Origin of the sequence: Phaeodactylibacter xiamenensis (assembly GCF_965229835.1) — a bacterium.
Lineage (GTDB): Bacteria > Bacteroidota > Bacteroidia > Chitinophagales > Saprospiraceae > Phaeodactylibacter > Phaeodactylibacter xiamenensis.
This window is the reverse complement of record NZ_OZ245931.1, coordinates 6,771,372-6,829,042: the sequence shown is the minus strand read 5'-3', so window position 1 is coordinate 6,829,042 and position 57,671 is coordinate 6,771,372. Positions and strand designations below refer to the sequence as shown.

General features: G+C 49.6%; 48 protein-coding genes, 1 tRNA gene and 1 CRISPR repeat array (2 of these 50 cut by a window edge). Of the genes, 27 read left to right on the top strand and 22 right to left on the bottom strand.

The genetic code is table 11. The features are described from left to right. Window positions 1-218, top strand: the final stretch of a protein-coding gene (locus ACO08I_RS26385) for an MFS transporter (protein ID WP_421947594.1). The gene continues 961 nt to the left of window position 1, outside the view; 218 of the gene's 1,179 nt are visible here — the last part of the coding sequence; its start codon lies beyond the left edge, outside the window; its stop codon occupies window positions 216-218. Here the strand turns inward: ACO08I_RS26385 and ACO08I_RS26380 are convergent. From ACO08I_RS26380 to ACO08I_RS26365, 4 genes are all read right to left on the bottom strand, one after another. Further along, window positions 215-583 (bottom strand): hypothetical protein, encoded by a 369-nt coding sequence (locus ACO08I_RS26380; protein ID WP_421947593.1) that lies wholly within the window; start codon window positions 581-583, stop codon window positions 215-217. The genes ACO08I_RS26385 and ACO08I_RS26380 overlap by 4 nt on opposite strands. 119 nt (window positions 584-702) lie before the next feature. Next, entirely contained in the window at window positions 703-1,242 is a 540-nt protein-coding gene (locus tag ACO08I_RS26375; protein ID WP_282780269.1) for a hypothetical protein, read from the bottom strand. A 90-nt stretch (window positions 1,243-1,332) separates the two neighbouring features. After that, window positions 1,333-3,870, bottom strand: a complete 2,538-nt coding sequence (locus ACO08I_RS26370) for a DUF2309 domain-containing protein (RefSeq protein ID WP_421947592.1) — start codon at window positions 3,868-3,870, stop codon at window positions 1,333-1,335. A gap of 26 nt (window positions 3,871-3,896) precedes the next feature. Beyond that, entirely contained in the window at window positions 3,897-5,363 is a 1,467-nt protein-coding gene (locus ACO08I_RS26365; protein ID WP_421947591.1) for a proton-conducting transporter membrane subunit, read from the bottom strand. Window positions 5,364-5,501: 138 nt separating this feature from the next. Between ACO08I_RS26365 and ACO08I_RS26360 the strand changes: the two genes are divergently transcribed. Then, the gene (locus ACO08I_RS26360) at window positions 5,502-6,401 is read left to right on the top strand and encodes a LysR family transcriptional regulator (RefSeq protein WP_282780275.1); all 900 of its coding nucleotides are present in this window, start codon (window positions 5,502-5,504) and stop codon (window positions 6,399-6,401) included. On the opposite strand, the gene ACO08I_RS26355 is transcribed toward ACO08I_RS26360, so the two are convergent. From ACO08I_RS26355 to ACO08I_RS26330, 6 genes are all read right to left on the bottom strand, one after another. Further along, window positions 6,389-7,567: a class I SAM-dependent rRNA methyltransferase gene (locus tag ACO08I_RS26355; RefSeq protein ID WP_282780277.1), complete on the bottom strand. Its 1,179-nt coding sequence runs from the start codon at window positions 7,565-7,567 to the stop codon at window positions 6,389-6,391. The two genes, ACO08I_RS26360 and ACO08I_RS26355, sit on opposite strands and share 13 nt — an antisense overlap. A gap of 19 nt (window positions 7,568-7,586) precedes the next feature. Beyond that, a complete protein-coding gene (locus tag ACO08I_RS26350) occupies window positions 7,587-8,705 on the bottom strand; it encodes a dethiobiotin synthase (RefSeq protein WP_282780279.1) in 1,119 nt (372 codons plus the stop codon). A 123-nt stretch (window positions 8,706-8,828) separates the two neighbouring features. After that, window positions 8,829-10,343: a class I adenylate-forming enzyme family protein gene (locus tag ACO08I_RS26345; protein ID WP_421947590.1), complete on the bottom strand. Its 1,515-nt coding sequence runs from the start codon at window positions 10,341-10,343 to the stop codon at window positions 8,829-8,831. Between the two features lie 217 nt (window positions 10,344-10,560). Continuing rightward, a complete protein-coding gene (locus tag ACO08I_RS26340; RefSeq protein ID WP_282780283.1) occupies window positions 10,561-11,565 on the bottom strand; it encodes a 3-oxoacyl-ACP synthase III family protein in 1,005 nt (334 codons plus the stop codon). 147 nt (window positions 11,566-11,712) lie between these two features. After that, window positions 11,713-14,214, bottom strand: coding sequence for a TonB-dependent receptor (locus ACO08I_RS26335; protein ID WP_421947589.1), 2,502 nt, complete (start codon window positions 14,212-14,214; stop codon window positions 11,713-11,715). A 556-nt stretch (window positions 14,215-14,770) separates the two neighbouring features. Next, window positions 14,771-15,424, bottom strand: a complete 654-nt coding sequence (locus ACO08I_RS26330) for a class I SAM-dependent methyltransferase (RefSeq protein ID WP_282780286.1) — start codon at window positions 15,422-15,424, stop codon at window positions 14,771-14,773. A 56-nt stretch (window positions 15,425-15,480) separates the two neighbouring features. Between ACO08I_RS26330 and ACO08I_RS26325 the strand changes: the two genes are divergently transcribed. After that, complete coding sequence (locus tag ACO08I_RS26325; protein WP_282780288.1) at window positions 15,481-16,530, top strand: Smr/MutS family protein; 1,050 nt, start codon at window positions 15,481-15,483, stop codon at window positions 16,528-16,530. A 16-nt stretch (window positions 16,531-16,546) separates the two neighbouring features. Here ACO08I_RS26325 and ACO08I_RS26320 read toward each other — a convergent pair whose 3' ends face one another. Continuing rightward, window positions 16,547-17,899 (bottom strand): TrkH family potassium uptake protein, encoded by a 1,353-nt coding sequence (locus ACO08I_RS26320; protein ID WP_421947588.1) that lies wholly within the window; start codon window positions 17,897-17,899, stop codon window positions 16,547-16,549. Window positions 17,900-18,194: 295 nt separating this feature from the next. Here ACO08I_RS26320 and ACO08I_RS26315 point away from each other — a divergent pair, with 295 nt between their 5' ends. The 13 genes from ACO08I_RS26315 (at window position 18,195) to cas2 (ending at window position 29,000) form a co-directional block, all read left to right on the top strand. Beyond that, window positions 18,195-19,163, top strand: coding sequence for a helix-turn-helix transcriptional regulator (locus ACO08I_RS26315; RefSeq protein ID WP_282780293.1), 969 nt, complete (start codon window positions 18,195-18,197; stop codon window positions 19,161-19,163). 123 nt (window positions 19,164-19,286) lie between these two features. Further along, the gene (locus ACO08I_RS26310) at window positions 19,287-19,544 is read left to right on the top strand and encodes a DUF6364 family protein (RefSeq protein WP_282780294.1); all 258 of its coding nucleotides are present in this window, start codon (window positions 19,287-19,289) and stop codon (window positions 19,542-19,544) included. Next, window positions 19,534-19,965 carry a type II toxin-antitoxin system VapC family toxin gene (locus ACO08I_RS26305; RefSeq protein ID WP_421947587.1) on the top strand — a complete coding sequence of 144 codons (432 nt, stop codon included), beginning with the start codon at window positions 19,534-19,536 and terminating at the stop codon, window positions 19,963-19,965. Before ACO08I_RS26310 ends, ACO08I_RS26305 begins: the two co-directional genes overlap by 11 nt. Before the next feature lie 146 nt (window positions 19,966-20,111). Then, on the top strand, window positions 20,112-20,342 hold the full coding sequence (locus ACO08I_RS26300) for a DUF433 domain-containing protein (RefSeq protein WP_282780299.1): 231 nt from the start codon (window positions 20,112-20,114) through the stop codon (window positions 20,340-20,342). Between the two features lie 239 nt (window positions 20,343-20,581). Beyond that, window positions 20,582-20,911, top strand: a complete 330-nt coding sequence (locus ACO08I_RS26295; RefSeq protein WP_282780301.1) for a DUF5615 family PIN-like protein — start codon at window positions 20,582-20,584, stop codon at window positions 20,909-20,911. Between the two features lie 232 nt (window positions 20,912-21,143). Continuing rightward, window positions 21,144-21,809 (top strand): CRISPR-associated endoribonuclease Cas6, encoded by a 666-nt coding sequence (gene cas6, locus ACO08I_RS26290; RefSeq protein ID WP_421947586.1) that lies wholly within the window; start codon window positions 21,144-21,146, stop codon window positions 21,807-21,809. Between the two features lie 138 nt (window positions 21,810-21,947). Further along, window positions 21,948-22,544, top strand: a complete 597-nt coding sequence (locus ACO08I_RS26285; RefSeq protein ID WP_421947585.1) for a hypothetical protein — start codon at window positions 21,948-21,950, stop codon at window positions 22,542-22,544. Further along, window positions 22,537-24,810, top strand: coding sequence for a CRISPR-associated helicase Cas3' (gene cas3, locus ACO08I_RS26280; RefSeq protein WP_421947584.1), 2,274 nt, complete (start codon window positions 22,537-22,539; stop codon window positions 24,808-24,810). Before ACO08I_RS26285 ends, cas3 begins: the two co-directional genes overlap by 8 nt. Window positions 24,811-24,813: 3 nt before the next feature. Next, complete coding sequence (locus ACO08I_RS26275; protein ID WP_282780309.1) at window positions 24,814-26,142, top strand: hypothetical protein; 1,329 nt, start codon at window positions 24,814-24,816, stop codon at window positions 26,140-26,142. Window positions 26,143-26,156: 14 nt separating this feature from the next. Next, entirely contained in the window at window positions 26,157-27,224 is a 1,068-nt protein-coding gene (locus ACO08I_RS26270; protein WP_282780311.1) for a hypothetical protein, read from the top strand. Further along, the gene (gene cas4, locus ACO08I_RS26265; protein ID WP_282780314.1) at window positions 27,221-27,715 is read left to right on the top strand and encodes a CRISPR-associated protein Cas4; all 495 of its coding nucleotides are present in this window, start codon (window positions 27,221-27,223) and stop codon (window positions 27,713-27,715) included. Before ACO08I_RS26270 ends, cas4 begins: the two co-directional genes overlap by 4 nt. Window positions 27,716-27,726: 11 nt before the next feature. Then, entirely contained in the window at window positions 27,727-28,737 is a 1,011-nt protein-coding gene (gene cas1b / locus ACO08I_RS26260) for a type I-B CRISPR-associated endonuclease Cas1b (RefSeq protein ID WP_282780316.1), read from the top strand. Next, window positions 28,737-29,000, top strand: coding sequence for a CRISPR-associated endonuclease Cas2 (gene cas2 / locus ACO08I_RS26255; RefSeq protein WP_282780318.1), 264 nt, complete (start codon window positions 28,737-28,739; stop codon window positions 28,998-29,000). The genes cas1b and cas2 overlap by 1 nt, the downstream gene beginning before the upstream one ends. 64 nt (window positions 29,001-29,064) lie before the next feature. Here cas2 and ACO08I_RS26250 read toward each other — a convergent pair whose 3' ends face one another. The 5 genes from ACO08I_RS26250 to ACO08I_RS26230 all read right to left on the bottom strand — a co-directional run bounded on the left by ACO08I_RS26250 (window position 29,065) and on the right by ACO08I_RS26230 (window position 39,982). Then, a complete protein-coding gene (locus ACO08I_RS26250; protein ID WP_282780320.1) occupies window positions 29,065-29,661 on the bottom strand; it encodes a Uma2 family endonuclease in 597 nt (198 codons plus the stop codon). 514 nt (window positions 29,662-30,175) lie between these two features. Beyond that, a CRISPR array of direct repeats spans window positions 30,176-35,122; the repeat unit is 30 nt; unit sequence CGCTTAATCGCACCAGATTGGAATTGAAAC. A 795-nt stretch (window positions 35,123-35,917) separates the two neighbouring features. Beyond that, window positions 35,918-35,991: transfer RNA gene (locus ACO08I_RS26245), tRNA-Lys, on the bottom strand. A gap of 165 nt (window positions 35,992-36,156) precedes the next feature. After that, on the bottom strand, window positions 36,157-36,852 hold the full coding sequence (locus ACO08I_RS26240) for an HAD family hydrolase (RefSeq protein WP_282777156.1): 696 nt from the start codon (window positions 36,850-36,852) through the stop codon (window positions 36,157-36,159). Next, window positions 36,833-37,954: a DNA polymerase IV gene (dinB, locus tag ACO08I_RS26235; protein ID WP_072013668.1), complete on the bottom strand. Its 1,122-nt coding sequence runs from the start codon at window positions 37,952-37,954 to the stop codon at window positions 36,833-36,835. The genes ACO08I_RS26240 and dinB overlap by 20 nt, the downstream gene beginning before the upstream one ends. 144 nt (window positions 37,955-38,098) lie before the next feature. Beyond that, window positions 38,099-39,982 carry a matrixin family metalloprotease gene (locus ACO08I_RS26230; protein ID WP_282777155.1) on the bottom strand — a complete coding sequence of 628 codons (1,884 nt, stop codon included), beginning with the start codon at window positions 39,980-39,982 and terminating at the stop codon, window positions 38,099-38,101. 611 nt (window positions 39,983-40,593) lie between these two features. On the opposite strand from ACO08I_RS26230, the gene ACO08I_RS26225 reads away from it, so the two are divergent. After that, a complete protein-coding gene (locus ACO08I_RS26225) occupies window positions 40,594-41,283 on the top strand; it encodes a Crp/Fnr family transcriptional regulator (protein ID WP_044223496.1) in 690 nt (229 codons plus the stop codon). A 92-nt stretch (window positions 41,284-41,375) separates the two neighbouring features. On the opposite strand, the gene ACO08I_RS26220 is transcribed toward ACO08I_RS26225, so the two are convergent. After that, window positions 41,376-42,305: a ribonuclease Z gene (locus ACO08I_RS26220; RefSeq protein WP_282778032.1), complete on the bottom strand. Its 930-nt coding sequence runs from the start codon at window positions 42,303-42,305 to the stop codon at window positions 41,376-41,378. A 71-nt stretch (window positions 42,306-42,376) separates the two neighbouring features. Then, entirely contained in the window at window positions 42,377-42,757 is a 381-nt protein-coding gene (locus tag ACO08I_RS26215) for an STAS domain-containing protein (RefSeq protein WP_282778034.1), read from the bottom strand. Window positions 42,758-43,220: 463 nt separating this feature from the next. Here ACO08I_RS26215 and ACO08I_RS26210 point away from each other — a divergent pair, with 463 nt between their 5' ends. The 6 genes from ACO08I_RS26210 to ACO08I_RS26185 all read left to right on the top strand — a co-directional run bounded on the left by ACO08I_RS26210 (window position 43,221) and on the right by ACO08I_RS26185 (window position 49,582). After that, on the top strand, window positions 43,221-45,770 hold the full coding sequence (locus tag ACO08I_RS26210) for an ATP-dependent Clp protease ATP-binding subunit (protein ID WP_044223489.1): 2,550 nt from the start codon (window positions 43,221-43,223) through the stop codon (window positions 45,768-45,770). Between the two features lie 186 nt (window positions 45,771-45,956). Then, window positions 45,957-46,556: a translation initiation factor IF-3 gene (infC, locus tag ACO08I_RS26205; RefSeq protein ID WP_044223486.1), complete on the top strand. Its 600-nt coding sequence runs from the start codon at window positions 45,957-45,959 to the stop codon at window positions 46,554-46,556. Between the two features lie 152 nt (window positions 46,557-46,708). Continuing rightward, complete coding sequence (rpmI, locus tag ACO08I_RS26200) at window positions 46,709-46,903, top strand: 50S ribosomal protein L35 (protein ID WP_072013667.1); 195 nt, start codon at window positions 46,709-46,711, stop codon at window positions 46,901-46,903. A gap of 90 nt (window positions 46,904-46,993) precedes the next feature. Beyond that, window positions 46,994-47,341 (top strand): 50S ribosomal protein L20, encoded by a 348-nt coding sequence (gene rplT / locus ACO08I_RS26195; protein ID WP_044223482.1) that lies wholly within the window; start codon window positions 46,994-46,996, stop codon window positions 47,339-47,341. 89 nt (window positions 47,342-47,430) lie between these two features. Then, the gene (locus tag ACO08I_RS26190) at window positions 47,431-48,012 is read left to right on the top strand and encodes a hypothetical protein (protein WP_282774060.1); all 582 of its coding nucleotides are present in this window, start codon (window positions 47,431-47,433) and stop codon (window positions 48,010-48,012) included. Between the two features lie 202 nt (window positions 48,013-48,214). Continuing rightward, the gene (locus ACO08I_RS26185) at window positions 48,215-49,582 is read left to right on the top strand and encodes a cytochrome-c peroxidase (RefSeq protein ID WP_421947583.1); all 1,368 of its coding nucleotides are present in this window, start codon (window positions 48,215-48,217) and stop codon (window positions 49,580-49,582) included. Between the two features lie 56 nt (window positions 49,583-49,638). Here the strand turns inward: ACO08I_RS26185 and ACO08I_RS26180 are convergent, their stop codons facing one another. Then, window positions 49,639-51,639 carry a S8 family serine peptidase gene (locus ACO08I_RS26180; protein ID WP_421947582.1) on the bottom strand — a complete coding sequence of 667 codons (2,001 nt, stop codon included), beginning with the start codon at window positions 51,637-51,639 and terminating at the stop codon, window positions 49,639-49,641. A gap of 163 nt (window positions 51,640-51,802) precedes the next feature. Here ACO08I_RS26180 and ACO08I_RS26175 point away from each other — a divergent pair, with 163 nt between their 5' ends. Next, a complete protein-coding gene (locus tag ACO08I_RS26175) occupies window positions 51,803-52,282 on the top strand; it encodes a CAP domain-containing protein (RefSeq protein ID WP_421947581.1) in 480 nt (159 codons plus the stop codon). Window positions 52,283-52,291: 9 nt separating this feature from the next. Here the strand turns inward: ACO08I_RS26175 and ACO08I_RS26170 are convergent, their stop codons facing one another. From ACO08I_RS26170 to ACO08I_RS26160, 3 genes are all read right to left on the bottom strand, one after another. Then, window positions 52,292-53,434 carry a sensor histidine kinase gene (locus tag ACO08I_RS26170; protein WP_421947580.1) on the bottom strand — a complete coding sequence of 381 codons (1,143 nt, stop codon included), beginning with the start codon at window positions 53,432-53,434 and terminating at the stop codon, window positions 52,292-52,294. Between the two features lie 143 nt (window positions 53,435-53,577). After that, the gene (locus ACO08I_RS26165; protein ID WP_421947579.1) at window positions 53,578-54,126 is read right to left on the bottom strand and encodes a heme NO-binding domain-containing protein; all 549 of its coding nucleotides are present in this window, start codon (window positions 54,124-54,126) and stop codon (window positions 53,578-53,580) included. 75 nt (window positions 54,127-54,201) lie between these two features. Then, window positions 54,202-55,149, bottom strand: a complete 948-nt coding sequence (locus ACO08I_RS26160; RefSeq protein ID WP_421947578.1) for an NAD(P)-dependent oxidoreductase — start codon at window positions 55,147-55,149, stop codon at window positions 54,202-54,204. Between the two features lie 38 nt (window positions 55,150-55,187). Between ACO08I_RS26160 and ACO08I_RS26155 the strand changes: the two genes are divergently transcribed. From ACO08I_RS26155 to moeB, 3 genes are all read left to right on the top strand, one after another. Continuing rightward, complete coding sequence (locus tag ACO08I_RS26155) at window positions 55,188-56,360, top strand: lactonase family protein (protein WP_421947577.1); 1,173 nt, start codon at window positions 55,188-55,190, stop codon at window positions 56,358-56,360. Then, complete coding sequence (locus ACO08I_RS26150) at window positions 56,357-57,421, top strand: hypothetical protein (RefSeq protein WP_421947576.1); 1,065 nt, start codon at window positions 56,357-56,359, stop codon at window positions 57,419-57,421. Before ACO08I_RS26155 ends, ACO08I_RS26150 begins: the two co-directional genes overlap by 4 nt. Before the next feature lie 147 nt (window positions 57,422-57,568). After that, window positions 57,569-57,671 carry the 5' portion of a molybdopterin-synthase adenylyltransferase MoeB gene (moeB, locus tag ACO08I_RS26145; protein ID WP_421947575.1) on the top strand. Its footprint extends 1,019 nt past the window's final position, so only the first 103 of its 1,122 coding nucleotides appear in the window; it begins with the start codon at window positions 57,569-57,571; its stop codon lies off the right edge, out of view.

Below are 57,671 nucleotides of genomic sequence, written 5' to 3'. Positions count from 1 at the left end.
CACAGTTCTCAACGCTTGTAGCCCGTAATGCTCCGCCCGAATCCCGGGGTTCCGCCCTCACTATTGTCAACAGCATTGGTTTTGCCATCACGGTCTTCAGTATTCAGGGCTTAACGTACCTGAGCCAGGACTGGGGCATATCGAACAGCCTTTGGATACTTTTCTTCGGCCCGGCACTGGGCCTTACAGCTACCCGAAGATTATTCCGTTCGCCTTAAACCCATTCCGATCGGGAAGCTATTGCCTGACCTAGATCCCTCATACTCTGAACAAAGTACCAGATCCCGCCAACCAATGGTGGCAAGGCTAAAACGAACCAAAGGTAACCTACCCAATTTGTGGGCTCATAGTTGAATGCATCGGCTGTCTGGGCACCGGCAAAGAGCACCAAACAATACGCTGTAGCCGCCAAAAAGTAATTGAGGTGCAGCCGGCTTTGCAAAAAAATGGCTTTGAGCAGGCTGCTTCCCAGTTGCCAGCAACCTAAAAAGAAGGCTGCAACGAAAGTGAAGGGGAAAAATACGGAGGAGCCGAGAAGCAAGCCCTGGACGACGTTATCAATGGTGAACAATACCTTTTTCATGTTTGGTGGTTTTGGTTACACCAAAGATACAGGGTTTATTCATAAGTTTCAATACTTTTTGAAAGTTATGAATAAAAATTATCGCTCTCGCCTTCCATGAATGAGTTTTCTATGCGTTTCTATCCTTTATTTCTGCGTATAAGCAGCCCGTTAATTAATTTCCCTGCCCCGAACAGAAAAACGCCGAAGGGTATGGCAAATATAATTCCGGCAAGAATATTGCTACCCCCGAAGGACAACCCAACTGCAAGGAGACCTAGCGGGATTACGCTCACTAAACTAATCCCCATCAATATCAGACCAGTTCGAATAAGCTTTTTTCTTTTCGCCGTATCCACTTTTTTTCCCTGCCCTGTTTTACCGTTCGACAACCATGCTGCTCTGGCGTCAAACACTTTTCCGGAGGCATATCGAATTTCCCTAACATCTGATTTTTCCAAAAGGACAATTCTTTCTTTTTCGCAATATGCAAAACGATAAGTCGTCTCGTTTTCTTCCAGAATCTCACCCTCAATTTTGACACCGGACATCAGTATTAAGGTATCACAATCCAGTACGCTTTTGGCAACTTCAGGTGTTTCGAATGGAGCCATAAGGGTGGCTCCATGCGCTGGTACAGACAAGCAAAGAATAGCGAGGACTCGCAGAAGAGGTTTCATTTTCCAGGGTTTTACCTAAAAATAAGACTTCTCGCACAAAAGTTAGACCCAAAAGATGTTTTTAACAGGTAGCCGAAAATTCAGGCATGCTTACCGCACCCAACTACCATCCGCTTCCAAGCCCCAGGTTACGCCCGTCTCCGGATCAAGTACCTTCAGGAATACCCATTCATTGTAGAACAGTTTCTGTAGTACCTCGTGCTTCTCCACCAGTTGCTGTACGGCAGCTTTGGGGGCTACCACAAAGGCGGTGAGGCGCAGTGGTTTGTGGTACAACTCTTCGTCATTCTTCATCACCGACTGCCAGGGCAGGCCGTGCATCAAATCAGAGCCATTGCCCTGCATGACGCCGATTTTACCGACGACGTTGTGCGTGACTTTGCTGCCGCTGCCGAAGGCCGTGTTATCCACTGTAGAGAAGAAGTACTGACTGTTGATCCATTGCGCCACGACGAGGGGAGCAGTGAGGATGACCTCCAGGCTCTTGCTATCCGGATCCTGCGACCAGTCATAGGAGTGCAGGAAGCAACGCCCCTTCAGGTCGAGATTGGCGGTCATGTGACGGGGTGCCACGACGAAGCCCGCATTACCGGCAAGGCCCCACTCCGGGCGTACTTCCGACCAGTCGGCACTGCGGCGCAGCATACCCTTGCTATTGGTTAAGCCAAACTGGGTTGAGCGGACTTCCAGGTTGCGCTGCTGAGCTTTAGCCAGGCCCGCTTGTAAACCGGCAACCTGCGCCTGCTTTTCTGTATCCAGTTCCGGCAGATTGATGAGTTGGACGGCATCAGTCGTCGTATTGTGCTGAGCCCCTACAAAGAGGGTGTCTTCCGGTATTGCAATCCCCTCTTCTGCCAGCGCTTCCCGTACTGCTTCCTGATTGAGAATGCTCGCCATAGCGGCTGCATTGGGCCCACCGTGGCTGCCCCCGCAGGCACCACAATCGAGTGCGGCGGCATAGGGATTGTTCTCCGTTTGGCTACCGTGCCCGCAAAGGACAACGAGAGGCGCAAAGTTCCGGGTCAGCCCCATCATGCGCAGGGCGTTGCCGGCGTAGGTCACCTGCTGCTCCATTGGGATACCCCACCGGTCCACCTGCGCTACGTCGGGCAGCAGGTCCACTTCCGGGCGGAACCAGCGGCGCCCCATACGGCGCAACCGGGATAAGGGGCCGGGGATCAGGCTACGCCCAATCGTGATCAGCCCGGCAGGCAAGCCCAGGGCTTCCACCGCCGCAAAGGGTGTGGCAATATTGTATTTCAGTGATTTATAAGCCTGCTTGAGTTCCTTAAGGAGCTTAAGCCCCCTTTGGTGCTTTTCCAGATCGTGGGCACAGCAAGTACCTGCCACTTCTTTAAGCTCATGCGCAGGCTGCAACAGTACAGGGAGCGATTTCACCCGCTTGCCCAGTACTGTCTGGTAAGCGATTGGCAAGCCAAAGAAGCCTGCAAAACCAAATGTTTCATAGGCACCGCAGCTTTCCAATTGCCGGCGGAACGGCTCGGAGCGCACATCAATACAGAAAGCCAGCTGCGCCTCCGGGCGGCCCTCAACCGCCGGGGCTTTAAGTTGCGACTGCAGGTCGGCCGTCATCCGGCGGCGGAAGGACTGTTCCCAGGACTCCAATAGGGACAGGCGCATCAGGTAGTAGGCTTCCCGCAGCGCTTTGAGCAGAGGCGCCCATTCTGCTGCTGTTGTACCCAGAGCGGGATTTATTTGTGCTGCTGCCCAGTGGTGGAGCATCGCCCATTCTTTGGCAGGTGCGGGGGCATCCATTGACCCGTCCGGCACTTGTACAGCTGCAACCAGTAAGCGTACCGCCAGGTAATCTTCCAAATCAATAGGATGCCGCTGCTGAGGCGCATAATCTGTTTGTTCACTCCGCCAGCGGATGTAAGAAGCCCAGCCCGGCAGTGCCATCAGGTGGTCGCGCAGGAAGTCTCCCTGCTCCGCTGCTTCAATGCCCAAGTGGCGCAGCAACATCAGCAGTGCAGGCCCGGTGGCTTCCGGCAACCGCTTAATGAAGTTCGTTTGCTCGCCCTGATGCAGCAGCAGCATCTTCACCGACCGGTAAAAGCCCCGCTCGCGGAAAGGCATCGGCCAGGCTGCCTGCCCTTCGTCGAGGAAAGCGCCCAGCCAGGTGATCATTTCCTTATTGACCGGCTCCAGCGTGGGCTGCCAGGGGCGCTGCTGCCCCATTTCGGTGAGGGTTTCCGACAATAGCGCATCAGAGGATTGCTGCATAGTGCGCTCATCCAACTCCTGTACCATAGCGGTAAGCAAGGCTTCCAGGTTGACAGCGCTTTTGCCAAAAGGCAAGGTAGCCGGCAGGGTTTCTAATGCTCTGCTAACCGCGTGAACCATCTCCTTTTCCTGTACTTCCCCATCTTTTACCGCATTGCGGATTTGCCAGAACGCGGGTAAAGTATTGGCATCAAACAGCTCCTGACCACGGCGTACCGCTTTCGCAAAAGGCAGGCGCTCCAGCCCCTGAAGTGGATTGCAGGCTACCGCATGCGCGAGGGGCCAGGTCGGGGCAATAAGGGCGCTGAGTTGATCCAGGTGCTGTTGCAATGTGTGCAAGCCCTGATCGATATATTGCTGAGTGAAGGTCTCGGTAAGTGTCATGTCTTTTTTTTTATCGGAGTTTAGGGTTACAGCCGGTAGGTGCTTCGGCGTATATTCAATGTCTTACGCAACGGCTGACTGGAACGCAGCGCCCAGACATAAATCCGGGTGATCCAACCATCGCCCACCGGATCAGGGAGGTAGTCCCGGAAGATCATGAGCAGCCAGCCAAGCACGAAGAAAAGGCCAATGCCAAGGTGCAGCCCATTGAGGGCAGGGGCAGTAAATTGCGCCAGCTGCGATTCGACGGCCCAGACGGACAGCCCGTATACCGTTGAACCCAAGAGCCCAAGGACAGCCGCCAGCACCAAGCGCCCGGCAGTGGGAGAAGGCTCCGCAATCGTCATAACGGCATGGGCACAGGTGATGCCGCAGAACAGCAGCAGGAGTACATAAGTGCTGCCCAGTCCTCCGGTAGCCCCTGTAAACATCCAAAAGACAAAGGCCCCCAAGCCACCCATTACCAGTCCGAAGATGAAAACGGGCAGGGCTTTGGGGCCATACAAACTGAGGCTTTTATTGCGGGCGGCTTTTACCGTTGAGCCCGCACTTAGAAATAAAGAGGCTTTAAAAAATCCGTGCCAGATCATGTGCGCAATGGCTGCCGGGAAGAGCCCCATGCCACACTGCATGATCATAAAACCCATCTGCCCCATCGTGGAACAAGTGAGGGTGCGTTTCACATCGCTTTGCACCAGCATCCAGAGGGTGCCGGCGATTGCGGTCAGCCCGCCCAGTACCACCAGAAGTGTGGCGCTCCAGGCCAGGGTGCTCCATACCGGGTACAATTTATACAGGACGACCGCTCCTCCATTCACCAAACCGGCGTGCATAAAAGCAGATACTGGCGTAGGGGCATTAGCAGAAGCGATGAGCCAGCGATGGAAAGGCCAGATAGCGGACTGAGCAAGGGCAGACAATAAAACGAGCCCACCGATGACCGGAAGCCAGGGCGTAGCTTCTACAGAAAGGGAAAGCCGCTCCAGCGACCAGTGCCCCTGTGTGTAGCAGACCAAACCGGCTGCCGCCAGCAAGATCAATGCGCCGCCTCCCAAATGCAGTAGGGCATCACGGGCTGAGGCTGCAGCCGCTTTCCATTCCAGCTGAAAACCGATTAGGCGGGCAAGTAACCCATTGCTCACCAGCAGCCCGGCTGCCATAATCAACAGGTGGTCGGCTGCACTGAAAAAGACCAGCGACAGGGTGAGCGCCATCAGGTAACGGAAAACTTCCCGCTGACTACGATGGCCACCGAAATGCCGCAACCCGTAAGCCTGAATCGCCAGGCTTATGAAGCAGACAACTGCTGATAATAAGGTATGTGTGGGAGAAAAGACCAGCCCCAACCCATCTGTTAGCAAGGCTGGTGCGAACAGTGCAAACAGACTAAGCAAAAACCCTGCCCCGGTAAGGAAGGTGCTCAGGCGCTCCGCTTTAGGCAGAGAGCTTAGCAATCCAAGTAGTCCAAAAACCAACAGTCCGATTAGAATCATTTTCTTTTGATTGATTTCGGGCTGCAAGTTATAAGGAGTTGAACTATAAATAAAATTAAAAATCTTGATCTAAGCTATTAGAAAAACTAATAACTTTGCTTTGGATAATTCCTTACTTCCGTAAAGTAAAGTTCTGCCATGGATCACAAAATTTTATACCTGGACCTACCCCTGATTCGAACTTTTATTACCGTCATCGATCAACAGGGATACAGCCTGGCTGCCAATGAACTGAGCAGGACGCAGTCTGCAATTAGCCAGCAAATCAAAAAATTAGAGCAACTGGCGGGACAGCAACTGGTCAGAAAGCAGGGGCGAAAACTCCAAATGACGGACGCAGGCGAGGTAGTCTACCGGCATGGGATGGAGATGCTGCGCGTGGAACAGCAGCTTAGAGAGGAGCTTTACAGCGAAGAAATTGAAGGGCGGGTGCGCCTGGGTATTCCGGAGGACCTGGCCATCCACTACCTGCTTCCTATCCTGGCGCGCTTCCGGGAACAGTACCCGCGCATTCAGCTCTCTGTGGAGTGCGACCTGACGGAAAACCTCTACAAAAACTTCAAAGCCAACGAGTACGAGTTGGTTATCCTCAAGCATGAGCAGCTCAATGTAGCCTATCCCGACCGTATCGTAAAGACCTGGTACGACCCGCTCGTCTGGGTGGGCAGAAGCGAGGAAGAGTGCAATGCCTGGCAGTTTGCTAAGCATGTCCCCGTGATTGTCTCACCCGAGCCTTGCGTCTACCGGCGGCAGGTACTGCACCAACTGAACGCGGAGCAGTTTTCAATTGACCTGGCTTATGTGAGCGAGAGCTACAGCAGCAAATTACTGGCCATACGGGCAGGGCTGGGACTCGCGGCATTGCCACAAAGCCTGGTACCGGAAGATTGTGTGATGGTAAAAACAGGCCTGCCGAAGCTATCTGCTACCCAGATTTCACTCTTTCGCTCCGGCATTCAGGCGAAAGTGGCACAGTACCTGCGCGACCGCATCATCGACAGTTTCGATCACCGGCTGGGGCTGAATCAGTCTACATAAAGCACAAGGCCCTTCAGGTACTCCCCTTCCGGATGGAAAATCCCCACCGGGTGGTCGGCCGGCTGCGAAAGCTGATGCATAATCCGGGCACTACGGCCGGCTTCGTGGGCAGCCGCTACGATGGTATTGCTGAACAAGGCTCTGTCTACCACCTGGGAACAGGAAAAGGTGAAGAGTAATCCGCCCGGCTTTACTTTTTGAAGGGCCAGCGCATTCAGGCGTTTGTACCCCTGCACGGCATTGTGGCGTTTTTTGATGTTTTTGGCGAAAGCCGGTGGGTCTACAATTACAATATCGTAGTCTGCGGGCGCTTCCTTCAGGAAAGCCATGACATCCTGAGTGTGGCTTTGGTGAAGCCCCGATTCGAAGTTCCCCAGTTCCACGTTCTGTTCGGTCAGCGCCATAGCAGTTTGAGAAACATCTACGGATTCCACCTGCCGCGCACCAGCCTGCAACGCGTAGATGGAAAAGCCTCCGGTATAGCAAAAGGTGTTGAGCACTTTCTTACCTGGTGCATACTGTGCCAGTAGTTGCCGGTTTTCCCGCTGATCCAGAAAGAAACCGGTTTTTTGCCCGGTTTCCCAGTCGACCTGAAAAATATGGCCGTACTCTAAGACCTCATTAGGAGCACCTTCGCCCCAAACGTAAGCATTCTTTATATTCTCGCTGTAGTTACGGGGCAGGGTCTCGGCACTCTTATCGTAAATAGCGCTGAGCTGAGTTCCCATCGCGTGGCGCAGGGCATTAACAATCTGCTCCATCGCCCGGTGCATGCCAATAGAGTGGCATTGCACCACTGCGGTACCTGCATAATAGTCGATAATCAGCCCGGGCAGCCCATCGCCCTCCGCATGAATGAGCCGGTAGGCATTGAGGTCATCCCGCTGCGTAAGCCCCAGCGTGGACCGGTAAGCATACGCATTTTGCAGGCGTTGATTCCAGAAAGCCTGATCGGGCGCAGTGTCCCCAAAAACGATCATGCGTACCATGATGCTGCCGTGCTGGAAGTGCCCGGCACCAAAAACTTCCCCGTCTTCCCCAACCACCTGCACAAGGTCGCCATCCTGAACGCCTTCCGGTGTGCTTTTGATGGCTCCGCTAAAAACCCAGGGGTGGCGGCGGCGCAGGGCTGCCGCTTTCTTTTTCCGAATTACTACTTGCTTCATGCCGCAAAGGTAGGCAAGATCAACTCAATTTCTGCAGTTCCTCGATCATCAGGTCAAAATTCACATGCTCGCGGATCAAAGTAATGGCCCGTTTGATTTTCCAGGGCGTACGGGTATTGATCTTTACCTCGATGCGGCTCACCTTGACCACTGAACCATAAGTATCAAGCTGTGTCGTGATGACTGGAATCTCATTTTTAATGAAGTAGGGGTGCTCCATTTCTTCAGGCTTGTACCAGTTGGCCTGCTTGCCATCGCCGGTCACGATTACACCGGAAAGTGGGGTGCGCTTCAGGTTTTTCACTTTGGCGATATGCTTGACCTTTTCGATGGCCTCATTAAGGCGCTTGTGGCTCACCACCAGAAGAATATTCCGAAAAGCACTGAATTCATTGAGGTCAACCAATGAGCCTGCCATGATGTCCTCCACCCGGTTATTGAGGCGGTGCCCGTTGAAGACCACCCGGCCGCCAACGACTTCGTTGACCGTTTCCATGATGGGAAACAACAAGGTCTTATCAAAAGGGACGACCCCGAGCAAGGGGATACCCATACGTTCCAGCTTCTTACCGACAAACTGCGTGACCTCGTCGTGCTTCTCCGGGATGACCTTGTTGACAATCACGCCAATGAGCGGGAGGTTTTGCTCCCGGAACAGCGCCATGCTCATAATCAGGCGGTCAATGGTACGCCCAATCCCTCCTTCCACCACCATAACCACAGCCGCATCGAGCATCTTGGCCACATCAGCGTTGGAGAGGTCTACCACGCCGCCCACACCCGGGTGGCCGGTCCCTTCATAAACCATGATATCAAAATCAGGCTCCAGCTTGCTGGCAGCGGCGTGAATGGCCTGTGGGTAATTATAATCTTCCGGATTAGCAAGGTAAGCTTTGGTAGCGCCCCGCCCGAGAATGACCGGGCTGTGGTACTCCGGCATAAGCTCGAAGCCAATTACCTGGGAAAAGAGGACCGCATCTTTATCGGCTGTTTTTCCATTAACCGTAAGGTGCTGCTGGCCAACCGGTTTGCAATAGCCGGTGTTGTAGCCCATTTTTTGCAAATTAGCTACAATGCCCAGTGTGGACGTGGTCTTTCCAATATGCTGCCCGGTCGCAGCGACATAGATATTTTTCATATGCGCTCTGTTTGAGAGCGGTTAAGGTAGGGATTTTTTCTCATCTGAGAAGGGCATTTGTGCAACTGCACGGCGGCAGAAGGCTCGCTTATACCCCACCGTTGCCCGGGCTTGCCTGCTCTGCTATCCCTTCAGCGCAGCCCGGTTGATTTTGCCGGTATCGTTTTTGGGCAGTTCATCCAAAAAGACGATATCCCGTGGTACTTTGAATTTGGCCAGGTGCGCTTTGCAATAGGCACGCAGGATTTCTGCCTCCCCGGCTTTGCCTGTGGCATGCAGTACAACGAAAGCCCGGCCGGCCTCCCCCCATTTTTCATCCGGCACACCAATTACAGCGGCTTCGGCTACTGACGGGTGAGCCTGTAATACCCGCTCCACCTCTGCCGGATACACATTTTCCCCTCCGGAGATATACATGTTCTTGATGCGGTCCACCACAAAGAAGTAGTGCCCTTCGTCCGCCCTTACCATATCGCCGGTGTGGAACCAGCCATCTGTGACCGCCTTTTGGGTCGCGGCTTCATTTTGCCAGTAACCCGGGGTAACCATTGGCCCTTTTAGCCAGAGTTCGCCGGGCGTACCGGGCGAAACGTCCTGCCCTTGTGCATCCACAATCCGGGTTTGTACGTAAAAGTTGGGCCACCCAATCGAGCCTTTCTTCCGGATGGCATCGGCCTGATGCAGGGAGAATAAATTGGGGCCTACTTCGGTCATGCCGTAGCCCTGCCGTACCGGTACACCTTTTGCATCCCACTGCTCAATAAGCGGGATCGGCATAGGCTCTCCACCTACGATCAGGTAGTACAGGTCGGGAAATTGCGCGGCTTCAAAGCCCGGTGCATCAGCCATCATTTTCAGGATGGTGGGGACGCCCATGAAAAGCGTTGCCCGTTCCTCCTGCAAAAGCTGCAGCACCCGCTCCGGGTCGAACTTGCGCATGAGCACCGTGTAGGCGCCATGATGCAGGAAGGGCGTGGTCAGTACATTCCACCCACCCGTGTGGAAGGGTGGCATGACGTTAACCGTACGGCTTTCTGTATTGACGATGAGGCTCATAGCCGTATTGATGCTGTTCCAAAAGAGCATCTTGTGGCTGTAAATAGCGCCTTTAGGGAAACCGGTAGTGCCGGAAGTGTAAAGGATGAAGGCCGGGTGGTCCTCCCCTACCGCTTGCAGGGGGAAAGGAGGCTGCGCTTCGTCTTTCTGAGCTTCACAAAAGGATTCCAAAGTTGCCCAGGGCAGGTAGTGGGGCACTTTTTCCAGTGCTTCCCCGGCTTTGAGGGTTGCTTCGAACTTTTCCTCGCAAATCACCAGCTTTGGCGCAGCATCCTTCAAAAGGTAATCGAGTTCAACTGAGGCCAGGCGGTAATTTATGGGGACGAGCACAAGGCCCATGCGCTGCATCGCGGCAAACAGGGCAATATATTCCAGGTTATTTTCAGCCAGAAGTACGATGCGGTCGCCGGTTTGCACGCCATATTGATCCTGCAAATGAGCACAGAGCGCATCGCTGAGCCGGCTGAGCTGCCCGTAAGTCAAAGTACGCCCTGTTTCGGCTTCCTTCACGGCTACTTTTCCCGGACTGTAAAGTGCCCACCGGGCGGTCCAGTCTTGTTGTGGTATGGATTGTGGTTGCATGGTGGTTAGGGTTTCGTACTATTCTAAACGCTATTTTATACCGGTAAAATAATTCTTTGCTGGGTTTTCACGCAAAGTAAGGCAGAGGGGGCACGCAAAGACCGCAAAGGAAGGAAGGAATGTCTGCTGTAGAGGGAACGCAGAGCAGTACAAGGGCTCCGGATTTCACCTCTTCGCGCCCTTTGCGTGCCACTCTCCGCGCCCTTTGCGTGAACCCCTATTCCAGCTCCTCCCCAAAGCGCACCGCAGCACTGGCAAAAGCCAGCCCGCCGCCCGAGCCAATGAAGTAGGCCAGCTGCCCGGCTTTGAGCTTGCCTTCTTCGTAAGCCTTGTTAAACGCCATCGGAATGCAGGCCGAGCCGGTGTAGCCATAATAATGCATCACGGTATGGGCTTTTTCCCGGGGCTGCCCCAGGCGGTCCATCGTCTCCCAGATACTGTGGATGTTGATCTGAGTGATAAAGAAGTGATCGATCTCTTCATTGCTGACCCCAATGCGGTGGCTCAGCCCATTGGCCATTTTAGACCAGATTTCAGGATTGAGCTCCTTGGGGAATTTACGGACAAACTGCAGTTGGTGCCCGTGCTGTTCGATCATCTCATGCGTCACCGGCTGCTTGGCCGCACCACCGTAGATGCCCATCCATTCGTTGTACTGCCCTTCGGTGATCAGCTCTGTGGCCAACACGCCCTTTGAAGTGTCCTCACCGGCTTTCAGCACCACAGCCCCAGCCCCATCAGCAAAGAGCGTGACCGTCTTTTTGTCGGCTTTATTCAGGTATTTGCTCATCGCGTACGCCCCGATCACGAGCACATGATTGTACTGCTCGTCGGAACGGATGTATTTGGAGCCTATGTCCATGGCCGTTACAAAGCCCGCACAGGCGGTATTGATGTCGAAGGTCCCGGCATTTTTTGCGCCCAGGCGGTCCTGCACCACAGAGGAGGTTGAAGGAGAAATAAACTCCGGCGTATCCGTGGAGATAATGATCAGGTCAATATCCTCCGGTTGCAGCCCGGCACGCTCAAGCGCCTGAAGGGCGGCTTTTTCACTGAGATCGGCGGTACTTTCTTCCTCTGTACACCAGCGACGTTCGTAAATGGCAACGTTCTCCCGCAACCAGGTGTCGACGTCTTCTCCCAAGGTTTCATTGAAATAACTATTCGGTATGACCTGCTCCGGTGCATAGGCTCCCACAGAGCAGATGTAAGCATTGCGCATGCGCTGAATTGGTTTTGATTTCGAATAAAAAGCTAATGTAGTATTTGCCGTCCGTTTTTTCCATTGGAGGCAAAAAAGAAAGGGCATGCCCGTAAAGTCAAGGCCTTTTTTACGAACATGCCCTCTTGGTGTTTTCGGATTGCCTGATTAGAGGCTGATCCGGAATTCAAGCGTGTAAATACCGCGGGTTGGCGCGGCTGCCGTGAATTCACGCAGCTCCTGATTGAAAAGGTTAACCGCTGATAAATTCAGCTGATAACGGTCATTAAAGCGGTAACCAAGGTTTAAGTCAAAGGTCACAAATCCGCCAAGTGGGCCGTAGTTGTAAGTATCGGCGCTGCGGGCATCTTCAATGATAGGGCGGCCACGATAGGTAAGGTCGGGATAAGACCTGGAGGCAATCTGGAAACTGGAGAAGTAGTCAAACTCTTCCACCCAGCGGGCATAAAGCCCGGCAGAGAATTTTTCATCGGAATAATCCAGCCCGATGCCGCCTTTGTTCGTCGGTGCGTTCACCAGAATATCCAGGAAGTTCACCACGCCATCGCCATTGAAGTCATTCTCCGCGTTGTCCTCATCCACGCTCCAGTCAAAGTAGGAGTAGTTGGCGGTCATGCTGAATTCCGGCGTGAAGTAGTAGGTGGCTGAAAAGTCTGCACCATAGGTATTGACCAGGCCAAAGTTGATGTAAGTCGCTACCAAGCCGCCATAGGCACCAAAACCGGACTGCACATCCTCAATAGGCTGATCGCCACGGGCCGTTGTCACTCCAACTACAGTGACCGGGCTCAGGAAGTCTTCGGAAATATTGTAATAAGCATTCGCATCAATAAACAGCTTATTAGGGATTACCTGACCGCGGTAGCCCAGCTCAATCGTCTGCAGGCGTTCTACCGTTTGCTTAGGCACCATTGTGCCGTCAGCCAGGGTGAAGCCATCCGCATTGCCCAGGATCAAACCGCTGAACAGGTCACCGAACATATTGAGAATAGTAGGGGCGGCAATGCCCTGCCCGTAAGTCAGGCGCCAGCTGCCATAATCTCCAATTTTCAGCAGGCCGAATTTCGGTACAAAGTTGGCCTCGTACACATCGTGGTAATCGTAGCGGGCGGCGCCAATTGCTTTAAACCCGCCACCGAAGTTGTAGGTCAGGTGCGCATAGGCACCGTACTGATTGACGACGATATTATCGCCATCCCAAAACGGATTAAACTCATTCTCAATGAGGTAGGTGCCGTTGGAGTTGGCGCGGTCCTGTTGCCACTGCGCTCCGGCAATCAGCTCCAGCCCGCCAAAAGTTTCGTTGTACTGAATCTCCGCATTGGAACGGCTGGAGGCATCCTGAAATAACGCACCTGTTTCGTAAGAATAATCGCCCCGGGCTTCTTCATCGCTCAGGCCCGCCAGGTCAATGCCATTGTAATAACGCTTGGTGCGGTCGTCAATAGAATACGTGTCGTCGGTGCTACTGCCGGTGTAGTAAAACTGGGCGAAGAAATTCTTGTAATTCACCCGGGCTTGCGCAAAGTAAACCTGCCAGTCGATGATCTGATTCCGGCCCACGTTGGTTGGAGACAGATAATTGCTATTGCTGTAGCCGGTGTTAAAAATAAACTCCAGGTCGTTTGTTGGGGTATAATACAGGGCGCCTTCCAGTCTCGTGAAGTCAATGCCCCGGTCGAGCTCCAGTTCTTCATACCCTTCTGCGATACCATCAGGGCCTTCGTACTCGGGTGTGCCGCGCAGATTGCCTTTAGCATCGAGCCGATCGATGAAAATAGAATCGGCCCATTCAAATTCTGTAGCGGCAGAGTACTCGCCCATTATCTTATAGGCTATTTTATCGTTGACCTTGTTGGCATGACGCAAGCGAACGGAGTAAAGTGGATCGCCATCTCCACTAACCCCTCCATTCAGGGTAATCATTGTCCCCTCGGAAGTACGGGGGTCCTTGGTCACAATATTGAGCAATCCATTGTGGGCATTGGGGCCATACATGGTCGCATTGGGGCCGAGCACCACCTCCACCCGCTCAATGTCTTCTTTGATGGTAGTGTTCAGCGGGCCAAAGGGCAGGCCGGTAGCGATAAGCGTGGAGTACCGCCCGTCAGTCACCTGGAGGTTCTTAGCGTTAAAGTTGGAGTTGAAACCCCGGATGTTGAAGGCCGGAGTGGCAATACCCGCCCGGAAGTAATCCACCCCCTTCTGACGGGCAATCAATTCCGCAGGGTTACCAGCATATTCCTGGATTTGGCGGGCGAAGATGGTCTCTATAGTCGCCGGGCTTTCCACCAGCTTTTCCGGGCGCTTGGAACCGGATACCACCACCTCGCTACCGATGATGCCACCGGCAGTCATGGCGAAATCCTGCTCCACCTTTCCGCCTTCTCCCACACGCACAGTCGCTTTGGAAGGCTGATAACTCACATAAGATACCACAATCGTGTAAGTGCCTGGTTTGACGTTGACGAGATAGCGCCCATCCTCATCTGTAGAAGTGCCAATAGAGGATCCTTCGATCAAAATATTGGCGCCAATCAGCGGCTCATTGGTAAGGTCATCGGTGACTACACCGAAAATTTGCCCGGTTTGCGCCCATGCCGACAGGCATAGCAATACCAGGACTGCAAGGGTGAACAGTCGTTTCATAAACATGGTCTTTTCTCTTTCGGTTAGAACAATCAAGCAACAGAAACCCTATGGCTAAAATTTTAAGCCCATAAGAAAAGCTATTGCCAATTAAAATTCGGATGACCAAAATTAGGAATCGGGGCTTCCGTACCAAGAGCCATTGACATTCATCACTACTTGACTTAAAATCACACTTCCAGAAATAAACTCTTTAAACCATTGTATATCAATCCTTAAAAACTTTAAAACCAACACCCTGACTTTCGATTATTCTTTATGGCACTCCCATGACAAAAAAGGTGACATTCGTCATTCCATTTTAGAACCAGCTTATTTTAAATTTGTCTAAATAAAACTAACGATTCATTCTATCAACAAGCAAAAGCCATGACCAGAAGATCGACCAACCGGACCGATGCTGATCCAACTGCAGTACGCATGCCATTTCCACTCCCTATCGTTGAGGCGAAGAAGAAGAAAAAGTGCTGTAAAAAGTACAAGAAAGGGAAGCGGTGCAAGAAATGCCCGGATTGCTAGTGCTGCCAGGCTGAATTTATTGATCGCATTTTCAAGGTTAAGCCCGTTTCAGCTCAAAGACCCAGTAATCGAATAAGCCGCCGGGCTTTAGGAGTTGTCTGCGTAAGATGCTGAAGCCTGCTCTTTTCACCTGTGTTTCGTACTGAGGCAGGGTGTGTTGATGTGGGTGCAGCACATCTCCGGGAATTGCAGCAAAAACCGGTTGCAATATCGGATAGCGGTGTGCGTCTACGGAAAGCCAGCAGGTTCCATCAGGCTTGAGCGCTTGCCGCAACCGTAGCAGGGCTAATTGCATATCTGCAACGTGATTAATGACGTTGAGGCAGAAAACGTAGTCGTACATCGCCTCCTCCGAGAGGTCCTCCAGCGCCATTTGCCGAAAGGTGGCACTCACATGCCGTGCAGGTTGAAAATGCGGCAGTGCCTGATAGTGTTCAAGAAGGGGGTCTACAGCCGTAACGGTTGCCCCGTCCAACACGATAAAAATACCCGCAGGCCCGCAACCGGCGTCGAGCACCGTACTCCCTGACGGCACGGCTATGCCCAGCTCTTTCATTACACGCTGCCAGTAAGCGGCTTTCTGCTCCAGGTAGTCTTCCGGCGTTTTTTCTGACAAATAGCGCCTCCACCAACGGATTTCTGCCCATTGCGCGATCTTCCACCTTAAATTAGAATGTTGTTTTTTTGCCATGACCGGTGAGCGTCGTACTTTGTGTGCGTTCAAAGGTAATGAAAATCAAAAAAGCCATGCTTGTATCAGTTGGCACGCGGGTCCGCCTGGTCCACTTGCGTGAAAACGGGGTTGTAACAGAGCTCCTCCATGAGGAGGGCATGGCGAGAGTACGCCTTGATGATGGGGACGAAATCCCGGTCTTCCTGGAGGACCTCTCCCGGCCGGACCCGACACCTTCCAACAAGCCACCGGTGAAGGCAAAATTTGTGCCGGGCAAACAGGACAAGGTGGAAACCCCTCCGGAGCGCCCGCCCATCGAAAGCCAGTACCTGATCATCAAGAGCAAAGGCATTCAACTGGCCTTTGACCCGCTGCCGGAAGCAGACGGACAGGTGCGGCAGTACAATATCTACCTGCTCAACGACACCCGGAGCGACTACCTTTTCACCTTCGAGCTACAGCTTGACGGGCGTGTAGCACAGCGTGAGAACCATAAAATCGACCGCACCTCCTACGTTCCGGTGGGACAGCTGCACTTTGACCAGTTGAACGACACCCCGACTGCGGTCATCTCCTGCTGGCGCCTGACCACCTCCGGCACCGGCCCGAAGATGGAGAAAACTCTGCGCATACGGCCCAAGCAGTTCTTCAAGCGGACCAAAACAGCTCCTCTGCTCAACCGGAAAGTCCACCTGTTCCTGGTCTTCGAGCCAGATGCTGATCAGCAGCCACCAAAAGAAGAAGCCGAAGACCTCCGGGATTACACCCGCAAAAATTACCGCCCAAAACCAGAGTGGCAGGACATCCGCACCCGTATGCCCCACGAGGTATTGGAAATGGCGGAGTTCATCCCGGAAATCGATCTGCACATCGAAGAGCTCCGCAGCGACTTCAAAAAGCTGAGCAATGCTGAAATCCTGCGCATACAGCTGTTCCACTTCGACCAGTATATGCGCAAGGCCATCCGTTTGGGGGTGGAGCGGGTGTTCATCATCCACGGTATCGGCAAAGGCAAGCTGCGGGATTCGATTGCGAGCCGGCTTATTCAGATGCCGGAGGTCCGCTCTTTTCGCAATGAGTACCACCACCGGTATGGGTACGGGGCTACTGAGGTTATTTTTTAAAGTTCGTCATAGCCCCTTAAACAGCCAGATCTCCTTCTTCGGAAAGCACTTCATCATCTTTCTTCGCCCGGGCCAGGAGGGCGAAGCCGAAAGTCAGCACCCCTACCCTTCCCACAAACATGATTACAATAATCAGCCATTTGCCGGTAGTGGACAAATCGCCGGTAATCCCGGTACTCAAGCCTACGGTGCCCAGTGCAGAAGCGACTTCAAATAAAATCTGCTCGAAGCGGAAAGGCTCAGAATAGGACATCAAAAAAGTAAACAGGAAAATCAGGGATGTATACAGCATAAAGGTAGAGGTGGCCACATACAGCCGTTCAAAGGGAATAAGGTGGTTAAAAAATGAAACCCTTTTTTGCCCAAACAAACGGCTTTTCAGCACTGCCACCATAGCGGTGAGTGTTGTGATCTTCAATCCACCCGCCGTGCCGGAAGGCGAAGCCCCGACGTACATCAAAAACGTCATAAACAACAAGGTAGGGAGCGCTAAATCACCGATCGGCACCGTATTGAAGCCCACCGTAGTCATCGCAGTCATCGACTGAAAAAAGGCGGACAGCAGGGTGTCCATCCCATCTCCACCATCGGGATCAGAAAAGTAAAAGAGCAGCGTCCCCATCAGCAAGAGCAGGAACGAACCCCAAACCACAATCTTAGTGGTAAAAGACAACCTGGAGGACCTGCCCGAAATCCGGTACCAGATATCAGTAGCCACAATAAACCCCAGCGAACCGGCAATAGCTAAAACCGCAATAATCGCATTGACGACCGGTGCATCTGTGAAGGATTCGAAGCTATCGCCAAACAAAGCAAAGCCAGCGGTACAAAACGCAGAAACGCTGTGAAAAACCGCATACCAAAAAGCCTGCCCTCCGTCCATTCCGGTATCCGAAAAAGCCACATAAAACGCAATTGTGCCCAACACCTCCATGACAATTGTGTACAAAATCACACTCCTGATAAAATCCTTGATCTGAATCGTTTCCGGCATAGTAAACTCAGTGCCAATCAGGCGTTGGTGCCAGCTCGAAATCCGGTTGGTAGTAAAGAGCAGGTAATAAGTTGTAAGCGTCATGTAGCCAATACCGCCAACCTGGAACAACAGCAGTATCACAAGCTGCCCTCCTAAATTGAAGGACGACTCCACCCCAATCGTCACCAGCCCGGTAGTAGAGACGGCGGAGGTCGAAATAAAGAGGCTGTCAATAAAGCTCACATCTGTCTTGTGAAAAAAGGGCAGGGCCAGCAATACAAAACCGGCAACAGTGTACAGAAAAAAGCCCCACACGAGGTTAAACTGCGGGGAGTTGCTTCGCTGGAATCTACGGTATAGGATTCTCAGCTTGCTGATGGCTGATCGCTTCATTGATGTTCAGTTGGTATAAGATGGGAACCCAGGGGTGGATTGATATGTTCGAAACGAGGTGCCGGGGCTTTTACTGTGAACCCGCTGGGAACAGAACGAACTTCATAACAGACTGAGGTCTTGTTGATTAGCTAACCTCCTGCGGCAAAAGCAACATGTGTCTTATTTCGCCAGGATCGCTTGCAGCGCATTCACGGCAGCTTAATTTAAGCCCTTAACCAACTGCTGCCTGGTTTATTTTCATTTTAATTACTTTAGTTGCCACGAAATCTATTGACATCAAAATGGTCTTACAATGGCATCAAAAGGTCATGAATATAGCACTAAAAGCAGATTGCTAAAAGTACTCCGTGCGGTTCAGGAGCAACCGTACCGATACACAAAACGGGAATTAGCTGACCTTTATGAGGTCTCTGCCGACACCATAAAAAACGATTTTGAAGCGATCCGGAATACCGGCTTTGATCTCGATTATGACTCCAACTACCGCTACGCTTTCGCGGCAGATAAACCCTTTGAAGACCTCAAAGCCCTGCTGCAACTTAATGAGTCGGAACAGTTGCTATTGCTTAGGGCACTCAATAACATGGACAGCCCCTCCGAAAAAATTATGCAGCTCCAAAAGCGCCTCTCCAGTATTTTTGGCAACCGTCAGGATTACCCTGGGGCAGCAGACACCCCAGGGGCAGCCACCACCCCAGGTCCCGAGCACTGGCGGCGTCCCTACCTCACTAAGTTCCAACTGCTGGAACAAGCCCGCGAGCAAAAAGTGCAAGTGGTCCTGCTTTCCTATCGCTCTTCCAATAGCAATGCCATAAGTGATCGAAGAGTGGAACCCTTCTATGCCCGGATCGAAGAAGATACCGTACAGGCCTATGATGTAGACAAGAGCATGTTACGCCACTTTCGTATCTCCAGGATACGCCGCATACGGATGACTGACACGCCGTGGTCTAATGAAGCTGAGCACAAGGTCCTGGCTACAGACCCTTTCCGGATTGTAGATGATCATCAGAAAATGGTGCATTTACGCCTAAAGGTCGGTGCCTACAACGAATTAGTGGAGCGATACCCGCTGACCAAGGCCTTCATTCAGGAAGATGCAGAACAAGATAACCGCTATGACTTCCAGGCTCGTGTTAACCATCAATTTAAAGGCCTAACCAATTTTATACTAGGCTTTCACCATCAGGTCATTGAGGTTGTCGCGCCAGTAGAGCTGAAGCGGCATTTGGAACGGGAGCGGGAGCGGATGCGCTTTTAGATGGCGAAAGGGGGCCACTACAACTTTTCCTGACTGAAATTTGGATGCTCAATTTTTGACCTAAGCTAAACTAACACGTGTTGATTTTTCAAGTTTGAGCACGTGCGTAAAAACAGAGATATTATGAATACTAAGTTAACCCTGACGATTGAAAAAGAAGTCATAAAAATTGCAAAAGAGTACGCAAAAGATAAGGGGCAGAGTTTATCGGAGCTTGTTGAGAATTACTTTAAATTCATTACCGCTGAGCGAAGAGCTCCGGTAAAGCCCGATAAACTGTCGCCCAGGGTAAAAAGATTGAGGGGCATTATCAAAGCAGATCAGGAGATAGATTATAAGCAAACCCTCACCGAAGAACTACTTAAAGCGTATGGCAAATAAGATATTTATCGACGCCGATGTTGTGCTTGATTTCTTTACCGATCGGTCGCCCTTTGCAAATCCGGCAAGTGAAATTTTTGAACTCAGTGAGCGAGGAGCCATACAGCTCTATTTATCAGCAGCCAGCATCAACAACATTTATTATATCGTCAGAAAGTTCTTGGGGCACAAAAACACCTTGCAGGTCATAGAAGCGTTAACGGAGATGACTGAAATCGTAGGGGCGACGGAAAAAGAAATCCTACAGGCTTTAAAGAATGATTTCAAAGACTTCGAAGACTCTATTCAGTACTCTTGTGCTATAACTATCCTTGGGCTCGAAGCCATTTTGACCAGAAATGTAAAGGATTATGCCCGTTCGGAAATTGCGGTGCTCACTCCGGAGCATTACCTGAATACTATAGGGGGGGACGAAGCGTAAAGCCAGGGGAATATTTGTAATAGCCTCGCCATAATTTCACACTGTGCGGTAGACTCGAAGCAGGATATTGAATTGTAGATTGCCATTCGCTTTACATCGTATGTTTTTTGTAGTATATTGCTGAATATTCTAAGATACAACGAACCATGGAATACAAAGACAGAATTACATTAGAGGCAGGGAAACGGAGTGGGCAACCTTGCATCCGGGGATTGCGCATGACGGTAGGGGATATTTTGAGTTATTTGGCGGCAGGCATGAGCCATGAAGAAATTTTGGAAGATTTTCCTTATCTAGAAGAAGAAGATATTCTCGCCGCTTTAGCTTATGCAGCTGAAGAAATGAATAATACACTCGTTGTTAAAGCCGCAGCCTAAATAGACGACAACTACCCCCTACTTACTGTATATACCTAAAGTTATCTATAGTAAGTAGGGACTATAACACGCTTTGGTTTAAGGGCGAAGTGACTGACTTTTTAACAAAAATGTTGTAGTCGTAGGATTTTTTCTATATATTTAAGCCCATATGAGTGACTCTTAATAAATGAAGTCATAAATGGTATTATTAAAACATAAAACGTAAATGAGGCATTGGCCGTCAAAATGATTTAAAAATGATTCTTTTAGACAATAACATAACCCCGAGATTAAGCGAAGAACTCGAAGAAGTCTATCCTGGTATAATACATGTTTCTCAAATATCATTGGAAAGGGCAGGAGATATAGAAGTCTGGGAGTACGCCAAGCAAGAAGGCTTTCACATAATGACAAAAGATAAAGACTTTGTGGCACTCCTGAACCAAAAAGGACACCCTCCAAAGATCATCTGGTTGCAACTGGGAAACTGTACCAATAAAGAGATTAAGGCAATCATTAAAAGACAGGAAACATCGATTAAGTACTTTATGACAAGTGACAAAGGCGTATTGAAGATTAGCATTTAAATATGCTGGAAATAGCCCGGTTAAAGGAATTGAAACATATGCGTGACTCTTAATCTTTTCAGTTTAATCGCACCTAAACCGGGCTTTTCAATAATACGCTAATTAGAAACATTGTAGATAGATGAGCGTATAAAAGAGTATTCTGTTTAAAGTTTTTAAAGGGTGGGGTGACAGCTGCCCCAGGGGTGGTTGTAGCTTTGCCACTGAACATGATTGATAAAAATGATGGTTTATGCGGATATATTTGAGACTGACACCGAACACAGAAATCGTCCCCTTCAATTACCAAAGGGCATTGGTAGGCGCCTTCCACAAATGGCTAGGGGAGAATGAGCTGCACGATGAGATTTCATTGTATTCCCTTTCCTGGCTTTACGGCGGCAAGATGCGCCGGGATAAAAAAGGCTATGACTTTCGGCATGGCGCGGAGTTCTTTATCAGCTCTCCACTTGAAGGCCTGCACAAAAGCGCTGTATCAGGTTTGTTTAAGGATGAGACGATACAGTGGGGCATGCGTGTAGAAGAAGTAAGGATGCGCACTACACCTGATTTTGGGGAGCGGCAGCGATTTTTTGCCCAAAGCCCCATCTTCATCAAAAAACGGCGGGAAGAAGATAATGGGCAACAGTTTGTCTTCCCCGGCGATGAAGATGCGAATGCCCTAATGACTGCTACCCTTCAAAAAAAGCTTGAACGCGCCGGCTTGAATTACGAAGCAGCAGTGGCATTTGACCCGGAATACCAAAATCCGAAGACCAAGAAGATCACCTTCAATAAGATTGACCTGATTGGCACCTTCTGCCCGGTCATTGTGGAGGGCGACCCGGAAGCGGTGCGCTTCGCCTGGGATGTGGGGGTCGGGCATTCTACGGGGATTGGGTTTGGGGCGTTGAGATGAAGACAATAAGTGCAAATTCCTACGCAACCGTGCCAATACTGGCATCCTCCGCAAGGTGCGGGTTTGAGAAACTATAGCAACTTGCACTCTTGGTAAGCAACAGATTTACAAAGGCATTTAGTTTCAAAAAATTGATTCATGGAATATCACGTCGTGAAGTATACCGGGCCATTTGGGTTTATTAAGCCTTGGACGGCGGTTCGGGATGGAGAGACATTTTCGCAGCAGTTCCTTACACCTAGTATAGTTGAAGGAATGGAGAAAAAGCTTTTCCCGGAATTGCTCTCAGAACAAGGTATATTCAAGATCAAACGTCACAGGCTCGCCTATAATGGATTAGCAAGGCAAATGGAAGTTATTCAAGGGGCGGATTACGAGACAAAAAAGATAAAGGGGCAAAAAGCAAAAGTCAAAATGAGGCGGCAGCAGGGCATTCTCTTCCGCAGCGTGCTCTTGAACCCTATACTGTACTTGGCTTTTGAGTCACTACCTGATGCGGAGATCGCGGCCCAACAGCACCTATGTCTCTGCAGAAATGAAGACTTGGTATATCCTACTGATCTACGATCGATGCCTGAGACTGAATTTGAGGAATTGGTAGGCTTTGAGCTACAGTTCGGCGAACATCTTGATGAAGCCTTTTTGGTTGGGTACAATCGGTATCATCAAGCCGCTCCTATGTACGGTCGACTTGAAATAATTGGTGATGCTTCTCAATTTCACGACTATGCGTAATCTTCTGGCAAAAAGTGCAGATAGAGGTTTGTTGTTCCTGGAGGAGCATACTTTGCATGTAGTTCAAGCCATTGAGGCCTTTGCAAAAGCCTATTCATTTGATCAGGAATTGGCGATAAAAGGTGCTATCCTACATGACTTGGGCAAGGGGCATCCGGTATTTCAAGCGATGCTTCTTGACAAACCAAAACAGCACAGAGAAGAATGGCTCAAAAAGCTGGCAGGAAGCGAAGCTATTAGAAAAGAACTAAGGTGGCGAGACCTGGATAAAGTACCCACGCATCGGCATGAATACTCTTCTCTGGCATTTTTGCCGCTTTTCCCAAAAAATGAGTGGCCGGCGCTAATCGAAATGGTCGTAGCTCATCACAAGTCTATCGTTGGAGACAAATCCGGCAGAGGTTTGCTTGACCTGTTGGAAGAAGAAGCCGGAGATCCATCAATGATACTCGAAACACACTTGAACTACTATGAGGAATGGGCACCCGCTGCAATTGAGGTCGCTTTAACATTTGGCTTGCCTAAAATTGAAATTTCTGAAGAAGAAGCATCAGATGCTTTAAAATACGCTATAGATTATGTGGAAAGCATGCCAAATGATTGGTCGCCGCATCGCGGCTTGCTCATGACTGCTGACCATTTTGCAAGTGGTTTCAAGGATGAAACGACAAAGAGGACTCTTAACCTATTTAAAGTGCCTGACACAAAACCTTATGAGCAGCGGACGAAGAGTGAACGTGCCTATTTGTACCCGCTTTCACAGGTAAAGATAGATGTTGCCAAAAAGCATACACTGGTCACAGCACCCACTGGAGCAGGTAAAACCGACTTCCTTGTTCGAAGGTGTAAGGGGCGTATTTTCTACACTTTACCTTTCCAGGCATCTATTAATGCGATGTATAAGCGGTTTAAGGACGACTTCCCAGAAGAAGATATAAGGAGAGTGCATGCCGCTTCAAAAGTCAGTCTCGAAACCGAACCAGCAGGAAAAAAGATTGCAGAAGAAGCATCTGAAGATGTTGACATGCAGCATCATCCTGGAGCTTCTATTAAGGTGATGACGCCACACCAATTGTCTGCCTTGGTTTTTGGCACGCCAGGTCATGAAAGCATAGCTTTGGATGTGCGTGGACAAGATGTGATTCTAGACGAGGTCCATACCTTTAGCGATAAAGCACAACGGATGGTACTTGAAATAGTGCAGCGATTGATTGCGCTGGAATGCAGTGTGCATATCGGAACTGCAACCCTACCTAAGGCCCTTGCCCATCGGCTATTAACGATACTCGGAGGTTTAGATTCTGTATATCAAGTAGAGCTAGATGAGCATATACTTGAAGATTTCGACCGTCATGTCATTCATAAAACTCATGAAGGTAGCCCCATAGATCGTGCTGCTATGGATTCAATCATTGACCTTGCTCTTGCCGAAGGGGAGCGCATATTGATAGTTGCAAACCAAGTAAAAAGGGCACAAGAAATCTACGAATCACTACGACAAAAGCACAGCAATATACCTATAGTCCTAATTCATAGCCGATATCGGCGAAAGGACCGAGCAAAACTTGAAAAAGAGGTAATCGAATTACAAGACTCCAGCTTCGGAACCCAGGCAGCGATTGCGGTGGCTACACAGGTTGTAGAAGTTAGCTTGGATATCTCTTATGACCGCATGATTACAGAAGCAGCACCTCTTGATGCTTTGATTCAGCGCTTCGGAAGAGTCAATAGAAAAAGGAAACCAAAAAGCGAGCGGACATTACGCCCTATTCATATCCTTGCTCCTTCTGATAAACCCAGGGAGGTCCTGCCTTATGACATAGATGTCGTTAAACGTTCTTATGAGGTTTTACCGGACGGAGATGTGTTTAAAGAGAAAATGACACAGTCTCTTCTGGATCAAGTCTATCCTGAAAGCGCCCCCATTCCCACTTCCAATGATTACCAGTTTATAGAGGGCGACCGCTGCAGAATGAAAAAGTTGGAGCACCGACCCAGAGGGGTAATCATTGAAGCCCTGGGTATTGAAGGGCAGTGCTGTGTTTTAGCCAGTGAAGTGGAAGAATACCGATATGCCCGACATGATAAAAAGCCACTTTACGAGATACCTGTACCTGGAAACTTCAACAGATATAACAAATTGGCTATCGAGCAGTCAGGAAGCTATCCATTAATTCTTCCTGATGAGCGCTATAAGTTTGATGAAAAAGACCGAAGAGGGCTCATCACAGAAAAGCAAGTATCTCCTAACGCACAAATCCTTTAGTCTATGTATACAGCAGAAATCGGAAAGTTGATTTTTAGCCGCTGGAAAGAACGTACAGGGAGAGAGGTCACTGTCAAAACGTACTTTGACGAAGAGTTCTTTCCGTTGTTTTTTGATAGTGAACGCTATCTTATGCTGGCCAACAACTCCAAATTTGATCAAGCATACAAACAGAAAAAGAAAAAGCCGCTTACAGCAGAAGTAAGGCAGGCAGCACTATCTGCTTTTCATGAAGATGTTGAAGTATTGGAGGGGCGGGAAGGGCACCTGTTTATGGGTGGTTTTAGCCGAGAACTTTCTTCTGCAACTGCAAGTCAAATCAGTCAAATAGATATTAGTTTTCATACCGACGATGCTTACTTCTCTTGGCTTGGAATGGCGGCAGGTATCGGGGTCAAAGGAGGAGTTTCTTTGCTCGTAAAGACGCCAGCAATACTCGACTTGATTGTAGAGGGCTGGATTTATTACAGAAAATTCCTCGATCAATATGACACCCTCAAACCTCATCAGATTGACAGTTGGAATGCCTGGTGGCTCATACATAATGCTAATCGAAAAGTAGAAAAAGACCGATTAGCTCACTTTCCACCACCGGATGCAATGAGTATGAAAGATGGAGTGAGCGCTTTTGTCACCCCTTCCTGGATCAGCGTACTTTTTGCTTTAGCACGAATCGCGAAGCAGCCAGATGTCATGACCTATATCTATTCCTTTGGACAAACAAATACTTCCATCGGTTTCGTACCGATCAAGCTAGGTGAAATACAAAAGTTATCAACACTGTACGAGAAACTCTTCGGCGCAGAGGATTTCACCAGGGAAAGAAAAAGCTTAGAAGCGCTATACGACACTGAACTAAGCTTTTTTCAGGCTTGCCGTATGGGAGCTATCGGATTGAGGGCAGTAGAGCCCAAAGACCTCCGGAAATATATGACTACCAGGGATCAAAGTCCAAAGTCTATCAAGTTCAGTGAAAATACTATCATCAATTTCAGAATATATCAAACATGGATCATTGCTATGCTTAAGAACGAAGAGTTACTCTTGACTGCACAAGAGCTGGCTGAAGTCCTGTCTAAGGTAGGGCCCTCATCCAGAGGTAAAAAAGTCCTTTCGCAAGCTGTTGCGAAAGTCTTAGAAGCAGGCGGTAAGAAGCAATTTATAACCGCACTGACTGACCTTATTACAGAAGAAGAATTTAAACAATCTCCTGCTGCTGAGCAGAAAGGCGTTTTTGAGAAAACGGTACACGAACTGATGCGGATGCCAGCAACTAACGTCCCGCTATTCATCACGCTTGTACGCTTTAAGCATGCTTACAATAACCTTTAAAAAAATTAATCACTATGTCTAGATTCATTTATATCCGAGGATTGCGCCAAGTTGAACATACTGTCTTTGGCGTTAGTGACGGGCAAAAGCACTATTGGGATGCATTAACAAACAAACCCCAGCCCTACTCAAGTGGCCAACAAGTGAAACGCTCTATACTTGATGCTATGGTAGAATCCATGGATGGGGAACGACGTGCCCCTATTACGTTCAACTACCAGCTAAAAAAAGCGAAAGCAGGCGAAGTCAAACAATCTGACCAAAAAGAGCCTTGGAACCCTTGTGACCCAAAATATGCCGATCAACTTATAGGCGGATGGATGCGCGCTCAAAAGGGTGCTACCGCTGTAAAAAGAAGAAGCCCTCTTTCTATCTCAGCCATGAGGCCATTACATCCGTCCCTGGCTCGATTGGAAGATTCTGAAAGCGGCACATTTGACCGTAGCGATCAACCTGGCTATCATAAGGTGAGGGTTACAGATGAAAAAGGCAATGAACTCAGCCCTGAAGAAATAAAAGCGTATTTAACTGAAGCTGATAAAACGCTTCCCATGCGTAACTGGCTCAAATTAGGCCCCCGAGCAAATGGATTGTTTGTTTTTGATATAGCTGTTGACTTAACTACGCTTTTCTCTGTTTCTACTAACCAGTATGATCCGGAAATTACTGAAGAGCAAATAGCCGAGCTGAAAGATGAGGGATGGAGGGAAGTTGGAGAGCGCTTATACGCCCCTACAGAACGGCAAAGTCAGATTCTTAAAGCTTTAGCAAAAGCAATTGTGAACTGGCGTATAACGAGTAATCAGAGCCGGACCTTTAGTCCGCAGGGGACATTAGCTCTGGCTGTTAGCAACAACGCAAACAGTATCATCAATGCTATCCGCGCGGATATTGTGGAAGACGCAACGCAGCCTTACAAGGCAGCACCAGTAATTGATGATTCTATTGACGGTGTTGAGTTGTTTTTAGCTCCAGCAGTAAAAGGTTTTGTTAGCGAAGTGGTTGTAGACGGTAATGCCATGAATAATGCAGAGCAACACATTTTGCAAGAGTTGCAGAAGGGTATCATGCAAACCTCATGATCTCCGCCTCCCACATCACCTACTACCACCTCTGCCACCGAAAGCTGTGGCTGCACCACCGGGGTATGCGGCAGGAGGACAACAGCGCTGCGGTGGGCGAAGGCAAGCTTATTGGAAAGCAGTCCTACGCCCACCGTGCTTCCCGCTGGCGGGAGCTCAACCTGGGGTTCCTGAAAATTGACCATTTTGACCCACGCGAAAAGCTGGTGCGGGAAGTCAAGAAAAGCTCTAAACTGGAACACGCCCATGTGGCACAAGTCCAGTACTATCTGTATGTATTGGAAAAAGCAGGTATTGATGGCGTACAGGGTATACTTGAATATCCAAAACAACGGCGTAGCAGAACAGTAAGACTTACCGATGAAATCCGGCAAGACATCCAAGGCTGGGAAGCTGAAATCGAACGAATTGTGAAGCAAGATTACTGCCCGGCTTTGGTCAAAAAAGCCTATTGTAAAAATTGTGCGTACAGGGACTTTTGTTTTGTATAAACCGTATGGCTATGAAGAAAGCGTATTACCTGTTCAATCCCGGGCGCATGAGCCGGCGTGAGAATACCTTGAAGTTTGAACCTCAGCCAACCGAGGAACGATCGGACCTGAAGCCAAGGTACCTACCGGTAGAAGGCGTAAGTGCGCTTTATATTTTTGGTAGTTTGGATACCAATAGTGCCTTGTACAATTTTTTGGGCCGCAATCACATCCCGGTGCACTTTTTTGACTATTATCAACACTACACCGGGAGTTTTGCCCCCAAAGAACATTTACTCGCTGGCCAGCTTCTTATAGCTCAGGCTGATGCCTACCGTGAGACTTCGCAGCGCCTGGGCATAGCGAAGGCCTTCGTAGAAGCCAGTATGTTTAACATCCTCAAAAATTTAAAGTATTACGGAAACCGCGGCCGGGAGCTCCGCGACATTATCAGGCAGGTCGAGCAACTGAAAGCAGAGTTGCCAAATGCAAAGGATGTGGGGCATTTGATGGGGTTGGAAGGCAATGCCCGGCAAACGTACTACCAGTCATTTGATAGCATCATTGATACTTTTGAATGGAAGGGAAGACGCAAGCGGCCACCAGCAGACGAGCTCAACGCACTGATTAGTTTTGGCAATTCACTTTGCTATACTGTATGCCTTGATGCCATCTACAATTCACAGCTCAACCCTACCCTGAGTTATTTGCACGAACCAGGCACCCGCCGTTTCAGCCTGGCCTTGGATATTTCCGAAATTTTCAAGCCCATTCTGGTAGACCGGCTAATCTTCCGGTTATGCAACCGCAGGGAAATCCGCCCAGAACACTTCGATTGGGTAGACAATGCCTGCTTTCTATCGCCAGCGGGCCGGAAAAAGGTGGTACAAGCCTGGGAAGAACGCCTGCAACAGACGATACAGCACCGGAAACTGGAGCGCAAGGTCAGCTACCGGCACTTACTCCGCCTGGACTGCTACAAACTAGCAAAGCACTTGCTCAAAATGGAGCCTCAGTTTGAACCCTTCAAAATCTGGTGGTAATGTATGTAATCCTGGTCTACGATGTTCATCAAAAGCGGGTCGGCAAAATGCTGAAGCTGTGCCGCCGCTACCTCAACTGGATTCAGAACTCCGTCTTTGAAGGCGCCATCAGCGAGCTCAAGCTCAAGGAAATGATCTTCGAAGCCCGGCAGATTATGGATGAATCTTACGACAGTATCATTATCTTTAGCAGTAGGAACGAGCGCTGGCTGGACAAGCAGGTGATCGGGCTGGAGAAAAATGAGATCGACCAGTTTTTGTAGGATGGAGAAATCCCGATTTTGATCTGTGTTCAATGCTCTTTGAAATACCAGTGTGAGCATCTGCTCACCCAAACACCGCCCCCAACTCCACCTCAAACCCAGGGAAAAGCCCCACCGGCACCTTATCGCCCACGGTGTACGGGGTGGAGCGCGGCAAGGCATACTGCCTGTCAGCGTCCAGCCAGTAAGGGAGCACTGTACCTTCAGCCGGGTGCACGACCCAGTACTCTTGTACGCCGGCGTGGCGGTAGAGCTCAAACTTTTCGTTGAGGTCTTTATGGGCGGTACTTTGGGAAAGGATTTCGATGATCCAATCGGGTGCACTATTGCAGCCGTGATCATCGATTTTACCGAGGTCGCAGATGATGCAGAGGTCGGGCTGCACAACGGTTTCGGATCGATTTTGTTGTTGATCTGCTTCCGGCAAAGGCAGGCGTACATCAAACGGGGCACTAAACAGCTTACAATTTTTGTCTTTCAGATAGCTGCCGATAAGGCCTTGCAGATTAATGGAAGCCGTTTGATGGGAAGTACCTGGTGTATATACCATTTGCACGACCTTTCCACGAATGAGTTCGACCCTATCTTCCAGTTGCCAGCTGAGATAGTCGGCATAAGTGTATTTTTTGGACAGGTCCAATTGATCGATACTGGTAATCATGCCAATTCTTTTAGTTAAAATACAGATAAATGACCAATAGTTCAACTTTATCGTTGTCTGTCGGCGCTGTAAGTGAAGGATTCAGAACGCCATCTTCATCAGGGTAGAATCTTCCGGAAGTATCCTTATCTTTAGTATACCGAGGACGAAGTAGTTTGGGACCAAACACGACTTCGTGTCGGCATATACTCGTGCGTCGGGTGGACGCTCAGACCTCTCCGTTCCGAGTATAGCTGCAGTGAGTGCCAGACCGACAAACGGGTGACCGGGCTGAAGCAAAAGGAGGTCAGCCGGTGTTTGGAGCGTGCGTCGACCTGCCGGCCGAAAACACAAACGGTATAAAACGCAGACCCATTGAAATACTCAAAATACTGACCATCAATGTGTTAAGCCAGTCGTCGACCCTGCGGCAAAATCAGCTTACCGGCGGCCGACGAAAAACCGGAGCTAAAAAGGCTCAACGTTCTTTGACAATTGGTTAATCTTTAGTTACTTACGCATAGGTTTTACCGGCCGCTTAATCGCACCAGATTGGAATTGAAACCTGTTGCCCGCTGCGGCTACGGGTATCATTCCAGCGCTTAATCGCACCAGATTGGAATTGAAACGTGCAATTCCTCCTTTCGCCTTTCCTCGTTCTGCAACGCTTAATCGCACCAGATTGGAATTGAAACTGGTATCCGCCAGACTGGAAAGCGTATCAACCGTACGCTTAATCGCACCAGATTGGAATTGAAACGGGCTTGCCAGTAGATCAAAAAGACGCTGAAGATGACGCTTAATCGCACCAGATTGGAATTGAAACGCGTCTGCGGGCGGCTGTATAACAGCACGTCAACAACGCTTAATCGCACCAGATTGGAATTGAAACCTTCCTCCGTGGTAGTCACCCGGCGGCGGTCCTCCGCTTAATCGCACCAGATTGGAATTGAAACTCTTTTGGGTTAATCACAAATAAGACTCCTAAAGCTCGCTTAATCGCACCAGATTGGAATTGAAACACAAGAGGCGGAGCGACAAAGGGCGGCAGAGTACGACGCTTAATCGCACCAGATTGGAATTGAAACGCTGTTCTACTATGCGGTTTGTGTATTGGGGCTATCCGCGCTTAATCGCACCAGATTGGAATTGAAACTCTTATCCTGATAATTTCTTTGATTTGGCTATTGTAGCGCTTAATCGCACCAGATTGGAATTGAAACCTAATTATTAATAATCATGAGACAAGAATTGGTTGCGCTTAATCGCACCAGATTGGAATTGAAACGCAGTTGTTGCGCTCAGGTACAGAATATCCCCATCCGCTTAATCGCACCAGATTGGAATTGAAACTAGCATCTTTTGCCTTTTAGCTCTTCGTAGTCAACCGCTTAATCGCACCAGATTGGAATTGAAACCATTTGGTGCGGAAGAAAAAGCGCGAGGAGCTTGCATCGCTTAATCGCACCAGATTGGAATTGAAACTTGAAATTGCTTACATCGGGGTTCTTGGTTGCATCCGCTTAATCGCACCAGATTGGAATTGAAACTTCGGAGCGGGTAAGTTCTATACAGATGAGGTGAGACGCTTAATCGCACCAGATTGGAATTGAAACTGATGGTGAAGCTCGCTGAGTAGGTTGCATTCTCTTCGCTTAATCGCACCAGATTGGAATTGAAACCCCTCCCAATCAGCAGGCGCATAACCAGATAGCCCACGCTTAATCGCACCAGATTGGAATTGAAACGGGTATTGGTGCTTGCAGCAGCAGGCAACAACGGGCGCTTAATCGCACCAGATTGGAATTGAAACTTTATAAAGGTTGTATTAACTAAATCTGCTCTAACCGCTTAATCGCACCAGATTGGAATTGAAACGATGAGTGTCCAGGATTAGGTCACCCGGCTTTGTGTCGCTTAATCGCACCAGATTGGAATTGAAACCTGTCTCTACCCTGACGGCTTTCCGGCCCGACTTCGCTTAATCGCACCAGATTGGAATTGAAACCTGCAAAAGCAACTAATCGTAGTATGCTGCGCTTTGCGCTTAATCGCACCAGATTGGAATTGAAACTTCGCATCAGCGGTGGCAAGTGACGGTATCATCGGCGCTTAATCGCACCAGATTGGAATTGAAACAAGGGAGTTGTTATTGGCTTTTTATCAGCACTTAACGCTTAATCGCACCAGATTGGAATTGAAACCTACATCTATATTGGGCGTACCAGCCGCAACCGCAACGCTTAATCGCACCAGATTGGAATTGAAACTCAAAACAGCACAGGCACACCAACGGAGGGGATGCCGCTTAATCGCACCAGATTGGAATTGAAACAGATTTAATCACATGTGGGACTGGCAAAATTTTTCCGCTTAATCGCACCAGATTGGAATTGAAACCTGTTGTCAATAGCCCCAATAGCGTGCGCACTCTTGCGCTTAATCGCACCAGATTGGAATTGAAACCTATTGATGTGCTTTTATACGGGAGCTATACAGCACGCTTAATCGCACCAGATTGGAATTGAAACCCGTTTTTTTTCCGCCTGCTCATTGCATTTCATTCGCTTAATCGCACCAGATTGGAATTGAAACCTGTGAGAAGGCCCGGCTTTTCGTCGAACAAGTCCACGCTTAATCGCACCAGATTGGAATTGAAACGCTATTTTTGCTTGTTGGTACATTTCAAGCAATTCACGCTTAATCGCACCAGATTGGAATTGAAACGAGCTTGACCCTTTGCTTTTGGTTCTTTCTTCATCACGCTTAATCGCACCAGATTGGAATTGAAACTGAAATCAAATCGTGGGAGCTGCTCAAACAGACGCTCGCTTAATCGCACCAGATTGGAATTGAAACGGCTTCAAAATAGCGACTGTGAAAGCGGGGGAGCAGCGCTTAATCGCACCAGATTGGAATTGAAACTGTATGATGATGACCTGACAAAGATTATCGAGCGGCGCTTAATCGCACCAGATTGGAATTGAAACTTGCTTATTGATAGCTCCGAATTGGTCCCCCTCAGCGCTTAATCGCACCAGATTGGAATTGAAACGGTACAATCCCCCAGTGTTCTGTTTCAATATCAACGCTTAATCGCACCAGATTGGAATTGAAACTTGTCAAATTGGGAAAATATATCTTCGGCCCCTCCCCGCTTAATCGCACCAGATTGGAATTGAAACTTAGAGGCTGGCAGGTGCATACCTCACCAGGGGAGCGCTTAATCGCACCAGATTGGAATTGAAACTCAGCTGTTTACGGTGGTACAGCAACAACTGTAACCGCTTAATCGCACCAGATTGGAATTGAAACTTGGGAATACATAACCACTAAAACATTTAGATCATCGCTTAATCGCACCAGATTGGAATTGAAACCCCGGCAGTATGTTGCCACCTTTGACGCGGTGGTGCCGCTTAATCGCACCAGATTGGAATTGAAACCGAGAATGAAATGGCCAGCGGAAAAAAGGTGCGAGGCGCTTAATCGCACCAGATTGGAATTGAAACCTTCCTGGTGTTCGGTGAGTTCGATGCGCCCACGCTTCGCTTAATCGCACCAGATTGGAATTGAAACTTAGAGGCTGGCAGGTGCATACCTCACCAGGGGAGACGCTTAATCGCACCAGATTGGAATTGAAACGTTTGACATTTGCAAGCCAAATGGACTTCCCCCCTATCGCTTAATCGCACCAGATTGGAATTGAAACGATTAAACCACATCCGGCTTTCCCGGGTGGTCACCCGCTTAATCGCACCAGATTGGAATTGAAACTTCGCATCAGCGGTGGCAAGTGACGGTATCATCGGCGCTTAATCGCACCAGATTGGAATTGAAACCTCCTGATAAGGGCGTAGGGTTATTTGTTTCATCGCTCCGCTTAATCGCACCAGATTGGAATTGAAACGTAGCCTACTTCCGCGTGCTGAACGCTCAGAAACTCGCTTAATCGCACCAGATTGGAATTGAAACGAAACGGGCAAGTATGTAGATCAGCCCGCCGAGTACCGCTTAATCGCACCAGATTGGAATTGAAACCCAAACGCCTCTTGTAATTGCTCACCAAGTACAGGCCGCTTAATCGCACCAGATTGGAATTGAAACCTCAATTCGGGCCGTAGGTTCTAAACAAAACTCTACGCTTAATCGCACCAGATTGGAATTGAAACGGGCAACCCTGATTTTAAAGGGCACAATCATGACTACGCTTAATCGCACCAGATTGGAATTGAAACATGCTTCAGCAGTATTAGAAAAAGAAGTGCTAATCGCGCTTAATCGCACCAGATTGGAATTGAAACTGACGAAAATGGCAGCGATTGCGGTACGGCAGTGGGCGCTTAATCGCACCAGATTGGAATTGAAACCTTCATCAACATCTCATAGAAGTGGCGCACCCAAACGCTTAATCGCACCAGATTGGAATTGAAACCAAGGCGATGGCTGAGAAGATGACGTCAGTGCCACCGCTTAATCGCACCAGATTGGAATTGAAACTTGTGCAAGTGGAAGCAATACCAGACAGCGCAAACGCGCTTAATCGCACCAGATTGGAATTGAAACAGAATAGGAGGCGGGCTTAAGAAACCAACAACGGGCCGCTTAATCGCACCAGATTGGAATTGAAACGTGATGTGGAAGCCGTTTGGGGCAGGTAAGTTCTATCGCTTAATCGCACCAGATTGGAATTGAAACGTGCCATTCTACGTCTACCTGCCTGCCTCCTGACACGCTTAATCGCACCAGATTGGAATTGAAACATTGGTAACGACTTACTGCACACCAACAGCGATACAACGCTTAATCGCACCAGATTGGAATTGAAACGGGTTAAAAAATCCCTATCCGATCAAATTTTTGGATCGCTTAATCGCACCAGATTGGAATTGAAACCAGATGACTTTATGGCTGGGATAAACTTTCCTATCTCGCTTAATCGCACCAGATTGGAATTGAAACCCAAAAAAGCGAAGCAAAAAGCAGGAGGCAAGCCCGCGCTTAATCGCACCAGATTGGAATTGAAACTTTGCCTTGGCAGGCGTTGGTTGCGGATAGTTCGTCGCTTAATCGCACCAGATTGGAATTGAAACCAGAGATACTCGTGCACGGCATGCTCTCCGGCTTCGCTTAATCGCACCAGATTGGAATTGAAACTTTCAGATTGACCTATGGCGGAGCAAGCATTCCAACGCTTAATCGCACCAGATTGGAATTGAAACCCCCAGCGTAACGGCTACGCTGGAGCGCATGGAAAACGCTTAATCGCACCAGATTGGAATTGAAACTTCAGCTCTCTGAACCATGCGCGGGCTGTATTCTCCGCTTAATCGCACCAGATTGGAATTGAAACCGTTTTTGGATATCAAACAAACGATTGCGGTCGACGCTTAATCGCACCAGATTGGAATTGAAACTTGTTGCTCAATTAGAAACTGAAAAACCTTAATAACGCTTAATCGCACCAGATTGGAATTGAAACCCTTTGTAGCTCACCTTATAGCAAGTATGGTTTGCCGCTTCGAGCGCACTATCCAGCATAATTAGGATTGAAACGGAAGCCATCCCGGTACATCTGCGCCACCTTTGCACCCTTCGAGCGCACTATCCAGCATAATTAGGATTGAAACCCGCACCAATATGCTTCATCCACAATGCAAAGTGACTTCGAGCGCACTATCCAGCATAATTAGGATTGAAACGTTTTTCCGTGTTTTCCGTGTTTTCCGTGGTCTAAAACTTCGAGCGCACTATCCAGCATAATTAGGATTGAACCAGGCTACCACAGAAAACACCGAACACACTGAAAAATCCCCTAATCACACCATATCGGAATGGAGACATAATAAATTCCGTGTTTTCCGTGCCTATACGGGCGGGTTTTTCCGTGGTTCGCTCAATCACGCCAGATTGGAATGGAAACCGGCTACCACTGAATACACCGAACACACTGAAAAATCCCTCAATCACACCATATCGGTTTGGGGCATAAAAAAAGCCCTCAGCGTTATGCTGAAGGCTTTCGTTGTGAACCCGCTGGGGCTTCCCGGTTGCACCGGGACAGGCTTCTCGCCCGAGCGGGTGGTAAGTATTTCACTCACCGGTTTGGGGCATAAAAAAAAGCCCTCAGCGTTATGCTGAAGGCTTTCGTTGTGAACCCGCTGGGGCTTCCCGGTTGCACCGGGACAGGCTTCTCGCCCGAGCGGGTGGTAAGTATTTCACTCATCGGTTTGGGGCATAAAAAAAGCCCTCAGCGTTATGCTGAAGGCTTTCGTTGTGAACCCGCTGGGGCTCGAACCCAGGACCCCTTGATTAAAAGTCAAGTGCTCTAGCCAACTGAGCTACGGGTTCCTAAAATTGGCTATGTTGCGGTGCCTTTTTCGTAAGGCGTTGCAAATATAGGGCAGTTTGGCGGAAAAAACAAAGGAGAAATTTTATTTTTTTCATCCTTTTCGCCCCCCTGCCACACAGACGATTGAAAAACAGGAACTTGGGCAAAATAGTTTCCAATCTGACTTATTTTTTCGGTGGGCGGGCAGCCTGCAGCGCGGCCTCAAAAGTGGCATAACAGGTGTAATCCTGAATAACGGTCTCTGCCCCGATAGCGTGGAGGGTATCCAAATCGCCAAGATGGCGTACGCCAACGAAGTCAATCTGAAGGTTCCGCGTGGTGGTAACGTCCCATTCGGCATCCCCCAGGTAGACGATCCTCGACAGTGCGCCGCCATTCAGGTCTTCCGCAGCAGCGATGGTTTCCTCCAGGATGGCTTCCCGGTTGGGCTTGTTGTCTCCGCCGCTGAAGAGCCGGTCTTCCACCGTAATGCCTACGTGCGAGAGCTTGATGTGGGCCGGCGTTTTCCAGCCACCGGTACCTATACCGATCAGCCGGTCGGTTTGCTGCAGCTGCCTGATGGCTTGCCTGGCTCCGGGCACTTCCCGGAAATGCTCAGGCTGTTTTTGCCTTTCCCTGCGCAGCGCATCCATATATATGGCTTGGAAATCTGCGGTTTCTTCTGCAGATGGAGTACGTTGAAAATGCTGCCGGATGACCGTACCGAAGATGATATTGTCGGTTACATGTGGGAATTGGCGCCAGTCGATGCTGGGAAAAGGTTTTTGATAGACGGATTCGTAGGTCTTGGCAAAGACACGGCTGTCCCGTTTATCAGAGTAGACCAGGGTGCCGTCAACATCAAAGATGATCAGTTCCATTTGTTTCGTTTGCACTCCCTTTCGCACCCGGGAAATCCAGCTCCAGCTGAATGCCCAGGCTTTCCTGCTCTTTGGAGAGGTTAGACACTGCAACGCCGAGCAACCGCACCTGGCCTATTTCCTCCAGGTGCTCCAGCAAGAGCTCCCGCACGGTGCGCAGCAAGGTAGCCTCTTTTCTCACTTCGCGGTTGAAAGTGCGGCTGCGGGTCAGGATTTTGAAGTCCGGCGTTTTGGCTTTTAACGTCACAGTACGCCCAAAGTTGTCGCTTTTCTCCATGTACTGATGCACCACTTGACAGAGGTAAGCCAGCTTTTCTTCCATATCCGCTACCTTGGTCAGGTTTTCCTTAAAGGTACGCTCCGCACCAATGGATTTGCGGATGCGGTTGGGGTTGACCGGGCGGTGGTCCTCTGCGCGGACGATGCGGTAGTAATGCCGCCCTACTTTCCCGAACCGCTGCACCATTTCGATTTCCGAAAGGGCTTTCAAATCCCGCCCCTTGAAGATGCCCATGCGCCGCATTTTCGTGGCCGTCACTTTGCCGATGCCATGGAAGGCTTCAATATCCAGTTCTTCCAAAAACGCCAGGGCTTCTTCCGGTGGGATGACCTTCATCCCGTTCGGCTTGTTAATATCGCTGGCTACCTTGGCCAGAAACTTGTTAAACGATATGCCTGCCGATGCCGTCAGCCCGGTCTCTGCCTCAATACGCTTGCGGATCTCCCCGGCAATCAGCGTAGCAGACCTTGGGCCCCGCAGTGGCTCTGTGACATCGAGATAGGCTTCATCGAGCGACAAAGGCTCCACCAGCTCCGTATAGTCTTCAAAAATAGCCCTGATCTGCTGAGAAACAGCGCGATAGACATCAAAGCGCGATTTGACAAAAACCAGGTCGGGGCACAAGCGCTTTGCAGTAACACTGGGCATAGCCGAACGAACGCCGTACTTGCGCGCTTCATAGCTGGCAGAAGCGACCACGCCCCTAAGGCTGGAGCCTCCCACCGCCACAGGCTTACCCTTCAGCTCGGGGCGGTCGCGCTGCTCTACCGATGCATAAAAGGCATCCATGTCGATATGAATGATTTTCCGGCTAGACTCCATGTGTGTAAGATAATCGGCCTCCGGCTAAAATTACAGAAAAACTTCAGATCGGGCGGACGCTCGGCAGAGTTGCCCAAAAAGCAAAACTCCCCGCCACCAACAAGGGTGCGGGGAGCGCAAAAATTGCCTGCTTAAAGCTAATTTTTAAGGTATCACGATTTTAACTGGTGTGCGGTCGTGATTGTGCTGAACCAACAGTTGGTAAAATCCGGAAGGTACGTCAGGTAAAGGCCACTCCAGGGTGTGCCTGCCTTGGGCAAGCTGCGCTTGGCGCTGTGCGATCAGTTGACCGTTATTACTGAAGAGCAGAAGCGACACTTCACCTGACGCTTCCATATAAATAGATAGTTGCAGAGGGGTATCTTTGGGTTTGGGATTTGGAAATACTTCCAGGCCGTAATGGGGGCGCCCAGATTGCAGCCCCTCTATTGTGAGTTCATCACCTGCTGGTGCACAAGAGTGGCTGGGATTGTACTTCCCTAACCGCCGCTGACGGTCGAAATGCTCTAGCGGGAAGCAGGAAATTGCCGGAGGGTTGTACGCCCGGCCTTCCATCATCGCATGTAAACCACCGGCTATGTCATCTTCAAAGCCCAGTTCATGGTTAGCAGCACCAAAGGTAGCAGCGTAGTGCATAACACCATCCGGGTTGACTACATGTTGCAGCTGAAGCGCATGCCCCAGTTCATGCAGCACCACTGACTGGAAATCCAGCTCATCGGCAGCAGGAGTACCGCTGAAGGACCAGACCACATCATCTGTTTCATTATGGTGCGCCCCCCGCCGGATGACCATATCCACATCGGTAAGCTCCCATTCAGAATCGCCGCAACGGGCATAGCGGGAAATGGTGGCAGCGAGCACCTGTTCTCCCAGCTGCTCCCGGATATCCCACTCGTCATGGTCAAAGCTTATGATATTCTGACCATCGTTGGAACTGCCGTTGACCGTTGCAGAGACCATTGGGCAATCATCACCTATGTAGATTGGTAGCCCTATTGAATCCTGCCAGGCACCGGCAGCGGCGTTGAGGGCTTCGATTGCGCCTTCCACTTCTGCCAGGGATACGCCATTGTGATTCGTATTGTTGCTGAGGGTAAACAGGTACCCTCCGTCATCCCGGCTGTTGTGGTCGATAAGCTTGGGCTCATGGAATGCCCCGGAGCTCATCACATTATTATAGGCATAGGTAATATTGACAGAAAACGGGCTAAATCCAATGCCACCGGAACTCGTAAGGATTAAGGGAGTGCCAGACCCGGCTTTATGGGGAACCTTGATTTCAATCGCTGTTGTTGTCCAGGATACAATATGCCATGGAAGCGCAGCAGTATACCCCTGACCGCCCCGGTCTGCATCCCGGAAGAATATTGTACCCGTCCCTTCGCCGAAGTTTTCACCATGAATGGTTATAATATCACCGACACCAGCTGCTACCCACTCGGGCGTGATGGAATCGATCTGGGGCATCGTACTTCGGTTTAACACCGGGGCCGGAAACGCCCTGACGCGCACAGGGGGAGTACCTGTTACCGACGCAACTGCTTCGTACACAGCCGCCCGTGACATAACCTTCCCATTCATAAGATAGGCCTCTTCAGCAGTTGGATCATAAGTGACCAAAGCGCCTTGTGGCACCACCGATTGCATAGCCTGCCGGTAAGCTCGGGGCAAGCTGTAGACGGAGGGCTTGAGGGCGAAAATTCCCGCGTCGCCTACCTGAAGCTCAGTGGCAGGGGCAACTTTCACAGCTACATCACCTACGACACCGCCGAGTGCAATCAGATCGACGGAACGACCGGCATTCCCTTTGAATACCTGGTAAACCTCAAGCTCATACCGTGTGTAAATCATTTCTCCTGCACTACCCCAAAAGGAAGCAGTGCTCTTTACCCGGGCTTCCACAATCGTGGTCCCAGGTGCAAGCAAATCCTCGAAAGCAGCCGTTACGAGCGAACACTGCGCGAGACTTGAATTAGAAACCAGTAAGACAGAACATAGTGTAATTAAGCAGGACAGTTTTTGCATTGTTTGGGTGTTTAATGACCAAAAAACTCTCCTTAGTGTTGAACGAGCATTTATATGACAGATTACACTGTCACATTTCGAGTGTGTAGTGTTTAATTTCAGCTTTAACAAGTCATTCCTGCCATTAAGCAGTGGGGGGAGCAGCCAAGATGAATGCGACTTCTAAAATGTTAGCTGATTCGGGCTTTAGTTTTTGTGCTACTGTAAATATAGTGGCTTACGCAAATCAACTCAATGCCTCATTATATAATTTGTGACATTAATACCACGGATGATTAACCGTAAAATATTCGTATTTATTTTTTCTAATTGTATATTTTTTTATCCTACAGGGCTGAAAAAATATTTTTTTTGCCGTCAACAGCTATTATGATACCCCAGACCGGTTTTTCTGTCACCTCAATACTTAAAAGAAAAGCTTCCAGAGCAGCACAAAAAACGGCCACGCCCTAACAATAACAACAAAAACAAAACCACAAAACACTACTATTCAATACTTTAAACATTCCTAATAGATATTACCTTCCAAACAAAGTTGCAATTATGTAGTTTTTTCCCCGGTGTATTAGATTCATATTTGTAGTGTCAAAAACACCAAAACATTTCATCCGATGCAGAAATCTCAATCTAAAGACACCGCCGAGCTCCTACAATTGTTTCCGCTTTTCGAAGGCGTAGAGGCAAACGAGCTCGAGTATCTCGCCGCCCGTGCCGAATTTACCAAATTCAAAAAACATGATACAATTTACCAGTCTGGCGAACGGTCTGATTGTTTACTCTTCCTGATCAAGGGGGTAGTGAAAATCGGACGGTACTCCTCTGACGGGCGGGAAATCATCAAGCACGTCCTCCACCCTATGAGTATGTTTGGGGAGCTTTGCCTTGCAGGCGAACTTAAAAGAAAAGACTTTGCAGTGGCCATCAAAAAGGATACGCAAATTCTGAAAATCCAGATGATTCAGCTGCAACATGTGATGCGGCGGGACCCTAAGCTATCAATGCGTGTGCTCAATTTTATCGGCAACCGCCTTCAGAATGTGGAACAGCGGCTGGAATCCCTGATCTTTAAAGATGCCCGCGAGCGCATCATCGAATTCCTGAAGGAGTCAGCCCGGAAGCAAGGTAAGCGGGTAGGTTACGAAACGCTGATCAAGCATGCCCTGACTCAGCAGGATATTGCCAATATCACCGGAACGTCCCGACAGACCGTTACTTCAGTCATGAATGACCTTCGCAAAGCGAACCTGATCTACTTTAACCGGCGCACCATCTTAATCAGAGATCTCGGCCGGCTTTCCTAACAAACTGCCAATTGGTAGAGAGCGCACAGTGAATTGAGCCAGAAATGCCTGATCTGCCAAAATACAGAATCAGCAGAGGCTATTTGCATTTACTAACCGGTCCCGGGCCGGGTCGTTAATGGTACAATAAGCCCGTCTGATCCCAGAATCGTATTCGGGAAGACAGACACGGCTTCCTGCAATATACGGTCCAGCACAGGGTAGCGGGTAGAATAGTGCCCCAGCAACAGGGTGCCTGCATTGGCCTCCAGCGCAGTCCGCGCAGCGTCTTTCGCAGTTGAATGGCCTGTTTCTTTAGCTTGTGCCTCATGTTGTTGCAGGAAAGTAGCCTCATGGTACAGCAAATCCACACCATATATATAGTCAGTCAGCGAAGGCTGATAAGCAGTATCGGAGCAGAATGCAAAAGAACGGGGTGCAGGGGGCGCAATAGTCAATGCACCATTGGGGATTACGCCATGAACTGATGAAACAAAGTCATCTCCGTTTCTGATACCGGGAATGGCCTGATAAGGAATCTGGTATTTTTCAATCAGCTCGCCCCGCATGCTTCGGGGGCGTTCCTTTTCCTGAAAAAGGTAACCGGTAGCTGGCACACTGTGGCGCAGCGGCAGGCTATAAACCCGAAGATGCCTGCTTTCATACACCAGGGCATTGCGATCGGGGTCCACAGATTCGAAGTGCACAGGAAAAGATAACTGCTCAGAAAAAGAGCATGCCTGCTCCAGGAACGCACCAACCTTTGGCGGGCCAAAAACAGTCAGTGGAGAGGTACGATGATTGAGCCCCATGGAACTCAGTAGCCCGGGCAGCCCCAGCACATGGTCCCCATGGTGGTGGGAGATGAATATATGGCTTAGTTTGCCCCATTTGACGCTGAAGTCACTAAAGCGCATCTGCGCCCCTTCTCCGCAATCAATCATAAACAACTGTTCCTGTACATTGAGCAGTTGCATGGTTGGGAATCGCCTGTAGGCAGGCACAGCTCCGCTGCAGCCAAGAATGGTTAAATCAAATCGCATACCGATACAAAAAAGGCACAGCCAAAATAGTTCAGCTGTGCCTCTTTAAGTTTAAAACCTTTGCCAGTTATTTATTCGCTGTCGTCATCATTCAGCTCCCGCTCAATGTCCTCCATAAAGATATAATCTATCGCTTCCGATACAGTTGGTACCATAATAAGGATGGTATCCAGTCGGGAAATCTCCATGAGCTTTTTGACAGCTGGCTGTTCGGCACCGGCAAGCACAAACGATCCGATCTTCTTCCAGAGACGGTCAGCGGTAAGAATAGCACTGAGGCCGGAAGAATCTACGTACTTGACCTCAGAAAGGTCCATAATCAGGTTTTTCACATCCTTATCAGCCAATAGTACAAGCTCAGACTTGACATCCGGAGCGATAAGGGAGTTGAAATTTTCTTCCTGCAATGTGAAGACGGTATAACGTTCTTCGGTCTTTATTTTATACTCCATATAGTGTTATGGTTGTCGTTTTGATTGTGGGCGAACGCAAAAATATCAATTAAGCGGCAGTCTACCTAGCTTGTCCGGCATATTTTACCTGTCTGGCAGGCATTAGGTACCATACACCCTAAACACTGAGCCCGTTTTTAGTGTTCTGTTCGCAGAAGTAAAGAGGGAAAAGCCTGCCAAACCAGCCGGTCATCGGTCAATACAGGAAATAATGGCAGGTTTTTAAGATTGGCATTATTTTCTCTATCTTTCAGGAGTAGTGTTTTCGGCGGACTTTTAATATACCGCTCCCCATTTCAACCAATTACAAAAACCTATTTGCCCAAATTCCATTTCACTAAAATGTTAGTGCGTTGTTAAGCTTGAGAAACAGAAGAAACTAAAGAGTCCCTTCTTTTGTATTCTTGAATAATTAGTTTTAATATTGTTTGGGTAACCCAACAGGCTAAGAGAAGAAAGAAATATGAACAATAAACGTTTTTCTCCAAAAGTAAAGCAGGTCATTTCCAGAAGCCGGGACGCAGCGATACGCCTGGGTCATGACTTTATTGGAACCGAGCATCTGCTATTGGGCATAATGGCTGAACAAGACAGCCTTGCGCTCAAGGTATTGGATTCACTGGATGTCAACCCTTCTGAGCTTCAGCAAAATGTGGAAGAGTCCGTGCAGCGGATCCCCAGCGGGCAGACTGCGCTCAACGTGGGCAATCTACCACTTAACAAGCAAGCTGAAAAGGTCCTGAAAGTGACTTTCCTGGAAGCCAAAATGCTTAAAAGCGATGAAATCAGCCCGGAACATTTGCTGCTCTCCATCCTCAAGCATAAAGATAACCCTGCTTCCAAAATACTGAATCAGTTTGACGTAGATTACGACATCTACAAAGCAGAGCTGGAATATGTCCGTCAGGAACAGGACTTCACAAGTTCAGCCGAGCCTTTTGCTCAGACCCCATCTGATCAGGATGATCCCTATGAGGATGATGAAGGGCAGGGCAGCGGCCGCTACCAACAGCGTAAGGGGACTTCAAAATCCCGCACGCCGGTACTGGACAATTTCGGCCGCGATATCACCAAGCTGGCTGAAGAGGACAAACTGGATCCCATTATCGGTCGTGAAAACGAAATCGAGCGGGTATCTCAAATCCTGAGCCGCCGGAAAAAGAACAACCCAATTCTGATTGGTGAGCCTGGTGTTGGTAAAACTGCTATCGTGGAAGGCCTCGCCCTTCGCATCATGCAGAAGAAAGTCAGCCGTACCCTGTTTAATAAGCGGATTGTAATGCTGGACCTTGCAGCACTCGTTGCGGGTACCAAGTACCGTGGCCAGTTTGAGGAACGGATGAAAGCCATCATGAATGAGTTGGAGAAGTCAAGGGACGTTATCCTGTTCATTGATGAAATCCATACCATCGTAGGTGCGGGCGGGGCAACCGGCAGCCTGGATGCTTCCAATATTTTCAAGCCTGCTCTGGCGCGTGGCGAATTGCAGTGTATTGGTGCTTCCACTCTGGACGAGTACCGTCAGCATATTGAAAAAGACGGTGCACTTGACCGCCGTTTTCAGAAAGTCATCGTCGATCCGCCTTCCGCTGAGGAAGCGGTGAATATTTTGGACAACATCCGTCCGAAATACGAGGAATTCCATAATGTGAATTACTCTCAGGATGCGATCGAAGCTTGTGTCAAGCTCAGCGACCGCTACATCAGCGACCGCTTCTTGCCTGATAAGGCGATTGACGTACTCGACGAGGTAGGCGCACGGGTGCATCTCAAGAATATCCACGTTCCTGAGCATATCGAAGAACTGGAAAAGAAAATCGAGGAGCTCAAGGATCAGAAGAATCAGGCTGTAAAAAACCAGCAGTACGAAAAAGCTGCGGACCTCCGGGATAAGGAGTCCAAGCTCGTACGTCAGCTGGAATTTGCCAAGATTCAGTGGGAAGAGGAGGTCAAGACCAAGCGCTATCCCGTTAGCGAAGAAGATATTGCCGAAGTGGTTTCCATGATGACCGGTATTCCGGTCCGGAGAGTTGCCCAAAGCGAAAGCAAGAAGCTGGTAGGTATGGACAATGACCTTCAGAACGTAATCATTGGGCAGAACGAGGCTATTACTAAGATCACCCGGGCTATTCAGCGTAACCGCGTTGGACTGAAAGACCCTACCAAGCCGATTGGGTCCTTCATTTTCCTCGGGCCTACCGGTGTGGGTAAGACGGAGCTTGCTAAGTCGCTCGCCCGTTACATCTTTGATTCTGAAGATGCTCTGGTGCGGCTTGATATGAGCGAGTACATGGAGAAATTCTCTGTGAGCCGCCTTATCGGTGCGCCTCCCGGCTATGTTGGATACGAGGAAGGTGGCCAACTGACTGAAAAAGTCCGCCGCAAGCCTTACTCTGTTATCCTGCTGGATGAGATCGAAAAGGCACACCCTGATGTCTACAATATTTTGCTGCAGGTGCTTGATGATGGTCAGCTGACTGACGGTCTGGGCCGTAAGGTTGACTTCAAAAACACCTTGATCATTATGACCTCCAACGTTGGCGTACGTCAGCTGAAGGATTTCGGTCAGGGGGTTGGCTTTGCCACTCAGGCACGTCAGAGCGCCGCAGATGATAACGCGAAGGGTGTGATTCAAAATGCACTCAAGCGCACCTTCTCTCCGGAGTTCCTCAACCGTGTGGACGATGTAGTGATCTTCAACAGCCTGGATCAGGACGATATCTTTAAGATTATCGATATCACATTGAAAGACCTTCACAAGCGTCTTGAAAATATGGATTATACTTTGATCTTGTCCGAAGATGCAAAGAAGTTTGTAGCCGAAAAAGGGTACGACCCTCAATTTGGCGCACGTCCGCTGCACCGGGCCATTCAAAAGTATATCGAGGACCCGCTTGCGGAGTTCATCCTCAATTCTAACCCGGACGCGGGCTCGACCCTCGAAGCGGTGATGAACGATGATGAAACCGGGCTCAAGATCACACTGAGCAAAGAAGTGAATACGGATGCATAAACAGCATTAAAATATAAAAGCAGCCCTTTTGACAGGTAGTCAATTGGGCTGCTTTTTGTGTTTCAAGCTTACTCCGGGTGTAAATCTGGATTTTGCTGAACTTTTTTTTGAATATTTTAATTAAGTTAGTAGTGCTGGTGTCAAAACCACAATGCACTTTTTATTTTTTAACAAAAAAAGAATCTATTGGCAAAGAGATCTGGTAGAAGAGGTTTTAATACCCGTACTGACAACAAACCCGAGTTTAGAATCAACGAACACATTCGCGTACCTGAAATCCGGCTCGTAGGCGAAAACGTTGAAGAGATTGGTGAAGCTGTGGGCCAGCAACTGGAGGCAGGCACCGTCTACCCTACCCGTGCAGCAAAAGACTGGGCACGAAAAGTGGAGCTTGATCTGGTTGAAATTTCTCCGAATGCAAAGCCGCCGGTCGTCAAGATTATCGACTTCAACAAGTTTCTTTACGAGAAAAAGAAAAAGGAGAAAGAAATCAAGGCAAAAGCCGCCAAAACGGTGATCAAGGAAATCCGATTCGGCCCCAATACCGATGATCATGACTTTGATTTCAAGGTCCGCCATGCCAAAGGATTCCTTGAAGATGGTGCTAAAGTAAAAGCTTATGTACACTTCCGGGGCCGTACTATTGTCTTTAAGGAACGTGGCGAACTTCTGCTCCTTCGATTCCTCAAAGAGCTCGAAGACTATGGCACTGCCGAGGCACTGCCTAAAATGGAAGGGCGTAGAATGATCGTAATGATTTCGCCGAAAAAAAGCAAGAAGAAGTAGACCGGCTACTCAATCCGGTCTTTACCCGCAATACCATAACTTTACTGCTAAACTTTTTCATAAACAATTGAAATTTGTTTAGCAGTAGGGTTTATTTTTCTTACCTTTGCATTCCCTTTTTAAGGACTATTTCAATATTAAAGCTATTAGCAATGCCAAAGATGAAGACTCACTCCAGTGCCAAGAAGCGTTTCAAGCGCACTGGCTCTGGCAAGATCAAGCGGTACCAGGCAAAGACTTCGCACATGATGCGCAACAAAAGCAAAAAAGCGAAACTCCGCCTGCGTGACTCCACAGTTGTACACGAGCACAACGAAGACCGCGTGAAGCGTCTGCTTTGCATGTAATTCATTTTTAATTTTTTAACGAGAACGCAGGACGAAAGCGTCGCCCATTTGGTAGATGGCACCTCTGCGTTGTACTAAAAAATCCAAACTATGCCACGTTCAGTGAATGCCGTTGCTTCCCGCAAACGGCGCAAGAAAATCTTAAAGATGGCGCGGGGTTACTTCGGTGCCCGCAGCAAAGTCTATACTGTAGCTAAAAACGCTGTAGAAAAAGGTCTGGTCTATGCCTACCGTGACCGCAAAGCCAAAAAGCGCGCATTTCGCCGCCTTTGGATTGCACGTATCAATGCTGCAGCGCGTCAAAACGGGATTTCTTATTCCCGCTTGATCCACCAACTATCAGAAAACAACGTCGAGCTTAACCGCAAAGTCCTCGCTGACCTCGCAATGCACCACCCGGATGCATTCAAAGCTGTGGTTGACTCCGTTAAGAAATAAAGCCTCCCAAGCCGGAGCAATGAAGAGGGAAGTAACCTTACGGGTTGCTTCCCTTTCCTTATTTTGACTCAATTTTCAAGTATTGCGCTATGATAAACAAGCTCCTGACCATTGCAATTGCCGCCGCCCTCCTTACAGGCTGCGCCTCCGAAAGCAATAACAGTACCTTAGCAGATGACCCGGTAAATGTCGAAACCGATAGCCTCCGCACCGATTCGCTGCCTCCTCAAAAAGCCGTTAGCAGTATTGCCGCGGACACCAGCCACTTTGAGTACGAAGATGGTGTGCTCCGCCTGACCTGGGAAATGCTGTCCGATGTCGTTTTTACCGATGAGTATAGCGATGAAGTGCAAGCCTATGTCCCCTACCCTACCTTCGGTGCTCAGCTGCAGGCCATTGAAGGGCGTGAAGTTCTAATTGAAGGCTATATCATTCCACTGGAAGAAACAGGCGATGAAACCATTCTGGTCCTGAGCGCCTTACCCTACAGTAGCTGTTTTTTCTGCGGTGGTGCCGGGCCTGAGTCGGTCATGGATATCAAACTTCGCCCGGATGAAAAAAGGAAATTTACCACGGATGACCGGATGACCTTCCTTGGTAAACTAAGGCTGAATGACGATGATTTGTATTATCTGAACTACATACTCGAAGACGCAGCTGTCTACCAGTAGTTCTGTTACCGCAGTGTCAAATCACGCTGCTTATTCTTTGCAAAGCAGCTAACTTTACTTGCTTTCACTCCGGAAATGTATTATTTTTGATCCCGATATCTTCCCATCTTTTAGTAACTTTTTTCTCCGTTATTTTGGGTTCAGTGCCAGTCCCCTCACCCTCCCCAGGAGCACAGGCCTAGATAAAAATCTATGCACCAACATGCTAAGCACTAAGATGCACAACACACTGATAGTCGCATGTACCGTTTTCCTGACTTTCAGCTCGTGCAAGAAAGACAATCCGATTGATGAAGCTCCATCGATAGATCAGGAGCTCACCGAAACGCTGAAAGATGTTTCCAAGTCCGGAGGTTTAGCTTTTTTTCAACTGCCTTCAGCAGATGATTACAATCAAATCCCGCAGGATCCGTCCAACCCGCTTACTGAAGCTAAAGTAGAATTGGGTAAATTTCTCTACCACGAAACCGGCATTGCCCGCACCCCCCGGGACATCGCAGGCCTGGGCACTTACTCCTGCGCCTCCTGCCATTTCGCTTCCGCCGGATTTCAGGCCGGACGGCATCAGGGCATTGGTGAAGGCGGAGAAGGCTTTGGCTTTAACGGGGAATCCCGGGACAAAAGTGAAGCGTATAATGTCCTCAACGTGGATGTTCAGCCCATCCGTAGCCCAACGACCTTGAACTCGGCCTACCAGATAGCCATGCTTTGGAACGGGCAGTTTGGTGCCAAGGGCATCAATGCCAACACTGAATATGCCTGGACCGCAGGCACTCCTAAAGCATTAAACCACCTTGGTTTTCATGGTGTGGAAACTCAGGCTATTGCAGGGCTTTCCGTGCATCGCCAACTGGAGGACACCTCAGATGTATCCGACCTGTCGAATTATAAGGCCTTATTTGATGCGGCCTTCCCGGAGCGCCCCGTAGCTGAACGCTACAACCGGGTCGCTGCCGGTCTGGCTATTGCCGCTTACGAACGAACCCTGCTGCCCAATGAAGCGCCCTTTCAGCGATGGCTGCGCGGAGACATCGATGCAATGAACGCATTAGAAAAAGAAGGTGCACTCGTTTTCTTCGGCAAAGCACAGTGTGGCAATTGCCATACCGGCCCGGCGCTCAACAGCATGGAATTTCACGGTATTGGGCTGGGCGACTTGATGGATTGCCCGGAGGAGGTATTACTGACCTCTGTAAATGCTCCGGAGCACCTCGGCCGGGGCGGCTTTACCAACCGGGCAGAGGATATGTACAAATTCAAGGTGCCTCAGTTATACAACCTCAAAGACTCCCCATTCTACGGGCATGGGGGAACTTTACGGTCGATCCGGGAAGTAATCGAATACAAAAATAAGGGCGTCCCACAAAAGTCTACAGTCCCTGCCGGACAGCTGTCGGAAGACTTTGTACCGTTGGGGCTGACCGATCAGGAGATTGATGCGCTGATTGCCTTTGTTGAGAATGCCCTCTATGACCCCAACCTGGACCGTTACGTACCTGAAACACTGCCAACAGGGCAGTGCTTCCCTAATGCAGACCCAATGTCTCAGGAAGACCTGGGTTGTTACTAAATCCCGGCTCTAGCAGCCACAGAAGCCCGGCGGAATCATTCTGCCGGGCTTTTGCATTAAAACTTAACCCACCACCCTTCCTTTTCCGTATCCGATCGGTCATAATCCACCCGGTGTACCAGTTGCTCTCCGGCATTCTTCAGAATGATGCGGCCTCCGGTATTCAGCAACCGGACACGTCCCAAGCCCACTCGCACAACGCTGCCCGCCTGAAGTGTGTAAGCCGCCAACCGATCGGTATTGCCGTTCTGGTCTTCAATGCTCCAGCCGCCTAACGCTACCGGCTGATCAGACAAGTTGACCAGCATTAGCTTTTCAGCGCCGGACTCCGGGCCTCTGGGGTTGATTAATGCAGCGACAATTTGTACAGCCTGGTCTTCAGCCTCCGGAACCTCAGGCTCATTGGGAACTGGGTCGGCTATCGGAGCAGCCTGCTGTACGGCCCTCGCAGCATTAACCTTTCCGTAGCCAAACCATTCGGAATACCCGCTGGCATCGTAGCTCCCTTTCAAATTGCCAAGAATGGGATCCGGATTTTGGTCTGTTATTTTGTCGGTTGTGTTTTTCAGAAGCTCGAGTAGTTCAGAAGCTGAAAGCTTAGGATTTACAGATTTGACAAGCGCGGCCACGCCTGCTGCCAGGGGGCAGGCACTGGAGGTCCCCCCAAAGTTGCCCGTATAACGGCTCCCCGGGGCAAAACCAAGCCCTGTATCCTCGTTATCCGTTGTCCAAACCCCTCTGCCCGGCAGTCGTTCCTGCTGATTGAGCGGGTTCCAGTTGTCACTGGGAGCGGTAACGGTTATGCCTTCGCCCCAGTTGGAATAAGCCGATTTGCGGGCCAGGCTGGTCGAAGCCGCTACTGCCACGACATCAGGATGGGCAGCATAACCATTCACAATGGGCCCGGTAGTGGTCTTCAAACCCTGGGAGGGGTGGCGCCAGGTAAATCCGGTATTATTCATATCCCGGATTGGCGCATTGTAGTTGCCGGCAGCAAAAAAGACCAGGCACCCGCGCCCATCTGGTCCTCCATTGCGGTGCAGACGTTCCATCTGATTACTCAAAAGCGTACTCAGAGGTGCGTACACAGGCACTGGCCCCCAGCTACAGGATATGATATGGGCATTGCGCCCGGCGTAGTCAAAAATATCGAAAAGCATATTGTCATCGGCACTCAGCGGAAAGCGGATGGGCAGAAAGCTGCAACCCGGAGCCGCCCCAACAATCCCCGCACCATTTTCTTCCCCTATGGCTACACCGGCACAGGGCGTACCGTGGAAGTCCCCACTTGCCCGCTCCGGCCCCGGGTAACTATCCCGCCCTGAGTAGTCGCGCGCCCCCACAACTTTCCCGGCACCCGACAAATCAGGATGAGAAAGGTCAAAACCATCATCAATAACGGCAACCGTAACCGCACGATCCCCCCGGCTGATCTTCCAGGCTTCTGTGCAGTCCACGCCGGCCTCTCGTACCAGTTCAAGGCCTGCCCGTGCCTGTAAGTGCCACTGCTCTGCAAAAAGGGGGTCTGAAGGCTCATACTGTGGGGCAAAGCGATTGATTAGGTTTGGTTCAGCATATTTCAGGCGGCCATCTTCTGCCAGTTCGTTACTCACCTTCAACGGGTTTTTGCGGGCAGCATGAGTCACCTGTACCAGGCAGGCTTCCTGATTGTTATCGTAGCTTTTCAAAAAACGAAGCCCGTATTGCTGCAACACGGCCTCTTTTTCCTCTGTGCTGAGTACTTCCCTGAATTTAAGGATCAACTGGTCCGTCAAATAATAACGGGTAGCCGCATCACCCTCCGGGCAGTAGGCGTGGTGGCAAATCAAGGGGCAGGCACTGTGCGTACGCAAATGCTCCATGAGCTGATCGAGTTGGCCTTCCTCTGTTTCTATTTTGTATACATTGCCCAACACCTGCTTGGTCTGACGAAGCCCCGGCTGAGCGGCCAATACGGCCCGGGCGGGGGCGTCAGGCAGGATTGCCGTAAAAAAATGATCCGCACGTTCCAGTTTTATGCGCTCTGAGCCACGGTACAGATAATAATCGAGGGCCATAGTGTGTTTTTTAATGGATGTTTAGCGTACTAAGCATATTAGACTATGTTTGGAGCCTGAACAAGCGTACTATCCACGAAAAGGCTTGCAGATACCCCTATGCTCACAATAATACGTTTTTTCACCACGGATGATCAAAAGGTCTATATCAAATTTTCATAAAATGAAGCCGATACTGCTTTTCCTCACCACTATTCTGACCCTGCATTGCTCTACTTTGGATGCCCCCGTTGAGCTCGTAGCCAACTCCAACTCTCCACAAACTATGCTCGAAGCGGTCAATGATCTTCGTTCCCGGGGCTGCCGCTGTGGCCTGAAGCGTATGCCACCGGTGCCTCCCCTGAGCTGGGACAACCGTTTGCAACAAGCTGCCCAACGGCATGCTAAAGATATGGCGCAGCAGGGCTTTTTCAGCCATCAGGGGTCTGATGACAGCAATGTCAGCACCCGCGCCCGGGATGCAGGTTTTGCCTGGAGGAATATCGGTGAAAACATTGCCTATAACTATCCGGATGCAGCTGCCGTAGTGGCCGGCTGGCAGGAAAGCCCTCCCCATTGCAGGAATATGATGTCAGCAGACTTCAGGCAGATGGGTGCTGCTGTTTACGGTGGTTATTGGGTACAGGTGCTGGGGCAGGAGTAACCCCTCTGCTTATCGGGGCAATTGAATGTAAAAAACCGTTCCTTTTCCTGGTTCGCTATCCACACGAATGGAGCCGCCGTGCTGCTCCACAATCCTATGGCAAATCGACAATCCGAGCCCTGACCCCTCAATATCTGCATGGTTGTGCAAACGAATAAAAGGTTTAAAGATTTTGGGTAGAAATACCTGATCCATACCTATACCATTATCAGCGACACTGAACACCCAGGAGGCCTCCTCCTGCCGGGCCTCCACCCGAATCACAGGATCCTGACCGGAGCGGTACTTCAGGCTATTTTGGATGAAATTGCTAAAGAGCTGATACAAGCGGCTGTAGTCTCCTTTGATAACAGGCAATTCGGAAAATATAACCCTGCCGTTGACGGCTGTAATTTCGCTGCGAAGCCCCCGTTCCACATCTTCAATCAGGCGCTTCGTATCAACATGCTGAAATATTGCAGGCCGCTCCCTGATACTGGCATCTGTAGACAGGTCTTTAATCAGTTGCTCCATTCTGCGAACAGCCTGTAATATAAAATCTACGTACTCCTCCTGAGATTTGGACAAAGGGTCAAGGCTTCTGAGGAGCAGCTGCATGAAGCTCATAATGTTGCGCAGAGGTGTTTTCAGGTCATGAGAAACAGCATGAGTATACTGCATTAGTTCCTGGTTCACTTTTCTCATTTCTGCCTGCTGTTCTTTGAGTTGGCGGGTCAGCCCGGTGACCTCCTCCAACGCAGCCCGTTGCGCCTTTAGCGAAAACAAAAGGTTCGAACTGTTATCATTAGAGGGAAAATCTGCGAGGCTGAGCTGTAGCTCATCCATATTTTCATCAGGGTTCAGCAGTAAACTTCCCATAAAAATGAGAGTTCGGTCATCTCCTCTAAAGGTGATAAACTCCCCTTTGAGCTGAGATTTTTTATCTTTAATATCAAATATGATTACCGCGCCAATTAAATCATAAAACGCCTCATGAGACAAATCCACCTCATACGGGAAACGCAACTGCAGTACATCACTTATAGGCAGGGGGGTACCATTCCAGTTGAGGACTTTAGCCAGGCTGTTGCCAATATTGACGAGAGTGTTGTGCTCATCCAATGCAAAGAAAAAAGGGAAAAAACGATTTAAAAACTTTATGCTTGCGACCATTTCACCTCAAGACCAGATTAACAACTCCTAAAAAACTTCTCCAACACACCGCCGGTGCACCGGGACCATTTCACTCATGACAGCAAAACGTCAAAGTAGATGTTCTCCGGCGACATGATATAAACCTTTACTAATCATTTTTTTTACACTTTAATGTCAATAATAAACTCTTCACAGATCGATTCTTTCTCACAGGGGCCTGTATGCGTTACTTCCAAAGGTGTATCAAAATATTGCCCCAGCCCTTGAAGCATACCGGTGACAAAGGCCTCTAACCCTTGTCGTTCGCTTCGATAATGCAGCTTGAGTTGATTTTCGCTTATACGCTCACATCGGAAAGAAGGAGGCCGAAGCTCCGGGAAAATGTGGCTCATGCCGGCATGCATATGGTCCAGGTTAGACAGGAAGGTATACAGGTCTTTGCCCGCGAGTTTCAACATATCACCATATCCATGTACTGCGTTGTATTCTATCCAGCGGCGTCCAAATCCCATCAGCATATCAGGTATAGATTGCCCGGTGTAACTTGCTGCCTCAGCAACCATACGGTGGGTTAGCTCATCTGGGTAAGGCTCTAGATTGACGAAGATGTCATCTTCCAGTTTTATCCTTTTACAAATCGCCTGCCAGGCAGTTTCCCCGTAACGCTGAAAAATCGCATCCTTTATTACCTTGTTTACCAGTCCATACATACACATAAAAAAAGGTAAAATATATCAGAATGCCGAAACAATCAGCTACCCGATGGTGTAGCTCTGGCAGATTAATCAGATTGGCAGCTCTTCAATTTTTGCCACCAGCACCTTCGCATGGGCTTCCATCACCTCATGGGAAAGCCCTGCTGTATGAGGGGTGAGGATTACATTTGAAGCCTGCCGCAGATATTGAAAGGGAGCGGGCAGGGTGCTCAGCTCCAGAACATTGAAAGCCTGCTCTTCGTACTCCAGTACATCGAGCGCAGCGCCCAGTACTTTACCGGACTGCAACTGCCTGACCAGGGCTGCCGTATCCAGGATTAGCCCGCGGGCAGTGTTGAGCAGATAGAGTGGCTTGGCGAAACCCGTGAGCAGCTTTTCATCAATAAAGTAGTGGTTATCTGCATCGTAGGGAATGTGCACGGTAACGATGTCAGCCTCTTTTTGTAACTCAGCCAGGCTGACTTCTTCCACCCCATCATTTCCGAATCCGCGCTTGAACTTATCATAAGCGATCACCCGGCATCCGAAACCCGACAGGCGCTGAGCCACAGCCGATCCAATATTGCCATAACCAATAATGCCTACTGTACGATGCCGCAGCTCAAAGCTCTGATTACTTTTGCGGTCCCAAATGCCCTGCTGTATTTCCTGGTGCGCTTTATTGATATGGTTGAGCAGCCCCAGCATCATACCCATGGTTTGTTCTGCAACGGTATCCCGGCTGCCCTCCGGTGAGTTTAGCACGGCAATGCCCCGGCTTTCGGCGTAAGCCACATCCACATGCTCCAGCCCAATGCCCATGCGGGCGATGAACCGCAGATTGGGGCAAGCCTCCAGAAAAGCGCGGTCAAGGGTAAAGCGGCTTCGCAGGATGAGCCCCCTGACCCTTTGCAAATCTTCCCGCAGGCTTTCAAAGGTTTCCGTATAAGCAGCACGCACCTCATAACCCGCCTTCGTAAGCTGATCAGGTAAATAAGGGTGCGGTTTGTCCAAACAGATAATCAGACCGGTCGGCATTTGTAAAAAAAGCTTTAGATTGAGTGCAAACGAAAAACATGACAAAGGTATACTTTCTACTCGTACTGATTTTAGGAATCAACGCTTGCACCATGAAGGAATCGTCTGATCAGTCCTCCGCTACTAAAGCCCCCCCTGCCAACATGCTGATGATTGGCACCTACACTCAAAAGCTGGGGCACGTGAATGGCAAAGCAGCCGGGATTTACACCCTCGCTCCGGGCAGAGACAGCCTTTTTGCCCGTGCTCACACCACTGCCGGTATTGAGAACCCTTCCTACCTGACGATCGATACCGCCGCACGCATGCTCTACGCCGCCAGCGAACTGGTGCCCGGAGGAGCCGACAGCAGTGGCTACATTTACAGCTACAAAATTGGGCCGAAAGGCGGGCTCACTTACCTCAACCGGCAGCCTTCCTACGGTTTTGCGCCCTGCTATGTCAGCATCAGCAACGATGGCCAATTCGTAATGGCAGCGAACTATGTAGGTGGAACAGTCGCCGTTTACCCACGTAACGAGGATGGCAGCCTGGGTGAAGCAACCGATCAGCAGACCTTTACCGGATCGGGCCCGCACGAGCAGCAGGAGGCTTCTCACCCGCATTGTATCATACAGGCTCCTAAAGGCCCCTGGGTGTATATTGCAGATAAAGGGACCGACCGGGTGATGAGCTTCCGGCTAACAGCGAAAGGGCTGCTCCAACCAACTGATCAGCAGTTTGTACAAACCGCTCCCGGGGCAGGCCCCAGGCACTTGGCTTTTCACCCTACCCTTGCTGTGGTCTACCTGATTAATGAGATCAACAATACTGTAGATGTATTCCAAATGGAAAAAACCACCGGCGCTTTGTCCCCCATCCAAACGCTGGCAACACTGCCTGATGACTTCTCGGATTTCAGTGCCTGTGCCGACATCCACGTCAGCCCGGATGGCCACCACCTTTACGCTTCCAACCGCGGGCACAACAGCCTGGCCATTTACCGCATTCAGGCCGAAAACGGACAGTTGGAGCACTTGGGCTGGGTGCCTACACAGGGCGACTTTCCCCGCAATTTTATGATCTCAGAAGATGGGAGTCAGCTGTTTGTTGCCAATCAGAACAGCGACAACATCGTCATCTTTGACCGCGACCCGGCGTCCGGACAGCTCATCCGGCAGGCAGTGATCGACTGCCCCACACCCGTTTGCATAAAATCTGTTGAACTATGAAAGGTAATATCCCTTCCAGAAAGAAGGTCATGATTAGCGTCAAGCGCTCCTTCATGAACTACCTGAGGAAAAACAACCGCACGGCCGATCTGCCCATGCAGTACGACGACCTCCTGCGCTATGAGTCCTCCATCCCCCTGCTTGATCAGGAAGGCAACGATACCCTCTGGGAAACGGTCTATTACTCTCAGTCCGACTTCGAGGATGTCAACCAGGCCATGAAGCTGATCTATGCCCTGCTCAAAACCGATGGGGACGTGGAAGTGCTCGACCACCTGACGGTAGCCCGTATCGACTTCTGTACCTTTGGGAATACCAAGCCCTTCCGGGTACGCATCATCAACCGGCTGAATGACAACTACGACCATTTCTACATTAAAAAAGCGGATGCTTCCCGGGTGTATGGGCTGGAACTGGAGTGGCTGCTTTCGCCCAACCACGTCACCTACCTGATAGACGGGGCCACGCTAATTGAAGAGCACGTGGCCGGTATCCCCGGAGATGATTTCATGAAGAACAACCTGCAGGAAACGACTTTCAATCAAATCCGTATTGCCAAGGAGTTCATCAAGTTTAATGAGCGCTGTTTTGTGCGGCTGCTGGGAGATATGCGTGCTTACAACTACGTCATTGCCATCACTCCGGATATTGAAGGCTCTCAGTACCGCATGCGCCCAATTGACTTTGACCAGCAGTCCTTCGAGGGAAGAAAGGGGTTTTACCTGCCGCAGTATTTCCGGGAAAACGACCCCATCATCTACCTGGGCATGCAGCACATGACTCCGGAAACCGTCAAGCAGTACCAGCTGGAGGAACGCAGCCTGATCGCCGGACGGGTCAAGACGTCACAAAAACAATTCAAGGCATTGATGGACGTTATGATGAAGGATGAGATTTCGACGCCGGAGAAAACCAGGGAATTGGCAGATGGGCTGGCGCACCACCACAAAAACAAACGCTTTGAGGATTGCCGTACAATGGGAGAAGTGGTCTTGAATAATATTCAGCTACTGCTCGAAAAAGACTTCAAACAAAGCATTCTGTTGAAGCCCAGAAACTAAAAAACCTCCCTCCTTTGAATCTCAGAGGAGAGAGGCTATCCCAAAAACCGATTATATATGTCAAAAATCCCAATTTATATTGAATAATAAAAATTTCTATCCGATTAATTCTGTATTTATTTCAAAACGAGCTAATTCTGTTGCGTCATGGATGGGTTAAATGCAACTGAAGTGAAACGTTACGCCCGCCACCTTGCGATTCCGGGGTTTGGCCCGAAGGGACAGGTACGGTTAAAGCAAAGCCGGGTGC

Coding starts and splice junctions, on each gene's coding strand:
- cas6 (WP_421947586.1), top strand. CDS start 21,144: ATGCGGATATATTTGAGACTGACACCGAACACAGAAATCGTCCCCTTC.
- ACO08I_RS26325 (WP_282780288.1), top strand. CDS start 15,481: ATGCTTGTATCAGTTGGCACGCGGGTCCGCCTGGTCCACTTGCGTGAA.
- cas1b (WP_282780316.1), top strand. CDS start 27,727: ATGAAGAAAGCGTATTACCTGTTCAATCCCGGGCGCATGAGCCGGCGT.
- ACO08I_RS26155 (WP_421947577.1), top strand. CDS start 55,188: ATGACAAAGGTATACTTTCTACTCGTACTGATTTTAGGAATCAACGCT.
- rpmI (WP_072013667.1), top strand. CDS start 46,709: ATGCCAAAGATGAAGACTCACTCCAGTGCCAAGAAGCGTTTCAAGCGC.
- ACO08I_RS26330 (WP_282780286.1), bottom strand. CDS start 15,424: ATGGCAAAAAAACAACATTCTAATTTAAGGTGGAAGATCGCGCAATGG.
- ACO08I_RS26305 (WP_421947587.1), top strand. CDS start 19,534: ATGGCAAATAAGATATTTATCGACGCCGATGTTGTGCTTGATTTCTTT.
- rplT (WP_044223482.1), top strand. CDS start 46,994: ATGCCACGTTCAGTGAATGCCGTTGCTTCCCGCAAACGGCGCAAGAAA.
- ACO08I_RS26345 (WP_421947590.1), bottom strand. CDS start 10,343: ATGCAACCACAATCCATACCACAACAAGACTGGACCGCCCGGTGGGCA.
- ACO08I_RS26250 (WP_282780320.1), bottom strand. CDS start 29,661: ATGATTACCAGTATCGATCAATTGGACCTGTCCAAAAAATACACTTAT.
- dinB (WP_072013668.1), bottom strand. CDS start 37,954: ATGGAGTCTAGCCGGAAAATCATTCATATCGACATGGATGCCTTTTAT.
- ACO08I_RS26340 (WP_282780283.1), bottom strand. CDS start 11,565: ATGCGCAATGCTTACATCTGCTCTGTGGGAGCCTATGCACCGGAGCAG.
- ACO08I_RS26335 (WP_421947589.1), bottom strand. CDS start 14,214: ATGAAACGACTGTTCACCCTTGCAGTCCTGGTATTGCTATGCCTGTCG.
- ACO08I_RS26355 (WP_282780277.1), bottom strand. CDS start 7,567: ATGAAGCAAGTAGTAATTCGGAAAAAGAAAGCGGCAGCCCTGCGCCGC.
- cas2 (WP_282780318.1), top strand. CDS start 28,737: ATGTATGTAATCCTGGTCTACGATGTTCATCAAAAGCGGGTCGGCAAA.
- ACO08I_RS26270 (WP_282780311.1), top strand. CDS start 26,157: ATGTCTAGATTCATTTATATCCGAGGATTGCGCCAAGTTGAACATACT.
- ACO08I_RS26240 (WP_282777156.1), bottom strand. CDS start 36,852: ATGGAACTGATCATCTTTGATGTTGACGGCACCCTGGTCTACTCTGAT.
- cas4 (WP_282780314.1), top strand. CDS start 27,221: ATGATCTCCGCCTCCCACATCACCTACTACCACCTCTGCCACCGAAAG.
- ACO08I_RS26185 (WP_421947583.1), top strand. CDS start 48,215: ATGCTAAGCACTAAGATGCACAACACACTGATAGTCGCATGTACCGTT.
- ACO08I_RS26165 (WP_421947579.1), bottom strand. CDS start 54,126: ATGTATGGACTGGTAAACAAGGTAATAAAGGATGCGATTTTTCAGCGT.
- ACO08I_RS26180 (WP_421947582.1), bottom strand. CDS start 51,639: ATGGCCCTCGATTATTATCTGTACCGTGGCTCAGAGCGCATAAAACTG.
- ACO08I_RS26380 (WP_421947593.1), bottom strand. CDS start 583: ATGAAAAAGGTATTGTTCACCATTGATAACGTCGTCCAGGGCTTGCTT.
- ACO08I_RS26230 (WP_282777155.1), bottom strand. CDS start 39,982: ATGCAAAAACTGTCCTGCTTAATTACACTATGTTCTGTCTTACTGGTT.
- ACO08I_RS26310 (WP_282780294.1), top strand. CDS start 19,287: ATGAATACTAAGTTAACCCTGACGATTGAAAAAGAAGTCATAAAAATT.
- ACO08I_RS26295 (WP_282780301.1), top strand. CDS start 20,582: ATGATTCTTTTAGACAATAACATAACCCCGAGATTAAGCGAAGAACTC.
- ACO08I_RS26315 (WP_282780293.1), top strand. CDS start 18,195: ATGGCATCAAAAGGTCATGAATATAGCACTAAAAGCAGATTGCTAAAA.
- ACO08I_RS26215 (WP_282778034.1), bottom strand. CDS start 42,757: ATGGAGTATAAAATAAAGACCGAAGAACGTTATACCGTCTTCACATTG.
- ACO08I_RS26225 (WP_044223496.1), top strand. CDS start 40,594: ATGCAGAAATCTCAATCTAAAGACACCGCCGAGCTCCTACAATTGTTT.
- ACO08I_RS26320 (WP_421947588.1), bottom strand. CDS start 17,899: ATGAAGCGATCAGCCATCAGCAAGCTGAGAATCCTATACCGTAGATTC.
- ACO08I_RS26365 (WP_421947591.1), bottom strand. CDS start 5,363: ATGATTCTAATCGGACTGTTGGTTTTTGGACTACTTGGATTGCTAAGC.
- ACO08I_RS26300 (WP_282780299.1), top strand. CDS start 20,112: ATGGAATACAAAGACAGAATTACATTAGAGGCAGGGAAACGGAGTGGG.
- ACO08I_RS26150 (WP_421947576.1), top strand. CDS start 56,357: ATGAAAGGTAATATCCCTTCCAGAAAGAAGGTCATGATTAGCGTCAAG.
- ACO08I_RS26285 (WP_421947585.1), top strand. CDS start 21,948: ATGGAATATCACGTCGTGAAGTATACCGGGCCATTTGGGTTTATTAAG.
- ACO08I_RS26210 (WP_044223489.1), top strand. CDS start 43,221: ATGAACAATAAACGTTTTTCTCCAAAAGTAAAGCAGGTCATTTCCAGA.
- ACO08I_RS26275 (WP_282780309.1), top strand. CDS start 24,814: ATGTATACAGCAGAAATCGGAAAGTTGATTTTTAGCCGCTGGAAAGAA.
- ACO08I_RS26360 (WP_282780275.1), top strand. CDS start 5,502: ATGGATCACAAAATTTTATACCTGGACCTACCCCTGATTCGAACTTTT.
- ACO08I_RS26375 (WP_282780269.1), bottom strand. CDS start 1,242: ATGAAACCTCTTCTGCGAGTCCTCGCTATTCTTTGCTTGTCTGTACCA.
- ACO08I_RS26160 (WP_421947578.1), bottom strand. CDS start 55,149: ATGCCGACCGGTCTGATTATCTGTTTGGACAAACCGCACCCTTATTTA.
- ACO08I_RS26220 (WP_282778032.1), bottom strand. CDS start 42,305: ATGCGATTTGATTTAACCATTCTTGGCTGCAGCGGAGCTGTGCCTGCC.
- ACO08I_RS26190 (WP_282774060.1), top strand. CDS start 47,431: ATGATAAACAAGCTCCTGACCATTGCAATTGCCGCCGCCCTCCTTACA.
- cas3 (WP_421947584.1), top strand. CDS start 22,537: ATGCGTAATCTTCTGGCAAAAAGTGCAGATAGAGGTTTGTTGTTCCTG.
- ACO08I_RS26370 (WP_421947592.1), bottom strand. CDS start 3,870: ATGACACTTACCGAGACCTTCACTCAGCAATATATCGATCAGGGCTTG.
- ACO08I_RS26170 (WP_421947580.1), bottom strand. CDS start 53,434: ATGGTCGCAAGCATAAAGTTTTTAAATCGTTTTTTCCCTTTTTTCTTT.
- ACO08I_RS26175 (WP_421947581.1), top strand. CDS start 51,803: ATGAAGCCGATACTGCTTTTCCTCACCACTATTCTGACCCTGCATTGC.
- ACO08I_RS26350 (WP_282780279.1), bottom strand. CDS start 8,705: ATGAAAAATATCTATGTCGCTGCGACCGGGCAGCATATTGGAAAGACC.